The organism is Bradyrhizobium murdochi (assembly GCF_000472965.1).
GTDB lineage: Bacteria > Pseudomonadota > Alphaproteobacteria > Rhizobiales > Xanthobacteraceae > Bradyrhizobium > Bradyrhizobium murdochi.
In genome coordinates, this window is record NZ_AXAU01000030.1 from 1 (window position 1) to 56,138 (window position 56,138).

44 protein-coding genes and 9 pseudogenes are annotated in these 56,138 nt (G+C 60.0%); 22 read left to right on the forward strand and 31 right to left on the reverse strand.

Going from position 1 to position 56,138, the window contains the following annotated elements; translation table 11 throughout:
• Window positions 1–478, forward strand: a 478-nt coding sequence (locus YUO_RS0133730; protein WP_028351182.1) for a hypothetical protein, incomplete at its 5' end; no start/stop codon positions are given.
• 333 nt (window positions 479–811) lie between these two features.
• On the opposite strand, the gene YUO_RS0133735 is transcribed toward YUO_RS0133730, so the two are convergent.
• Window positions 812–1,429, reverse strand: coding sequence for a TetR/AcrR family transcriptional regulator (locus tag YUO_RS0133735; protein WP_028351183.1), 618 nt, complete (start codon window positions 1,427–1,429; stop codon window positions 812–814).
• 166 nt (window positions 1,430–1,595) lie between these two features.
• Here YUO_RS0133735 and YUO_RS0133740 point away from each other — a divergent pair, with 166 nt between their 5' ends.
• Window positions 1,596–2,375 carry an SDR family oxidoreductase gene (locus YUO_RS0133740; RefSeq protein WP_063830340.1) on the forward strand — a complete coding sequence of 260 codons (780 nt, stop codon included), beginning with the start codon at window positions 1,596–1,598 and terminating at the stop codon, window positions 2,373–2,375.
• Between the two features lie 1,791 nt (window positions 2,376–4,166).
• Here the strand turns inward: YUO_RS0133740 and YUO_RS47480 are convergent.
• Window positions 4,167–4,361 carry a hypothetical protein gene (locus tag YUO_RS47480; protein WP_028351187.1) on the reverse strand — a complete coding sequence of 65 codons (195 nt, stop codon included), beginning with the start codon at window positions 4,359–4,361 and terminating at the stop codon, window positions 4,167–4,169.
• A gap of 191 nt (window positions 4,362–4,552) precedes the next feature.
• On the opposite strand from YUO_RS47480, the gene YUO_RS0133760 reads away from it, so the two are divergent.
• The gene (locus tag YUO_RS0133760; protein WP_028351188.1) at window positions 4,553–4,807 is read left to right on the forward strand and encodes a hypothetical protein; all 255 of its coding nucleotides are present in this window, start codon (window positions 4,553–4,555) and stop codon (window positions 4,805–4,807) included.
• Between the two features lie 792 nt (window positions 4,808–5,599).
• Window positions 5,600–5,839, forward strand: a pseudogene (locus YUO_RS48195) (LysR family transcriptional regulator); the annotation flags it as partial.
• Here YUO_RS48195 and YUO_RS0133770 read toward each other — a convergent pair.
• The 15 genes and pseudogenes from YUO_RS0133770 to YUO_RS49135 form a co-directional block, all read right to left on the reverse strand.
• Entirely contained in the window at window positions 5,815–6,054 is a 240-nt protein-coding gene (locus YUO_RS0133770) for a DUF2274 domain-containing protein (RefSeq protein WP_028351190.1), read from the reverse strand. The pseudogene YUO_RS48195 and the gene YUO_RS0133770 overlap by 25 nt on opposite strands.
• Before the next feature lie 8 nt (window positions 6,055–6,062).
• Window positions 6,063–7,259, reverse strand: a complete 1,197-nt coding sequence (locus tag YUO_RS0133775) for a TraB/TrbI/VirB10 family type IV secretion system protein (RefSeq protein ID WP_028351191.1) — start codon at window positions 7,257–7,259, stop codon at window positions 6,063–6,065.
• A pseudogene (gene trbG / locus YUO_RS42590) lies at window positions 7,256–8,180 on the reverse strand (P-type conjugative transfer protein TrbG). The gene YUO_RS0133775 and the pseudogene trbG overlap by 4 nt, the downstream one beginning before the upstream one ends.
• A 53-nt stretch (window positions 8,181–8,233) precedes the next feature.
• Complete coding sequence (trbF, locus tag YUO_RS0133785) at window positions 8,234–8,917, reverse strand: conjugal transfer protein TrbF (protein WP_028351192.1); 684 nt, start codon at window positions 8,915–8,917, stop codon at window positions 8,234–8,236.
• Window positions 8,917–10,170 (reverse strand): P-type conjugative transfer protein TrbL, encoded by a 1,254-nt coding sequence (trbL, locus tag YUO_RS0133790; RefSeq protein WP_028351193.1) that lies wholly within the window; start codon window positions 10,168–10,170, stop codon window positions 8,917–8,919. Before trbL ends, trbF begins: the two co-directional genes overlap by 1 nt.
• 4 nt (window positions 10,171–10,174) lie before the next feature.
• A complete protein-coding gene (gene trbK-alt, locus YUO_RS49130; RefSeq protein ID WP_083754829.1) occupies window positions 10,175–10,552 on the reverse strand; it encodes a putative entry exclusion protein TrbK-alt in 378 nt (125 codons plus the stop codon).
• Window positions 10,552–11,286, reverse strand: coding sequence for a P-type conjugative transfer protein TrbJ (trbJ, locus tag YUO_RS0133795; RefSeq protein ID WP_028351194.1), 735 nt, complete (start codon window positions 11,284–11,286; stop codon window positions 10,552–10,554). Before trbJ ends, trbK-alt begins: the two co-directional genes overlap by 1 nt.
• The gene (trbE, locus tag YUO_RS0133800) at window positions 11,283–13,724 is read right to left on the reverse strand and encodes a conjugal transfer protein TrbE (protein ID WP_028351195.1); all 2,442 of its coding nucleotides are present in this window, start codon (window positions 13,722–13,724) and stop codon (window positions 11,283–11,285) included. The genes trbJ and trbE overlap by 4 nt, the downstream gene beginning before the upstream one ends.
• A 7-nt stretch (window positions 13,725–13,731) precedes the next feature.
• Window positions 13,732–13,995: a VirB3 family type IV secretion system protein gene (locus YUO_RS0133805; RefSeq protein WP_028351196.1), complete on the reverse strand. Its 264-nt coding sequence runs from the start codon at window positions 13,993–13,995 to the stop codon at window positions 13,732–13,734.
• Window positions 13,995–14,318, reverse strand: a complete 324-nt coding sequence (locus tag YUO_RS0133810; protein WP_028351197.1) for a TrbC/VirB2 family type IV secretion system protein — start codon at window positions 14,316–14,318, stop codon at window positions 13,995–13,997. Before YUO_RS0133810 ends, YUO_RS0133805 begins: the two co-directional genes overlap by 1 nt.
• Window positions 14,315–15,234, reverse strand: a pseudogene (trbB, locus tag YUO_RS42595) (P-type conjugative transfer ATPase TrbB). The gene YUO_RS0133810 and the pseudogene trbB overlap by 4 nt, the downstream one beginning before the upstream one ends.
• 179 nt (window positions 15,235–15,413) lie before the next feature.
• Entirely contained in the window at window positions 15,414–15,848 is a 435-nt protein-coding gene (locus YUO_RS0133820) for a hypothetical protein (protein ID WP_028351198.1), read from the reverse strand.
• A 9-nt stretch (window positions 15,849–15,857) separates the two neighbouring features.
• Window positions 15,858–17,859: pseudogene (locus tag YUO_RS42600) on the reverse strand (conjugal transfer protein TraG).
• Between the two features lie 331 nt (window positions 17,860–18,190).
• Window positions 18,191–18,655 (reverse strand): GNAT family N-acetyltransferase, encoded by a 465-nt coding sequence (locus YUO_RS0133830; RefSeq protein WP_198028146.1) that lies wholly within the window; start codon window positions 18,653–18,655, stop codon window positions 18,191–18,193.
• 162 nt (window positions 18,656–18,817) lie between these two features.
• Window positions 18,818–19,333: a P-loop nucleotide/nucleoside kinase family protein gene (locus tag YUO_RS49135; RefSeq protein WP_198028147.1), complete on the reverse strand. Its 516-nt coding sequence runs from the start codon at window positions 19,331–19,333 to the stop codon at window positions 18,818–18,820.
• 302 nt (window positions 19,334–19,635) lie between these two features.
• Here YUO_RS49135 and YUO_RS0133845 point away from each other — a divergent pair, with 302 nt between their 5' ends.
• From YUO_RS0133845 to YUO_RS42605, 3 genes and pseudogenes are all read left to right on the forward strand, one after another.
• Window positions 19,636–20,325, forward strand: a complete 690-nt coding sequence (locus YUO_RS0133845; protein WP_028351202.1) for a helix-turn-helix transcriptional regulator — start codon at window positions 19,636–19,638, stop codon at window positions 20,323–20,325.
• 85 nt (window positions 20,326–20,410) lie between these two features.
• Entirely contained in the window at window positions 20,411–20,830 is a 420-nt protein-coding gene (locus YUO_RS0133850; protein ID WP_198028148.1) for a nuclear transport factor 2 family protein, read from the forward strand.
• A 211-nt stretch (window positions 20,831–21,041) separates the two neighbouring features.
• Window positions 21,042–21,610 (forward strand): annotated as a pseudogene (locus YUO_RS42605) (tyrosine-type recombinase/integrase).
• A 119-nt stretch (window positions 21,611–21,729) separates the two neighbouring features.
• On the opposite strand, the gene YUO_RS45475 reads toward YUO_RS42605, so the two are convergent.
• The 3 genes from YUO_RS45475 to YUO_RS0133875 form a co-directional block, all read right to left on the reverse strand.
• Complete coding sequence (locus tag YUO_RS45475) at window positions 21,730–24,297, reverse strand: MASE1 domain-containing protein (RefSeq protein WP_235782922.1); 2,568 nt, start codon at window positions 24,295–24,297, stop codon at window positions 21,730–21,732.
• A gap of 339 nt (window positions 24,298–24,636) precedes the next feature.
• The gene (locus YUO_RS0133870; RefSeq protein ID WP_028351205.1) at window positions 24,637–26,076 is read right to left on the reverse strand and encodes an IS1182 family transposase; all 1,440 of its coding nucleotides are present in this window, start codon (window positions 26,074–26,076) and stop codon (window positions 24,637–24,639) included.
• 271 nt (window positions 26,077–26,347) lie between these two features.
• Window positions 26,348–27,784, reverse strand: a complete 1,437-nt coding sequence (locus YUO_RS0133875) for an IS1182 family transposase (protein WP_028351206.1) — start codon at window positions 27,782–27,784, stop codon at window positions 26,348–26,350.
• A gap of 495 nt (window positions 27,785–28,279) precedes the next feature.
• On the opposite strand from YUO_RS0133875, the gene YUO_RS0133885 reads away from it, so the two are divergent.
• From YUO_RS0133885 to YUO_RS42615, 3 genes are all read left to right on the forward strand, one after another.
• Complete coding sequence (locus YUO_RS0133885) at window positions 28,280–28,687, forward strand: hypothetical protein (protein WP_028351208.1); 408 nt, start codon at window positions 28,280–28,282, stop codon at window positions 28,685–28,687.
• Window positions 28,688–29,469: 782 nt separating this feature from the next.
• Window positions 29,470–31,008, forward strand: coding sequence for an amidase (locus YUO_RS0133895; protein ID WP_051379789.1), 1,539 nt, complete (start codon window positions 29,470–29,472; stop codon window positions 31,006–31,008).
• 267 nt (window positions 31,009–31,275) lie between these two features.
• Window positions 31,276–32,076, forward strand: coding sequence for an alpha/beta hydrolase (locus tag YUO_RS42615; protein ID WP_198028149.1), 801 nt, complete (start codon window positions 31,276–31,278; stop codon window positions 32,074–32,076).
• 265 nt (window positions 32,077–32,341) lie between these two features.
• Here YUO_RS42615 and YUO_RS0133905 read toward each other — a convergent pair whose 3' ends face one another.
• Window positions 32,342–33,025 carry an alpha/beta fold hydrolase gene (locus tag YUO_RS0133905; protein WP_028351211.1) on the reverse strand — a complete coding sequence of 228 codons (684 nt, stop codon included), beginning with the start codon at window positions 33,023–33,025 and terminating at the stop codon, window positions 32,342–32,344.
• Window positions 33,026–33,780: 755 nt separating this feature from the next.
• Between YUO_RS0133905 and YUO_RS0133910 the strand changes: the two genes are divergently transcribed.
• Window positions 33,781–33,963, forward strand: coding sequence for a hypothetical protein (locus tag YUO_RS0133910; protein ID WP_028351212.1), 183 nt, complete (start codon window positions 33,781–33,783; stop codon window positions 33,961–33,963).
• A gap of 687 nt (window positions 33,964–34,650) precedes the next feature.
• Here the strand turns inward: YUO_RS0133910 and YUO_RS42620 are convergent.
• Window positions 34,651–34,857, reverse strand: a pseudogene (locus YUO_RS42620) (hypothetical protein).
• Here YUO_RS42620 and YUO_RS42625 point away from each other — a divergent pair.
• Window positions 34,829–35,131, forward strand: coding sequence for an inorganic diphosphatase (locus YUO_RS42625; protein WP_083754831.1), 303 nt, complete (start codon window positions 34,829–34,831; stop codon window positions 35,129–35,131). The pseudogene YUO_RS42620 and the gene YUO_RS42625 overlap by 29 nt on opposite strands.
• A gap of 620 nt (window positions 35,132–35,751) precedes the next feature.
• On the opposite strand, the gene YUO_RS0133930 is transcribed toward YUO_RS42625, so the two are convergent.
• Window positions 35,752–36,966: a ZIP family metal transporter gene (locus YUO_RS0133930; protein WP_430649583.1), complete on the reverse strand. Its 1,215-nt coding sequence runs from the start codon at window positions 36,964–36,966 to the stop codon at window positions 35,752–35,754.
• Window positions 36,963–38,081 carry a multicopper oxidase domain-containing protein gene (locus YUO_RS0133935; RefSeq protein ID WP_028351214.1) on the reverse strand — a complete coding sequence of 373 codons (1,119 nt, stop codon included), beginning with the start codon at window positions 38,079–38,081 and terminating at the stop codon, window positions 36,963–36,965. Before YUO_RS0133935 ends, YUO_RS0133930 begins: the two co-directional genes overlap by 4 nt.
• A gap of 134 nt (window positions 38,082–38,215) precedes the next feature.
• Between YUO_RS0133935 and YUO_RS49145 the strand changes: the two genes are divergently transcribed.
• The 4 genes and pseudogenes from YUO_RS49145 to YUO_RS0133945 all read left to right on the forward strand — a co-directional run bounded on the left by YUO_RS49145 (window position 38,216) and on the right by YUO_RS0133945 (window position 39,586).
• Complete coding sequence (locus tag YUO_RS49145) at window positions 38,216–38,479, forward strand: Fur family transcriptional regulator (RefSeq protein WP_083754832.1); 264 nt, start codon at window positions 38,216–38,218, stop codon at window positions 38,477–38,479.
• A gap of 6 nt (window positions 38,480–38,485) precedes the next feature.
• Window positions 38,486–38,680: pseudogene (locus YUO_RS45495) on the forward strand (efflux RND transporter permease subunit); the annotation flags it as partial.
• 142 nt (window positions 38,681–38,822) lie between these two features.
• The gene (locus YUO_RS0133940; protein WP_347335960.1) at window positions 38,823–39,104 is read left to right on the forward strand and encodes a hypothetical protein; all 282 of its coding nucleotides are present in this window, start codon (window positions 38,823–38,825) and stop codon (window positions 39,102–39,104) included.
• Between the two features lie 14 nt (window positions 39,105–39,118).
• On the forward strand, window positions 39,119–39,586 hold the full coding sequence (locus tag YUO_RS0133945; RefSeq protein ID WP_051379786.1) for a hypothetical protein: 468 nt from the start codon (window positions 39,119–39,121) through the stop codon (window positions 39,584–39,586).
• On the opposite strand, the gene YUO_RS47385 is transcribed toward YUO_RS0133945, so the two are convergent.
• Entirely contained in the window at window positions 39,579–40,112 is a 534-nt protein-coding gene (locus tag YUO_RS47385; protein WP_051379787.1) for an IclR family transcriptional regulator domain-containing protein, read from the reverse strand. The genes YUO_RS0133945 and YUO_RS47385 overlap by 8 nt on opposite strands.
• A gap of 203 nt (window positions 40,113–40,315) precedes the next feature.
• Between YUO_RS47385 and YUO_RS0133960 the strand changes: the two genes are divergently transcribed.
• Window positions 40,316–41,383 carry an SDR family oxidoreductase gene (locus tag YUO_RS0133960; protein ID WP_028351217.1) on the forward strand — a complete coding sequence of 356 codons (1,068 nt, stop codon included), beginning with the start codon at window positions 40,316–40,318 and terminating at the stop codon, window positions 41,381–41,383.
• Between the two features lie 357 nt (window positions 41,384–41,740).
• Here YUO_RS0133960 and YUO_RS0133965 read toward each other — a convergent pair whose 3' ends face one another.
• Window positions 41,741–42,148, reverse strand: a complete 408-nt coding sequence (locus tag YUO_RS0133965; RefSeq protein ID WP_028351218.1) for a DUF2237 family protein — start codon at window positions 42,146–42,148, stop codon at window positions 41,741–41,743.
• 864 nt (window positions 42,149–43,012) lie between these two features.
• Between YUO_RS0133965 and YUO_RS49150 the strand changes: the two genes are divergently transcribed.
• The 4 genes and pseudogenes from YUO_RS49150 to YUO_RS0133985 all read left to right on the forward strand — a co-directional run bounded on the left by YUO_RS49150 (window position 43,013) and on the right by YUO_RS0133985 (window position 44,644).
• Complete coding sequence (locus YUO_RS49150) at window positions 43,013–43,261, forward strand: hypothetical protein (RefSeq protein ID WP_083754833.1); 249 nt, start codon at window positions 43,013–43,015, stop codon at window positions 43,259–43,261.
• Window positions 43,152–43,543, forward strand: a pseudogene (locus tag YUO_RS48210) (hypothetical protein). Before YUO_RS49150 ends, YUO_RS48210 begins: the two are co-directional and overlap by 110 nt.
• 2 nt (window positions 43,544–43,545) lie before the next feature.
• The gene (locus YUO_RS0133980; protein ID WP_028351219.1) at window positions 43,546–44,274 is read left to right on the forward strand and encodes an SOS response-associated peptidase; all 729 of its coding nucleotides are present in this window, start codon (window positions 43,546–43,548) and stop codon (window positions 44,272–44,274) included.
• A gap of 127 nt (window positions 44,275–44,401) precedes the next feature.
• Complete coding sequence (locus YUO_RS0133985) at window positions 44,402–44,644, forward strand: hypothetical protein (RefSeq protein WP_028351220.1); 243 nt, start codon at window positions 44,402–44,404, stop codon at window positions 44,642–44,644.
• A gap of 199 nt (window positions 44,645–44,843) precedes the next feature.
• Here the strand turns inward: YUO_RS0133985 and YUO_RS0133990 are convergent, their stop codons facing one another.
• The 4 genes from YUO_RS0133990 to YUO_RS0134010 all read right to left on the reverse strand — a co-directional run bounded on the left by YUO_RS0133990 (window position 44,844) and on the right by YUO_RS0134010 (window position 53,177).
• Entirely contained in the window at window positions 44,844–46,946 is a 2,103-nt protein-coding gene (locus YUO_RS0133990; RefSeq protein ID WP_028351221.1) for a CHAT domain-containing protein, read from the reverse strand.
• Complete coding sequence (locus YUO_RS42640) at window positions 46,943–48,310, reverse strand: lipase/acyltransferase domain-containing protein (protein WP_051379788.1); 1,368 nt, start codon at window positions 48,308–48,310, stop codon at window positions 46,943–46,945. The genes YUO_RS0133990 and YUO_RS42640 overlap by 4 nt, the downstream gene beginning before the upstream one ends.
• 232 nt (window positions 48,311–48,542) lie before the next feature.
• Window positions 48,543–50,204, reverse strand: a complete 1,662-nt coding sequence (locus YUO_RS0134005; RefSeq protein WP_028351223.1) for a CHAT domain-containing protein — start codon at window positions 50,202–50,204, stop codon at window positions 48,543–48,545.
• Between the two features lie 36 nt (window positions 50,205–50,240).
• On the reverse strand, window positions 50,241–53,177 hold the full coding sequence (locus YUO_RS0134010; protein WP_198028151.1) for a PAS domain-containing protein: 2,937 nt from the start codon (window positions 53,175–53,177) through the stop codon (window positions 50,241–50,243).
• Window positions 53,178–53,554: 377 nt separating this feature from the next.
• On the opposite strand from YUO_RS0134010, the pseudogene ku reads away from it, so the two are divergent.
• Window positions 53,555–54,269, forward strand: a pseudogene (gene ku, locus YUO_RS42645) (non-homologous end joining protein Ku); the annotation flags it as partial.
• A gap of 721 nt (window positions 54,270–54,990) precedes the next feature.
• Here the strand turns inward: ku and YUO_RS0134030 are convergent.
• Window positions 54,991–56,055: an IS110 family RNA-guided transposase gene (locus YUO_RS0134030; RefSeq protein WP_028347586.1), complete on the reverse strand. Its 1,065-nt coding sequence runs from the start codon at window positions 56,053–56,055 to the stop codon at window positions 54,991–54,993.
• Between the last annotated feature and the right edge of the window lie 83 nt (window positions 56,056–56,138).

Sequence of the window (56,138 nt, forward strand, 5' to 3'; positions counted from 1 at the left end):
CGCCGAAATCGCCGGCTATGGCACGACCGCTGATGCCTACCATATCACGTCAGGACCCGAGGACGGCGACGGCGCGCGCCGCGCCATGGAAGGCGCCTTGCGGCAGGCCGGCCTTAAGCCCGGTGACATCCAGCATCTCAACGCCCATTCCACTTCGACGCCGGTTGGCGACCTTTCCGAACTGGAAGCAATCAAAGCCGTGTTCGGCCGCGACGGAAAGATCGCCGTGAGCGCCACCAAATCGGCAACCGGTCATCTGCTCGGCGCAGCCGGGGGAGCGGAAGCAATCTTCACGATCCTCGCGTTACGCGACCAGGTCGCGCCGCCCACTCTTAACCTCGAAAATGGCGACCCGGCCGCTGAAGGCGTCGACCTCGTGGCCCGTCACGCTCGGCGCGTCACGATGGAGCATGCGATCTCGAACGGCTTCGGCTTCGGCGGCGTCAACGCCAGCGTCATCTTTCGACGCTGGCAATGACCAAGCCTGCACAGATTGGCAATCTCATCGCCGACTTACCCTGCGCTTGGGACGGAACCGGAATCCTCCTAAAAGGAATTCTTCGATCCGAAGCCCGGTTCATTGCATGCCGGCGGCACATCACCCGGATCATTCATTGGACTCTCCGCATCAGCAGTCATGGTACCCAATTGGTACGATCTAGGCCGAAGAGCGAAGCGTCGAGACTGCAGCGTTTCACTGGTTTGTTACGTGGCTGGGATTTGGCGAGGGACTGCGCCACATCCAAGCTTACAGGTAGCACCTGCGGAGCTTGCGCGAGCCGATGCGCGACCGTCCGTTCAGATAATCGATTCAGGTACCGTAGATCGCCAGAAACTCCCGCGCGGCCTGCTCGGAGAAGAGCTTCATTTCGTCTTCGGCCGGAGGCTTGAGCACTCCCAAAAGAAGCCCCACCTGAAGATCGGACCACAAAAGCCCCATATAGGTCCGGACCATCTGCTTCGTCTCCGAGGGTTTCAGGAGACCGCGACTGACGGCGTGGTCGATCACTTTCGCAAGCGCTTCGCGGCTCGCACGGCGCCCATTCCTGTCAATAATGCGCGCGACCTCCAGGAGATCACCGTTTCTCGCGATCGCGAATCTGAACGCAGTGAGAACGTCGGCGCGTGTGACCTCCTTGAGAAGCCTAAATCCCAATTCCCGGAGTACGCCGAAGAGTTCTCGCGCTGTGCTGGGTTCGGGCAGTTCCGAGACGCTGCCGCTGATCGCGCTTGCGCGTTTGGCGATACAGGCGAGGAAGATCTCGTCCTTGTTCGAAAACAGTGTGTAGAGCTCGCGTTTCGACACACGGGCCCTAGTCGCGATTTCAAGGGTGCTCGCGCCTAAAACGCCGTTCTCCTTGAGCGACTGGAAAGCAGCCGACAGGATTCGATCGCGAATAGAAGTCTGCGAGCCGCGAGTATTGTCCATGTCTCACATGTGATAAGGTACTGAAAGGTACCGCCCAGTCGGGCTCATTGCAACTACCTATAGTTCTGATTTAGAATTAATGATTGCTTCGCTTCTGACCTGAGGCAGCATACCACGGCCGTTACCACTACTTTGCCAGCTCCCAACCCGCATGCGAGTAAGCGACATGTCTCAGTCCAAGCGCGACGCCCAACCTTCCGTCCAGGACGTTGCACTCATTATCGGTGGCGGTCCGGGCATCAGCTCAAGTTGCGCGAGGCTGTTCGCGAAGAACGGTATGCGTGTTGCTGTGGCAGCCAGGAATCCCGAAAAAGCGGTTCTTGAGACACTTGAGGAAATGCATGGGGTGCGTCGATACGCCTGCGATGCGAGCGAACCGGCGGCCGTGGAGCGGTTGTTCAAGAATATCGTGCAGGACATTGGGACGCCGAGACTTGTCGTGCACAACATCGATGGCCGGGTCCCCGGCATTTTCCGCAAGAGCGTTATCGAAGCGGACCCAGTCATGGCGCTAGAAACACTTCGAAACGCGGCGTTCAGCGCATTTCTGGTGGGTCAACAGGCAGCTCGACTCATGCTCGGAAACAAACTGGACGCCAACGGGGCGAAGGGAACGATCATCTTCACGAACGCCAGCGCAGCGCTCAAAGGCTTCCCATCGAGCGGTGCCTTTGCGATGGCATGTCATGCCAAGTCTGGACTCGCGCAAAGTATGGCAAGAGAACTGATGCCGCAGGGTATCCACGTAGCAAATGTGCCGATCGACGCCGCGATCGGCTGGACTCAGGAGGACGGGACTCGCGCGCACCGGCTGGCGGGAACGACCGTCGACGACAATATGGCCGACCCCGACCATATCGCCGAAACCTATCTGCAACTGCATCGCCAGCATCGGTCGACGTGGGCGTTCGAAGTCGTGCTCCGGCCGTGGGTCGAGAAATGGTGACCGGCATCGCCGGCGCGCCACGCGCGCCTGATGCAGGCGACGCTCCTGACCGACTGGACCAGCTCTCAACCAGAACAGAAAGGAGCAAGAGTCAGAGTTCTATTTCCAAACGCGCCCAAGAAATTTGGTGTTAACTAAAAATTTAGACAAGTCAGGTTGGCTTTGTCTGGACTGAGCCGACCGAGCAATTCTGGAAAGCAGCCTCACGGATCAAGCTCCTTGCATGATCCCATGCAGACTGGACTGGCACCATGACGTCAGATTTTTCGATTGGGGATCGTGTTCAAATAAGCGCACTCGGTGCGTCACGCTGTCCGCGACTTGCTGACAAGACGGGCACTGTCGTCGGGCGGAGCAGCATCTACGTAAATTGCGCCCGCGTCCTGCTCGACGGAAACAAGTCACCGATCTCCGTTCATTGCGATTATCTCGAAGCGATTTTGTCGGTCAGTGCGGAGTGAGTGCTTTGTAACAATCTATGGCACCGCCATATGAATGCGGGAGACCGCAATGCCATTATTGGAATTGCTCGCCTGGCTGATGATTGCAGGAGGCCTGCTGGTGTTGGCGGGATGCATTGGGATTGCATTCAGCCTAAAAAACGAGGTCGAGACCCCCATTCTGCTTCCTGGGGACCTGACCTCATGGAAGTCACACGAGTCCGCTACGTCATCGGAGCCCATTGCCAACACGAAAAAAACAGACCCCCATTTGTAAAAAGGTCCCGCCGTTTTCTGCGCAGGGCTTAGCGCCGGTCTACCCGCCTCCAGTTGGCGGCCCTTTCGCTCTGGCGTGAAAGGCGGTCCTACACTCCGAAGAGCTGCAACAGCAGTCCCGCAAGCACGGTAATGGTCCATGCTATCGAGGCGTCAACTAGAACCATCTCGCGTGTCATAAAGGATCGGCGACGCTGCATGACACCAACCTCCGACTTGCGGGGTTAAACGCCCGGGGGCCGTAGCTGACCGCCGGGTGAACGCAAATACTGATTCGTCGAAGCGCCGGTATTGAAGCGGGAAAAACCGGAAACGTCTGTTCGGAAGTTAACAAAACGTGAAGATTATTCAGGGGAGCGTGAACCGGCGGCCGTCATATCGCCGTGGCACAGCAATTGCGGATTGATCAGCAACTGGAATTTCAGAGTCCAGTTTGAAACAAGGGCGCCGCCGGGACATGTATTTCGAGCCCGGCGGTGTATCCTTTTTGAGACTATTCAAGCTGATCGTTAGGTACGAAAAAGCCGCCTCTGGGTTGAGACAGCGACGGCTCTTACTCATTACTCTCGCGGGTGATGACCTCCGCGATTGCCTTGAGCTTAGGGATCCGGAGTTAAGGAAGGGTGCGCTTGAGCTGAGCGCCCCTTGCCCTCAAGCAGCCATTCGACATTCGGCCCGTGTTTCTCGGTGAAGCGCGCGATTTCGTGGTGCTTCAGTCAGGGCTGGCTTGAACTCCTCCTCGGACAGATCACGAGACGCGGCTATCCTTGATTCGCTGACGCATCGCCTTCCTGAACTCGCGCCTGCGTTTCATCGCCTCGCTATTGGTGCGAGGCTGCTTTACTTCGGGAGGCGGCGCAGGCGTGCGGTTCAATGATCGGGCTGTTATTCGGCGTGGGGTCCTGGCGCCGATCGGCACGATAAGTCTCTGATTTACATGACATCGAAGGGTCATGCTTCGGCGCCGATTGACAGCCGCCCGATCTTCCTTGTCCTCGCCCGTGCGACAATCCCCAACGCATCGTCCGGCAACGGTCACTGCAACGCCTTAGCTTCGTCTCATGGCGCGCACATTCTAATTTTTCCTGAAGTCGCCCACCTTCCGCATGTAGTAGCCTTGCCTCTGAACGGCTCGCCTAATCTCCTCGCTGACACTGGCGACCCTTCTCTTCCGCTTGCGCCACCTGCCTGTTGCGTCGCCAGGAGGGATCGGAAATCCCCTGCGGACGACCAGCAAATCGCGCCTGCCGTTTAGATAGACGTCGAACATCGCGGTTTCTCCCCAGCCAACACCAGCATATCGCCGCAGAGCAGAAAGGAGCGTTGCGCGAATACAACAGCGATGCAGGTTTTTCCCACTGCCTGCCACATGCCGGGCTACCCACCCGAGGGTGGTGCTTCACAGAGGAATGTCGCAGGTTAGCGCCAGCCGAGTTGGCAGCCACGGGTGAGCAACTGCAAATGTCCCTGCAATTCCACCTTGCCGTCGAGGACATGGAAATATGGAGCGCAAGCAGCGACGGCTATTCGTTCGTGATCAGCTTCGAGAGCCCAACCGGTCCCGGCCTTCACGGAAGCCCTGGCTATGTTGCGTCATGGCGTCCGCTTTACCAGAGCCGTGGCGCGATCAGGATCATCGGCTCGCCCTTCAAGAATTTCGCCGAGGCCGAGGACGCCTGCAATACCATGCTGAACTACTTGACGAGCGAGAACTGATGCGCGGCCTGGAAACTCGAAGCAGCGCTGAAATTCCGTCGTGCAAGAAAGGCCGTCACGCGCCCCTGTTTATTTGATCTGACTGACCGAAAGCCGCGCGATCGCGCCGTACCCTTGGTGCATTGGATGAGATTGCTTTCGACCCATTCCGAGAGTTGCATGCGCGGCGGTGGGACAGCGATTGCAGTGCGGGTGATACGAATTTCGGCGAGCGTGGTCATTGTCGTGCGTAACATTGCAACGACGCGGCGGCGTAACCTTCCATGCGCCGTGTCCACACCATTGCGTTGCGCCGCGCCCATTGCGACAGCATCGAAAATAATCGACTTGCAGGGCTTCGGTTGATCTCGATCAAGGCCAGACGCGTGAACATCGGTTCAATAAGGATTTTCATCACGAATTCGTATACTTGCGATCGTCCGGCAGTCTCCGCTGCCGGGCTTTTCGATGACTGCTCCCCGCTCGCCCAAAACTTCAGCGAGCGATATGGCGGGGTGCGGCGTTCCCGGCGATCGAGCTTAGGACAGAAACCTGATCAATCAGCGGGAGCACTTCGGGAGTTTTGGAAGTTTGTCAGGGTCGAACTTTGGCATCGGTCCGCTCGGCTCCGGCGCAGGCAGCTGTTGTTCGCTGAAAATAAGCGTTCCCTCAAGGAGCACTCCTGGAAACTGCTCGGTCGTGCCGACGTAAGTAGCAATTTGTAAATCGGCGCCGAAGCATGCCCCCTCCAATGTTAGGTGGATCAGAGGGTTATCGTGCCGATCGGCGTCGAGACCCCACGCCGATTAACACCATGACGTCAGCAGAGGCATCATCAAAACCCTCATCAGCATAGGCTTCGGTGTCAGTCTGGTGGCCGAGTCGGATATTGGCGTCACTTTCGCCGGCCTGACCTATCGAGAGGTACGCGATGGTACGGGGCCGAGCTAGGTCAATTATTCCGCGCATTGGCGCAAGGACAACGACAATCCGGCGCTGGCAAATTTCCTCAAACTCCTGGGCGAACGCTATCCCTTGCCTTGCGCCGGCTGACCCTTGCGGCGTGTTTTCGCAAAGGCTCGATCGGTCGCCATGAACCGCGCCAGCATTGGCGCCACCAGCTTTGCCGGATCCGAGATCGACTGCCCGGTTTCTCGGGCAAGCACGTCGGCGTACGCTGCGAGATCGCGATGGACACTTGCCGGCAGTTCTACGGTAAGCTTCACGGGCTTGTCATCGGCAATGGTGCCGAGCTTCAGCTTGGCCATGGTTTCTTTCAGCCTCTGTATGGTTCGAGCACGAGGTCGCGGTTGACGATGACCCGCACCGGGAAACCAGGCCGGATCGTCAGGGTCGGCTGGATGCTGAGATTGCGCCGAACAATCTGTTGACCGGCCTGGTTGAGGGAACTCCCTGCCCCACGGCGAAGCGCCTGGATGATGGCGCTGTTACCATTGCCGGTATCCGAGCCGGATCCAAGTTCGGCTCCGACACCAAGCAAGGTCGACAGCAGCGCCGCCCTAAAGAGCTCGCCCCAGTGATGATTGACCTCGTCCTGAAGCCCAGCATAGCCTGCGGTATCGGCACCCGGCTGGCGCTCAAGGACGATCGATCGGCCGTTCGGCATGATCAGGCGTGTCCAGACCAGGAGGACGCGCGACTGTCCGAAGGCAACCTGGCTGTCGTAGATTCCGATTAGGCGCGCACTCTGGGGCACCAGCAGCAAGCGACCGGTCGGCGTATCAAAGACGTTCTCGGTTACCTGCGCGGTGATCTGCCCTGGTAGATCAGAACGAATCCCCGTGATGAGGGCCGCAGGAATCACGGACCCAGCCTGCACCACGTAGGGTGACGCCGGCTTTGTCACGCGGTCGGGGCTCGTGGTGCGGCGATCGACCGAGGCATTGACGAAGGCAAGCTTGCGATCCTGTCCATTCTGCGCAAATGCCTCATCGGATGATGGCACAGCATTTGCGGTCGTCTCGGCAGGCGTCCCTGCCGCCGATGGCCGAACATTCGTTGATGCAAACACGTTGCTGGTGCGCGCGGCCTCGCTTTCCTGGCTCATACGCTGTTGCTCGGAATCCACCGCAAGCGGTCCAGACTGGGCTTGGGCCGCAACGATGGGACAGCCGAGATCGCCCGGCAACGGTGGTCCGAGGCGCGGCACGTCGCGCGGAATGCCCGCATAGTCACGCGGCAGCCCGGCAAGGCCATCGGCCACATTGTGATGATCGGTACTGTAGAGTTCCTCGGATATAGGACCGCGGGTACGATTGTTCTGCAAGGCCCACAGAACGGCTCCGGAAACGAGGACGAGCGCCAAACCCGTGCCGCCAGCCAGGACCTTGCGCGAAAGACGCGTAACGCGTGGAAGTTCTGGGCGGAGCCGCAAGGAACGAGCAATCTCCTCAGAGGCCTTAGGCGCGGCGGCATCAGGACTGCCACTATCGTTCGTTCCGGCGCCGGTCATGAAGACCTCCCGTCACTTCTGATAATCCGGACTGTTTGCTGGGTGTCGCCCACCGAGCCGCAGCTCGGCCGCGGCAAAGAGCCGATCTACGATCAGCACATTGCGATAGGTTCGGTAATTGACGATTTCAGGCTTGCCGTCCGGGCCGATGACGAACAATGGCGGCATCTCTCCCTGAACGATGCCAGGTGAGAACTCGATATAGGCCTTGCGGCCATCATCATAGGCGCTGACGGGCCGCCAGGGCGGATTGTCGCCCTCGATGGTGTAGCGGTAGCGCCGCTGGGAAGGCTCGGGAAGAATCAGTGTCGGAGGCATAGCCCGGGCACGGCCTGCCCGATCCTCGGGATAAAACCAGGCCACCGAGGGCATATAGGATTTTTCACGCGAACGCAGCTCGATGAGATAGGTGCGCCGGTCAGTATTGACCACGAGGTTGGTCTCGATCGAGGGCCGCGTCGGCTTGACCATGATGTGGACGCGCCTGGAATCGCCGCTTCCGCTTTCGGTGTCGCCGACCACCCAGCGCACGGTATCTCCTGCCGAAACCGGCCCCGACCCCGTGAGCTGCTCACCCGGCTCGAGTGCGATATCGGTGATCTGTCCCGGGCTTGCGTAGATCTGATACAGAGCACCTGGACTAAACGGAAAGACCTGCACGGCGTTGAAGTAGCCGGCCTTCCGCGGCTCGACTCGTGCGGCATCATTGGCGGTCTCGATCCGGGCGATGGGCTCTTTTGCTTCTGTCCCCTTCGCGCCTCCCTTCGCCGGCGTCCAGGATGGCGGGACGTGCAGTGATTGCGGACGATCCTCCGCCAGCGATGGCGGACTGGCAAGTGGCGGGACATCATCGTCGTAGCTGATCTGCGGCGGCTTGAAGGTGGTACAGCCGCTGAATGCCAATATGCAAACAAGCAGGATCGGGCTCGTGAACTTGCAAGCACTCGGCTTGGTGAATCCGAAAATCTGTGTGCTCACTGTCCAAGCTCCTTCGACCAGTTGATGGCGTTGACGTAGACCCCAAGCGGATTCTTGCGCAGACGGTCGACATCGCGCGGAGTTTCGATCACGATGGTGAGGATAGCGGTCCAGCGCTCGGTGGCGGCAAGCTGGCCATTGTCGTAGCGGCGCTCGATCCAGGCGACCCGAAAGCTTTCCGGGGAGGCGCGGATGACGCTGGATATTTCGACCGCAATCTGCACTTTGCCGAGCCTGGCAAATGGATCGTTGACGTGGGCATAATCGTTGAGCGCTGCGGCGCCGCGGTCGGTCGTAAAGTCATAGGCCCGCAGCCAGTCCTGGCGCAGCACGATGGCATCGGCCGAAAGGCCGCGTACGCCTTCAATGAAGCGCGCAAGGTGGAAAGCAATCTGCGGATCGGTCGGCTGGTAGAAGGGATTGGCTGGGCTGACGGCCTGCGCCTGACCGAGGCGATCGACCTCAACGACCCAGGGCGTAATCGTCCCCAGTGTGGATTGCCAAACGAGGCTGGTTGCGAGTCCGGCGGACAGGATCATGGAACCGAAGGCCATCAGCCGCCAGTTTTTGGCCTGCACGCGCGCCGAACCGATGCGTTCATCCCAGACTTGCGACGCCTTCTGATAAGGCGTTACGGGTCGGGGCGTGCGGCCATAGTGAACGGATGGTCGTTTGAACATCACGGCTTTCCTTCGGAGAGATCAACGGAGCCACCTCCTCCACCATGGTCGGCAGAGCGGACAACATGGGTGGCGGCGGATGCCCCACGGCTCATGGCCTGCATGCGCTTCATGCGCGTGGCCCAACCGGGCTGCGCATCGGAAGATGTCGGACTAGCTGCAGCATTGGTTGCGCCGGCATCGCCGGATGCAGCACCGTCCCCGGGTGCCGGGCCGCTTCCAAGACTAGCGGCCACGCGACGAAGAGGGCTCGCCGCCGCGGAAGCGCCGGCCTCGGAGACACCGGACAGGCCACGCGCACGAAGCGCGCCGCCGGCGCTACCCGCGAACGCCGCTGTCACACGCGAGGCGCCGGCAATTGCACCGGCAATACCGGCAGCAAGACCCGCTCCGGCCACCACGACACCGCCGGCAGCCACTCCCGACCCAACAGCGGCGCCAGCGCCAAGCTGCGGACCGCCGGAGATGATGCCGTTGGCGATGCCGGGCCCAAAGATCCCCAGACCCAGCAGCGCCAATGCCGCCAGCACCAAAGCCATGGCATCTTCAATGCCGATCTGTGCGCCGTTCGCGCCTGCGGTGAACTGCGAGAACAGCGTCGAGCCGATCCCGACGATGACGGCGAGCACCATGACCTTGACGCCTGACGAAATGACATTGCCGAGCACGCGCTCGGCGGCGAATGCCGTCTTGCCGAATAGCCCGAACGGGATCAGGACGAAGCCTGCAAGCGTCGTCAGCTTGAATTCGATCAGAGTGATAAAGAGCTGGATTGCAAGAATGAAGAAGGCAAGCAATACGATCACCCAGGCGAACAGCAACACCACGATCTGGATGAAATTTTCAAAGAAGCTGACATAACCCATCAATCCCGAGATGGAGTCGAGGAGCGGCCGTCCCGCATCGATGCCGACCTGCGCAATCCGCCCCGGGCGCAGGAAATCAGCCAAGGACAATCCCGCGCCGGAGGCTTTCAGACCAATACCGGCAAAGCTCTCGAAAACGATGCGAGCCAGATTGTTCCAGTTGCCGATCAGGTAAGCGAACACGCCGATGAACAGCGTTTTCTTGACGAGGCGGGCGATGATGTCCTCATCGGTACCCCAGGCCCAGAACAGGGCGGCCAACGCAACATCGATCGCGACCAGCGTGGTAGCGAGGAAGGCTACTTCGCTTCCAAGGAGCCCAAAGCCGCTGTCGATATAGCGGGTAAACGTTTCCAGAAATCGGTCAATGACGCCGGTGCCGCCCATCGGGTCACTCGCTGTTCGGTGTTGCAGTGGAGGGTGAGCCCTCAGGCAGGTGGCTCCGAACCCCAGGCTGCGCTGACGACGGCATTTCGCTATTCAGCGGACCATCGACGGTGCGCACTTCCCTCTGTCCCAGGAAGCGGCGGCGGTTCTCGGTCCAGATTCGACGGCATTCCCCGAGTTCAGCCGGTTGTTCGGTGGTTACTGCCCTGCAGCGTTCGAGTTTGCCAGCGAGCGGATCGGCTGCCCGCGATGCCGGCGGTCTCGTTGGGGGATTGTCGCCATCGCCGCGAAGCTGGATGGTACAGGCTGCGACGACCAGAACCGGGACAAACCCTGCCGCGATAACAAGCAGCAACTGCTTGAGTGTGCCAGGTCCGCTCATCAGTGAAACATCTGCACGGTTGACGGTTGATAGCCGCGGCCGGGGGTGAGAAAGCGCCGAAGCTGCTCCCTCCCTTGATTCTGGGCCGCGGTACGCTGGGCAGTTTCGAGATTTTGCGCCCGTCCCTGCGCCGCAACGGCAGCGGTCAAATCGGCGAGCTGCTGCGCTTGCAGGCCAAGGAGTTGATTGCCGGCCTGACTTGCCTGCAGCGCCCCAGTCGCACCCTGGCTTGAGCTGACGAGGGCCGACAACTGGGCGCGGCTGGTATCCAGATTGCCGACGACGGTCGCCTGAACACGCAGTGCATCCTGCAATCCCGCCACAGAGTTCTGCCAGCGTGTTTGCGCATTCGCGATCAGGTCTTGATCCGACTGGTTCGTGGAGGCCGGTGCATAGGTGGTCGAGAAGGCCCGGTCGATCTGCTGGACGTCGTAACCGATGCGCTGCGCCTCGGCGAGCAGCTGTTGGGTTTTCTGGATCGACTGCTCGATCTTCTGCAGCGATGAATACGGCAGGCTGGCGAGGTTTTTGGCCTGGTTGATCAACATCTGCGCCTGGTTCTGCAGCGAGATGATCTGGTTGTTGATCTGCTGCAGCTCACGGGCGGCCGTGAGCATGTTCTGCGCATAGTTGTTCGGGTCGAAAACGATTAGTTGGGCCGAGGTCGGCGAAACCACGCAGGTGATGGCAATGGCGAGCGCACTCACCGCCGAGAGGCGACGGCGATGCCTCATGACAAGCCTTCCTGCACTCTGAGACCGGGAATGAGATCGGCAGCCCAACCCAGCCCACGCGCGGCGAGCCATCCCATGATAAAGCCGTCGCGGCCATGTTCGGCGAGCACGCGCTCGATCATGGCATGATCGGACTTTGAGGAAGCCGCGGTGAAGGCGAGCGCAAATTCTTCAAGACCCAGCTCGAACAGGCGATTGCCGCGCCTAGACTGGCAGTAATAGTCGCGCTTGGGCGTGGCACGCGCGAGGATCTCGATCTGCCGGTCGTTGAGACCAAAGCGCCGATAGATAGAAGTGATCTGGGGCTCGATCGCGCGCTCGTTCGGCAAGAACAGCCGTGTCGGGCAGCTTTCGATGATGGCAGGCGCAATCGGCGAGCCATCAATATCCGACAGCGACTGGGTGGCGAAGATGACGGAAGCATTCTTCTTGCGCAGGGTCTTGAGCCACTCGCGGAGCTGGCCGGCAAAGCCTTCGTCATCGAGCGCAAGCCAGCCCTCGTCGATAATGAGAAGCGTCGGCCTACCGTCGAGTTGGCCCTCAATCCGGTGAAATAGATAGGATAAGACCGCCGACGCGGCGCCCGACCCAATGAGACCCTCGGTTTCGAACGCCTGGACCGAAGCCGAGCCCAACCGCTCGGTCTCGGCATCGAGCAAGCGACCGTGGGGGCCGTCCAGACAATACGGCTGGAGCGCCCGCTTCAGGCTCTGAGACTGCAACAGCACAGACAGGCCGGTCAGCGTACGTTCACCTGATGGTGCCGACGCCAGCGAAGACAGCGCCGACCACAGATGCTCCTTGGCATCTGGCGTCATGTCGATCTTTTCGCGGGCGAGAATGGCTGCGATCCATTCCGCGGCCCAGCCGCGCTCGGCTTCGTCGTCGATCATGGCCAGCGGCTGCAGGGCGCCCGGTTCGGAGATGCTGTCGGACAGCGCGCCGCCGAGATCATGCCAATCGCCATTCATGGCAAGCACTGCTGCCCGGATCGAGCCGCCGAAGTCGAAGGCAAAGACCTGCGAGGACGGATAGCGGCGGAACTGCAGCGCCATCAGCGCGAGCAGCACTGATTTGCCCGCACCGGTCGGGCCGACCACCAGCGTGTGGCCGACGTCCCCAACATGGAGGGAGAAGCGGAACGGCGTGGACCCTTCTGTCCGCGCGAAGAACAGCGGCGGCGCACCGAGATGCGCATCCCTCGCCGGCCCCGCCCAGACAGCCGACAGCGGGATCATATGTGCGATGTTCAAGGTCGAAACTGGGGGTTGACGGACGTTGGCATAGACGTGGCCGGGCAACGAGCCCAGCCAGGCGTCGACGGCGTTGACGGTTTCCACCACGGAGGTGAAGTCGCGCCCCTGAATCACTTTCTCCACGAGGCGCAATCGTTCATCGGCGATGAGCGGATTCTCGTCCCAGACCGTGATCGTGGCGGTGACAAAGGCCTCTCCGACCACATCGGAGCCGAGTTCCTGCAACGCGGCGTCGGCATCGATAGCCTTATTGTTGGCATCAGCGTCGATAAGGGACGAAGCTTCGTTGGTCATCACCTCCTTCAGAATGGCGGCAACCGACTTCCGTTTGGCGAACCACTGCCGCCTGATCCTGGTCAGGAGCTTCGTCGCATCACCCTTGTCGAGCATGATCGCCCGGGTCGACCAGCGATAGGGGAAAGCGAGCCGATTGAGATCGTCCAGAATTCCCGGCGTGGTCGCGGTTGGGAATCCAACAATCGTGAGCACGCGCAGGTGCTGGTCGCCCAGCATTGGTTCAAGCCCGCCTGTCAGCGGCTGGTCGGCCAACAGCGCATCGAGATACATCGGAATTTCGGGGACGCGGACGCGGTGGATCTTGGTTGAGACGCAGGCATGCAGATAGGTCAAGGTCTCGCCGTCATCGAGCCACCGGCACTCCGGCATGAACCCTTCGACCAGTTGCAGCACGCGGTCGGTCCGGTCGACAAAGCCACGTAACGCCTCGTGGGCATCAGCAGCCTCGCCACGCTCCCGCCCCTCGTACAGAAACCGCTCGGCGCGCGCCGCATCCTCGGCCGGCGGCAGATACAGGAAGGTGAGGAAATAGGCTGACTCGTAGTGAGCCCCCTCTTCCTCGAATTGGGCCCGGCGCTCGGCATCGACCAGAGCCGATGCCACATCCGGACAACTGCTTGGCGGATAAGCATTCGATGAGTACCTCTGTGCCTCCACAAACACCGCCCAGCCGGATCCGAGGCGTCGGAGCGCATTGTTGAGGCGACCGGCGACTGCAACGAGTTCAGCCGGAACTGCGGAATCCAGATCCGGCCCGCGAAAGCGCGCGGTGCGCTGAAACGATCCGTCCTTGTTGAGAACGATACCTTCATCGACGAGTGCGGCCCATGGCAGGAAGTCCGCCAGACGCGTGGTGGAACGACGATATTCTGCGAGGTTCATCATGGGCTGCTCACACATTCAAATGGGTGGGGATGCGTAGATGCCGCCTTGCGACCTCGACGAACAACGGATCGCGCTTCGCGGCCCAGACGGCGGCGGCATGGCCGATCGCCCAGAGCAGAAGACCGGCGACCCACAGTCGCAGGCCAAGTCCGAGCGCTGCGGCCACGGTGCCGTTGAGAATCGCGACCGCCCGCGGCGCGCCGCCGAGCAGGATCGGCTCGGTCAGCGCGCGATGCACGGGGACGGCAAAACCTTCAACAGGCCCGTCCATCAGATCACGACTCCACCGCCGAATGAGAAAAACGCCAGGAAAAAGCTCGATGCCGCAAAGGCGATCGACAGACCAAACACGATCTGGATCAGGCGGCGGAAGCCGCCGGAGGTGTCGCCGAAGGCGAGTGTAAGGCCCGTGACGATGATGATGATCACGGCCAGAATCTTGGCGACCGGGCCCTCGACCGACTGCAGGATTTGGTTGAGCGGCTGCTCCCACGGCATGTTGGAGCCGGCGGCGCGGGCGGTCGAAGAAGCCGTCAAAATGGTGATAGCCGCGGCAGCGGCTGCTGCCGCGCGTCGCAATGTAGCGCCCTTCATGATTGGTCTCCTGCCAGTCGGATGAGGTAGTCGCCGTCGGCCTTTAGGCCCTCGACACGCGCAAGCTCTGCCAGCCGTCGGTCGGCGCCGCGGCCGGAGAGAACGGCGATCACGTCGATGGTTTCCGCGATCAGCGCGCGCGGCACGGTCACGACGGCTTCCTGGATGAGCTGTTCAAGGCGGCGAAGCGCGCCGAGTGCCGTGCCGGCGTGAATGGTTCCGACACCACCGGGATGGCCGGTGCCCCAGGCCTTGAGAAGATCGAGCGCCTCGGCGCCGCGCACCTCACCGATCGGAATCCGGTCCGGACGCAGCCGGAGCGAGGACCGCACGAGGTCGGACAGTGAGGCGATCCCATCCTGGTGCGCAACGCCACCAGATTCGGTGACTTGCATTGAAGCTCGCGCGTGTCCTCGATCAGCACGACGCGGTCGGCAGTCTTGGCAACTTCCGCCAGGAGCGCATTGATCAGCGTGGTCTTGCCGGTCGAGGTACCGCCCGCCACGAGAATGTTCTGACGTTCTCGAACAGCGTTCCGGAGCGCTTCCGTCTGGGTCGCTGTCATGATGCCGGCGGCGACATAATCGTCGAGCGTGAACACCGCCACCGCCGGCTTGCGGATCGCAAAGGCTGGGGCGGTCACCACGGGCGGCAGCAGCCCCTCAAAACGCTCTCCCGTCTCGGGCAACTCGGCCGAGACGCGGGGACTTGCCGGATGAACCTCGGCGCCGACGTGATGGGCAACGAGCCGCACGATACGCTCGCCGTCGGCTGCGGCGAGACGCTCGCCGGTATCTGTCAGGCCCCCCGACAACCGGTCGACCCAGAGCCGGCCATCGGGATTGAGCATGACCTCGACGATCCCAGCGTCTTCGAGCCAGGCCGCTATCGCCGGTCCGAGCGCCGTGCGCAACATGCGTGCACCACGCGAGACCGCCTCGGACTGAAAGGAATGAACTGCCACGCTTGCCCCCAAGGCCCGCCGAGATATGAGCTCGGCGGTGGGGATCAGTAGAAAAGGCAGCTCACGCCTTCACGCAACAAGCTCAGATCGGCTGGCGTGCTCTGGCGTAGCAAAAGAAGCAGGCGGCTAATTCAATCACGAGGCGCTGTTGCTGACGGCTGCGTCGGCTCGACGTCGAGCGAGATCTCCTGCGCCAGGGTCCGGCCTCTGGCCAACCGGCGCCCGAGGGCTTCGACAAAACCCTCGTACCGTTCCCGGCCCTTGGTCTGCGCTGCGGGCTGCGCCGTATCGGGCAGCGGCGGCGTTGCCGTCAACCAGAACCGTACGAACAAGGCCAGCGCCTCATTCGAGATCGTGATGTGACGCTCCAGCCGCTCGACGTGCCGGGTCAGCCTGTCAAGACGACGGCCGAGAGCTGCCTCCATCCGCTCGGAATTGTCCGGCGACAGGAATGAGGCCAGCGCGGTTTCGACGACGAGCGCCTGTGGGACCCGCTTGCGGCTGGCGTGATCGGCGAGCCGGCTCGCTAGATCCGGAGGCAAACGAAACGTATGCTTGGTCCGCATTATTCCATCCTAGAGCTTGAGGCCATCGTCAGGGTCCATCGCAGCCTGGCGCGCAAGGCCGGGGACGTTCGTGCGCAGTACGCGGGCTCGGACAGCAGCATCGCCGTCGCCCTCGTCTTCCGCAAAGTCGAACTCAGGCGGAGGCTTCAAGACTTCCGTTGCGATAGCTTCATGCTCAGGGAGTTCCGGCTCACGACGGATGCCGGAATTTGCGGGATCCTGGACGGATTGTCGGAGGCCCGACACGATTTCCGGCTTGGGCGCATTCCCACTTGCTGGGGCTGGCAACTGGCTCCAATCGTCCGGCCGGGCGCCAATCTCGCGGCCGTAGGTTTCCGGTGGCGGCAGCACGCGCTCAACAAGACGCGGATCTTCAAAGTACCTCGCCTTTTTGGCGCGGATGGGTGGCACGCCGGAAACCAGCACCAACTCGTCGTCTTGTGGGAGTTGCATCACCTCACCCGGCGTAAGCAACGGCCGCGCAGTTTCCTGGCGTGAAACCATGAGGTGGCCAAGCCACGGACTAAGGCGGTTGCCGGCATAATTCTTCATTGCACGCAACTCGGTGGCTGTGCCAAGCGCGTCCGACACGCGTTTGGCGGTGCGTTCGTCATTGGTGGCAAAGGAAACCCGCACATGACAATTGTCGAGAATGGCGTTGTTCGGCCCGTAAGCCTTCTCGATCTGATTGAGGGATTGGGCAATGAGAAAGCTCTTGAGACCGTAACCGGCCATAAAGGCAAGCGCCGACTCGAAGAAATCAAGCCGCCCGAGCGCTGGAAATTCATCAAGCATGAACAGCAGCCGGTGACGGCGGCCCTTGGCCTGGAGATCCTCAGTGAGACGGCGGCCGATCTGGTTGAGAACCAGCCGCACCAAGGGCTTGGTTCGGCTGATATCAGAGGGAGGCACAACGAGATAGAGCGTCGTCGGCTGATCATCCTCGACGAGATCGCGGATGCGCCAATCGCAGCGGCATGTCACCCGGGCGACAACCGGGTCGCGATAGAGGCCGAGGAAGGACATCGCGGTCGAGAGCACGCCCGACCGCTCGTTCTCGCTCTTGTTCAGCAACTCTCTCGCCGCGGACGCGATCACCGGATGCGTCCCGGCTTCGCCGAGATGCTGCGTCGTCATCATCGCGCGAAGTGTGGTTTCGATCGGCCGCTTCGGATCGGAAAGGAAATTCGCAACCCCAGCGAGCGTCTTGTCCTGCTCCGCATAAAGGACGTGAAGGATAGCGCCGACCAGCAAGGCGTGGCTGGTCTTCTCCCAGTGGTTCCGCCGTTCAAGCGACCCCCTCGGGGTCGACCAGCACGTCGGCGACGTTTTGGACGTCGCGAACCTCCCATTCCCCGCGCCTCACTTCCAAAAGAGGATTATAGGCCGCGCTCCCTGAATTGGTGGGATCGAACAACAATACCCGGCCGTGCCGACCACGAAAACCGGATGTCAGCGTCCAATTCTCACCCTTGATGTCATGGACGATGCAACTTCCCGGCCAAGTTAGGAGCGTGGGAACTACCAGTCCGACGCCCTTTCCGGACCTGGTTGGCGCGAAGCACAGCACATGCTCCGGTCCGTCGTGTCGCAGATACTGTCTTTCGATACGCCCGAGGATCACGCCGTCCGCCCCGGCGAGGCCGGCAGCCCGAACCTCGAGCTGGTTCGCCCAGCGCGCCGAACCGTACGTCGCGGCGGTCTCCGCTTCGCGGGCACGCCACACCGACATGGCAAATGCGACCACGATGGAGATGATCCCGCCTGACGCTGCGATGCATGCCCCTTCGACGAACACGTCGGGCGCGTAGGGATCGTAGGCGTACCACCACCAGAAAAAGGCTGGCGGAAGATAAATGGGAATACCCTGCGCCAGCTCAAACCAGGGTTGACCCAGTTGAGGCTGGTAGCCGAGCCGCCACGCCGTCCACTGCGTCGCGGCCCACATCGTGACGAGCACGACCGTGAAGACGACGAGGATTTGTCCCCAAAGTATTTTGGTCGCTGACATGGCAACGGCAGATCAAATGACCCACAAAGTGGAAGACAACCCACCGCAGCCAGTCAGCGCATTCTAGCGCGCAAGTAGGTCGGTCACGGGTGATCAAAAACGGCCAAGCGCGCCGACTCGCTGATTCCCGTTTGTGACTGCTGCCGTATAACCAAGCGTGACGGCCTGGAACTCGTACGCAAAAAGGCATCCACTGCACGCTGCGGCTAGGCCGCGAACTAATAAACGCGTGGCGCGCCGCGCCGAGATTTATGTCCGCTTTGCTTCTAAAACGACGCGCTTGCTGCGCAGCAGCGAAATGACGCGATGGCACAGAAGGCGACATACACACTCAAGTCGATCGTAGCTCCTTCACAAGCTTTGGCAGCATCCTTCCTGGTATTGAGCCGGACGGAGCGGGCCCACAATCCTCAGCGCCCATTCGCCTGTAGAATGGCGCGGCATCCGGGTCGGCTTCGATCACTAGACGATCGGCACCCTTGCTTGTTGCTTGGTTGATCGCCCAAAGGAATAGGCTTCTCCCGACACCGCTACGCAGCGTGGTCGGTTCAACAAACAGCTTCAGCAAGTCTGCTTCGCTTCCGATTACCTTGATTTGAGCAACGCCAACGATCTTGCCATTCTCTTCTGCAACCGCAATCGAGCTTGTTCGCAAGTCACCTGGTTCAATGGTGAGTTCTCTGCGACACGCTTCCATGAAGGCGTTGTCGTAGCCCCACACGGCTTTCGACCGGAAGCACAATGCCGAGAGTGCTGGCAGCTCTTCGACTGTTGGTGCTTTGAGAATACACGGCAAGCAGCTGGCTCCGATGGTGTCAGCTTACATAGCACTTCGAGAAACGGATGTCTCTTATGGGTCAAAAGCTCCGTTCGGAAGGTCCGCCAGCCGCTTCCGGTCCACCCCAACGAGGCGACATTTCAGAACCCCGCCCAGACTTCGCATTCGGGCCACAAGCGGCTATGGCTTACGAAGGAGGTTGAACGCCTCTTCTACGCTTGCCTCCAAGCTGCGATGTGCTGTATCTACTATGAGGTGATCGCGCTTCCACGTAGCATAGGCACGACTAGCAACGACATCCCAGTCGGGCAGAGACAGTCCGGCGATGTCGGTCGATCTAGTCTCAACTCTGCGCCGGTGCTCCTCGGCATCGCTGCACACTACCTCGAGCCAAAAGACTTCGGCGTCGACCTGTCGCGCAGCGGCTTCCCAACCTTCCCGAGCCTCTTCGCAATCGTTCACACAGTCTGCGATTACGTCTAAGCCGAGGGCTAGATTGTCGGCAGCGACTGCCTGGGCAGCTCGATAGGTCCAGTCAAGGAGATCGCTTGGCGCCGTGCCAGATGCCCAGATCGCCTGATCCATCGAGTCGATCCGCAGCCAGATGGCGCCGGTACGCCGAGCCAGATCCCGAGCAATGCTTGACTTGCCGGCCCCCGGGCAAACCAGCCAGCGCGATGAGTCTCGCCATTGCACACCCCCACAATTTGAACTCGGAAGTTAATGCAATTGGACCGCCATGTCTGCAACGGGTCACGAGCAGCGGTCGATAATCGCTGATGCGAAGTCCGGACTGCCCTCAATACCAGACCAGCCGCAGGCGACGAAGTTGGTCGCGTTGGGGCCAATAGCGGGTGTCCCTAAGGCGGATTTCGGCGGCCGACTTGACGGGTTGCAGACTATCCGTTTGGCTCACAATCTGTGATCTCGCGATAGGTGGCTCGCTTTGCTGCGCTATTGGGGTCCGGCAACAGCAAGCCGCCCGAAGGAGTGTTGGAATGCCCCGATCCGATCGGCTCCTCAAGCTGATTCAGTTCCTTCGAACCCGTCGACGTCCGGTCGGGGGAGCGCAACTCGCTGATGAGTTGGGCGTCTCGCTGCGAACGATTTATCGCGACATACAAACGCTGATTGCCAGAGGTGCGCCAATCGAGGGCCAAGCGGGCATGGGCTATGTGCTCCGACCGGGCTTCACGGTGCCACCACTGATGTTTTCCAGCGACGAGATTGAGGCGATGGTGCTCGGCTCGCAGATGGTGGCGCGAAGCGCGGACATCACGCTTACCAAGGCCGCGCGCAATGCACTGGCGAAGATCACGGCGGTGTTGCCGTCGGGCAGAAGCGACGAAGCCGACGCCTCTGGACTTCTCGCGGGCCCCATTTCGGCCGCAGTGGAAAGCGTGGACTTGGCACCCATTCGGAGCGCTATCCGAGTGGAGCGCAAGATATGGATCAGTTATAGCGACGAAGCCGGCGTACTGACCAAACGCAAGATATGGCCTATCTTGCTTACTTTCTGTGCGACGGTGCGATTGCTTGCCGCGTGGTGCGAACTTCGCGAAGGCTATCGACAATTCCGAACTGACCGAATCGTTGCGTTCGCCGAGACCGGAGAGGCTTACCCGAGATGCCGCCATGCCCTGGTCAATGAATGGCGCGAAATCGCGGGACTTTCCGAGCCTCAATGACTCGCTGCTGACAGAATCTGTCATCCCGGTTCCGCTAGTATTTGGCTTCCAGGCGGCCGGACTGGCCGCGACACCGGGAGCCCACATGTCGACAGAACTGGAAACCAGCGAACTTACCTTTCGTGATGCCGAAGCGGTGCTCGATCGCGCTCAGAAATTGATGAGCGCGGGGGATATTTCGGAAGTCATGAACACCTTTGCCGCAGATGTTGTGGTTAGGTTTGCCGATTTTCCCGAAACGCACGGCAAGCCGCTTCTTGAGAAGTTCCTGTTGGCGCGTTTTGAGCGACAAAAGAATTACCGGCTGCAAAAGCAACTGCGTGCAGTATCGGGCAATGTGATCGTCTGTTACTGGGAGGGCGGGTGGGACGACGGACAAGACGGCCGCCAGATGCAGGGGCGTGGAATCGAACTCCTAACTATGCGCGGCGGCGAAATTGCCAAATGGGAAGCGACCTTTAATGTCTGGCAGAAAGGCAGCGCGCCGTCGCTGCCGATCGTCTAGCTGAACAGCACTGACGTCCGATACGGGTCAGGAGCGACGGCCAGGTGATCCAGTTGGAGCAAACTACATCTCCAATCGTCCGAAAGCCGACGCGGTTTTAGCAACCTACGACACTGTGGCCCGCCTCACTAACTGAGGAGGTCACCATGACCGAAGCTTCAAGCATCGCCGCAGCACCTCTGGGCGTGTCCCTTGGAACAAGGGCAAGATCATCGGCCCGAAGCCGCCACTCCGCCCCAAGCATGTCTGGTCTATCCGGACAAAGCTCCAGGTCGAAGGTCGCGTCCGCGATCTTGCTCTGTTCAACCTCGCTATCGACAGCAAGCTTCGCGGTTGCGACGTCGTGGCACTCAAGGTCGATGACATTGCACCGAGTGGCTATGCGGTTGACCGGGCTACCGTTCGGCAGAGGAAGACGGGCCGCCCGGTCAAGTTCGAACTGACCGAGGCAACGCGGCAAGCCGTCGACGACTATGTGAAGGCTACCGGCAAGAAGCGGGGCGACTACTGTTCACCGGTCGCGGCGGCCTAAACCGCAGCCTCACGACTCGGCAATACGCGCGTCTTCTCGCCGAGTGGATTGCCAATGTCGGTTTGGACCCGCACTTGTCCGGAACGCATTCGCTCCGGCGAACCAAGGCGACGCTGATCTACCGTCGCACGGGCAACTTGCGCGCCGTCCAAACTCCTGCTGGGCACACCAAGATCGAGAGCACCGTGCGATACCTCGGGATCGAGGTCGACGACGCGCTCGCAATAGCAGAACAGGTTGACGTCTGAATTACCGGGGCGGAGCGGACAAACTCCGCCCCCTCGAATTGAGTAGCTCGGGGCCAAAAACGGAAGCCGTCGGCGCGATTTGCCTCGACGTCGCCGCTGGTCAACTTCCGCGCAAAGCCTCAGCCGTGCCTGACGCCAGAGGCCGGCCGGATTAATCTCGGAGGCGTAACGTCCTGGATAAAATCTCTTAGTGCCTCGGTATCGAACGGCTTGCGTAGTATCCTTAAATTTGAGCCAGCTGCTTTTGCCGCATCGCTGTAGCCCGTCGTAAGGGCCACCGGCAAATTGGGATACCGCGACCGGATTTCTCTCGCGAGCCCGACGCCGTCGATGGTCCCGGGCATGACAATATCGCTGAAGACGAGATCGATCTTCGTTCCGGCTTCGAGCAGTCTTAGCGCCGCTTCGGCCGAATCTCGATAGATAGTCTCATAACCCAGGTGCTCGAACAGCGAGGACGTCACTTCCGCAACCTCCGCGCTGTCGTCGACAACGAGAACCGTCTGCCGCTGTGAATATTGTGCTTTTGCAGCGGAGTTGTCTTTGCTGGTGATCTGCTCGTCCGCACAGTAGGGCAGATAGAGTGTAATCGTTGTTCCTTGTCCCACCTTGCTGTCGGCCGTCACCGTTCCGCCGGCCTGGTGTGCAAAACCATAGACCTGCGACAAACCGAGCCCGGTTCCTTTGCCGACCTCCTTGGTTGTGAAGAATGGATCGAACATTCTGGACAGAAGATTTGGCGGAATACCAGTGCCCGTATCGCTAAACGCGATCGCAAAGAAGACTCCCCCAGGGCGATTATCGCCGATTTCATGATCTGCTGTCACCTCGTTGACGGATAGCGTGAACGTACCGCCGTTCAACATTGCGTCGCGGGCATTAACGGCGATATTGACAATCGCTAGTTCTAGTTCGGCGAGGTCAACCTTAACCGGCCAAACGTCGTCACCAGTATGTTCGTTGTAGACGATATTCCCGCGCAGCGAACTTTCAATCATGGTCCGCATGTTTTTTATAGATGCATTCAAATCAACGACGGTCGGGCTAAGATGCTGATGACGAGAGAATGTCAGCAATTGGCGCGTGAGACTTTCTCCACGTTTGGCGGCGGTCTGTATGGCTTCGATCGCTTTTGGCAATTTCGGATCAAGTAGGCGTGCAAAGATCTGAGCGCTACCTCCAATGATCATCAGTAGATTGTTGAAGTCGTGCGCAATCCCGCCAGTCAGTTTACCGATTGCCTCCATTTTCTGCGACATCGCGAGCTGTTCGCGCGCCTGGACCAGTTTCTCCTCCGCGTCGCGTCGCTCGGTTGCGTCCCGGAGTATACTGATAAAGCCGATCAGATTTCCTGCGTTATCACAACTCGAAAAGACCGAGCCGGTGATGAAGAACGGCGTGCCATTTTTTCTGATACGCCAACCCTCAACGTCGTGCTTGCCTCTTTGGATTGCCAACTCTAATGCACGGTTTGGAGAGCCAGCACGGCGCTCATCCGGTCGGTAAAATATCCCAAAATGCTTGCCGATAATTTCTTCCGGGCCGTAACCCATGATTTTTTGTGCGGAGCTATTCCAACTTGTAACATGCCCTTCTTTATCGAGCGCAAAAATTGCATAGTCGACAACACCTTCGATCAACGTCTGGAAGTGACGCCTAATGCTGTCGAGCGCCACATTTTTCCGATCAATCTGACTGTTCAATCGCTCCTGCACTGAAAGCAAATTGGCTTCGGTGCTTAGGCGTGTCGCAATTGCTGCAGCTAAAGCAAGAGGCGCTACTGATACACTGATCGAAAGCACGAGCAACGATAACAGGGCTCCGTTCAAGTCCGTTTTCGGAAATGGATCGTTGCCCACCGAGAAACCCCACACGGCCATTCCGAAGAAAAGGAGCGCGGATGTAGCGACATTGCATCGATTGCCGCGCAAACCAGCCCACATCAACGGTAGCAAAACCAGAAAGCCAAGAAGGCTCCGATACGGCAGCAGCACGTTGAGGTCATCGCTTATGAGGTCGCTGCCGATCAGCGGACTGTAAGCGACGATTCCGATGATGCTCACGAGAATGGAGACCGCGACCGATTCCAACAGATGCCATTTGGAAGACTTACGCCAAGGCATTGTGGCCCAACGCACGATGACCGGAGCAATCACCAAGGTCCCAGCTGCGTCTGCAAGCCACCAGGTTAACCACGTGACGAATGAATCGGAAAGAATTGGCTTATTGGCGAGAATGAATCCTGCAACGACGACGGTTGAACTAATCATCGTCGTCGGTGCAAAGGAAATGATTGCAAACTTTGCGACAGTAAAGGGGGTGCCAAACGTCTGGCGACCGTTAGACCAGCGATTGATCAGCCATGTTCCGGCAACCGCAGCGAGGAGAGTACCGAGCCCGACGGAGCCAAACTCCAGGACTGATTGGCTGGCCAGGAGGTGAGAAATGGACCCCACTAAAATCGCGGGCCAAATGCGATAGCCGCGCAGCAGGACCAGCGCGAGCGCGAACCCGGTTGGTGGCCACAACGGTGTCGCGGCCGGACCAATCGTAGGCAGTAAACGTGCCGACTCGGTAAAGCCAATGTAAATCGCGGCGACTATTAAAAGCTCGACCAAGTAAGTTGCGGCACTCCGAGCGCTGCCAAAATCGAAAATCTTGGCTAGACCAAACCTTGCCCTTTCCATCACGAGCCTTTGCGGTGGGACCTAAAAAATGCGGTGGGGACCGTCCAATGTTACCCGAAAGAGGGCAGTCGCATTTCCATTACGTCAACGAACCCGTCAAACACGCAACGCAGATTTGACCAAAGCATGGCGGCACGATGGTGTGTGGAGGGCCGCCGGGCAAGTTTCGGAACTCGTGGCCTCGGACAACACCATTGACCTATTAGCGGCCGCGCGTGGGTGAGAGAGATCATCAGCAACGATCAGCTTTCGCTGTCGATCTAATGACAGCTTTGGGTCTTGGTCGTGTAAAAACGCCGATCCCTGGGCGCTCGAGCGGAAGCCATGACCGGCTTGGTGTCAGGCCGCGATCGCAGCCATCAGCGGCTTGATCCCGACGATGTTCATGACCCGTGTCAGATTGTAGGCCAGAACGGAGAGCGCCATTTCGGCCGCCACTTTCGGAAGCGTTTTGGTCAGGAAGTGTGTCGCTCCCATGCGGGCTTTCATGGTGCCGAACGGATGCTCGACTGTTTCGCGACGCTGACGCATGGCGTGCGGGTTTGCATCAAGGCGATGCTGCACAGCAGCGAGCAGATGCTCATGCTCCCATCGCGTAATCCGCCGTTCTGACCCAGGCGTGCATTGGGTCTTGAGCGAACCGCTTTGACAGGCCGTGGTCCAGTAGCGCCGCAGCACCTTGCCGTCTTCTTCATTCGTATAGCGATATGACAGCCGCTCCCCGGCCGGGCAGCGATAAGCGTCCTCCTCTGGCAAATAGGCAAAGTCCTGCTTACCGAAGCGTCCGTCTGCCTTAGCGCCGGACGTTAGCGGTTTGGGCAGAGTTACCGCGATGCCTGCTTCGTGGCACGCGAGGATCTCTGGGCTGTTGAAGTAGCCGCGATCGGCCACAGCTTCGAGCGTCTCAGTCTTTAGAACAGCCTTTGCCTGCTTGGCCATATTGGCAAGTTGTGCCCGATCCGAGCCGCTGTTCGTTACCTCGTGCGTCACAATCAGATGGTGCTCGGTGTCTACGGCGACCTGTACGTTGTAGCCGACAACGCCAGAGCCGCGGCCGCTCGTCGCCATCGAACGGCTGTCGGGGTCGGTCAGCGAGATTTGCTGGTCAGGCGAAGCAAGCATTTGCTTCTCGTAGACAGCAAGCTTGCCCATTTCCTCCTTCAGCTTTGTCAGCTTCTCGGTAAGTCTCGTCACCTTCGTGAGCAGCGCCTCCGTCGGCTCCTGGCGGTCGGCCGTGTCAAGTTGGCTCAGATAGCGCGCGACGCTCTCCTCGAGTTGCGCGCGCCGTCGCTCCACCTTCGCCCGCGTGAAGTTCCTGTCCCGGTTGTTCACGGCCTTGAACTTGCTGCCATCGATGGCGACGCTCGCCGTCGCCAGCAGACCCATCTCTCGGCAGAGTTCGACGAAGCGCGCACATACCTTGCGCAGCGCCAGGCCGTTGTCCTTGCGGAAGTCCGCAATCGTCTTGTGATCGGGAGCGAGCCGGCCCAACAGCCACATCACCTCGACATTGCGCCCGGCCTCTCGTTCCAGCCGCCGGCTCGACTGCACCCGGTTCAGATAGCCGCAAATGTAAAGCTTAAGGAGCACCGAGGGATGGTACGACGGCCGACCGGTGGCCGCCGGATCCACACCCTCAAAGCCCATCTCAGCCAAACCGAGCGCATCGACAAATACGTCGATCACGCGAACTGGGTTGCTCTCGTCAATGAAGTCATCGAGGCATTCGGGCAGCAGCGTCCGCTGCCCACGATCCGCCTCTTCAACGAAGCGCCTCATCGATTCCCCCAAAGAATCACAGGAGAATCATAACAGCAGCCCAGTGTTTTCACACAGACAGGGTCACAAGCGGCGGTCGAGGCAAGCGCGGCCGGTCGACCGGTTTACTCCTACTAGCCGACGTGACAACGACTTGATTGCTATTCGGCTAAGGGCCCAGGCTGTGTGAGAACCTCTTTTGGGAGTCCGGCATCGGCTTCGCGGCGGCAGCCCAATGAGCAGTCAGAAGCTTCTGAACCCGAAGGCCGCCGATCTGACGTACAAATATCCCTTAGGTTTGCATCGCTTCCAGCAGTGTTACGCACCCCAGAATCGCTATGACCCGTTTCATGTTGTAGGCGAGCACATTCAGCGCCATCTCGGTCGCAACCTTGTGTCGTGTTCGCATCAGGAAGTGTGTCGCACCCATCCAGGCCTTTATGGTCCCGAACGGATGCTCGGCCGTTTGACGGCGTAAGGTCATCTTGTTGGGGTCTTGGTCGAGCCGCCGCTGAACCTTCTCCAGCACGGCCTCGTGCTCCCAACGCGCGATGCGCCGCTCGGGGCCAGTCGTGCACTGAGCTTTGAGCGCGCAGCTTTGGCAAGCGGTCGTCCAGTAACGGCGCAGCATCTTACCGTCCTCTTGGCTGGTGAAACGGTACGTCAACCGCTCGCCGGCAGGGCAGCGATAGACGTCCTCGGCCGCAACATAGACGAAGTCCTGCTTGCCAAAACGACCCGCGGCTTTCGCGCCTGAGGTAAGTGGTTTCGGCAATGTGGCTGTGATGCCAGCCTGCTCACAAGCGCGAAGTTCTTCGCCGTCGTAGTAGCCGCGATCCGCAACGACCTCGAGCGTCTCGACAGCCATCTCGGCACGAGCCTGCCCGGCCATGTTGGTGAGTTGGTGGCGATCGCTGCCCACGTTGGTCACATCGTGAGCCACAATGAGGTGATGCTGCGTCTCAACGGCAATCTGCACGTTGTAGCCAACGATGCCGGTGTCCTTACCACTTGTCGCCATCGAGCGTGCGTCAGGATCGGACAGTGAGATCTGTTTGTCCTCGCTCTTCATCATCTCCGCGTTGATCGCGTTGAGTCGGACGATCTCTTCCTTGAGCTTCTCGATCTTGCCCTTCAACCGTTCAACCTTCGCCTCCGGTACCGCGTCGCCATGCCGATCGGCGGTTTCAAGCTGAGAGAGATAGCGGGCGATGCTCTCATCGATCCGCTCGAGACGCCTCTTCATCTTGGCCTCAGTGAAGTTCTTGTCCCGTGCATTGACAGCCTTGAACTTTGATCCGTCGATGGCGACGCTTGCGGCACTGAACAGCTCAAGCTTGCGGCACAGCGCGACGAACTCGCGACAGACCTCACGAATGGCCTTGCCATTGTCCTTGCGGAAGTCTGCGATCGTCTTGAAGTCCGGCGCCAGCCGCCCGGTCAGCCAGATCATCTCGATATTGCCCTGGCATTCCCGCTCCAGGCGTCGGCTCGATGGAACCCGATTAAGGTAGCCGTAGATGTAGAGCTTGAGCATAGTGCCCGGATGATAGCTGGGTCGACCCGTGTCGGATGGCTGGACCCCGATGAACCCGAGCTTGTCGAGATCGAGACCATCGACGAACACGTCGACCGCTCGCACCGGGTTATCCTCGGTCACATAGTCATCGAGCGATGCCGGAAACAATGTGCTCTGGCCGCGATCCAACCCTTCAACAAATCGCTTCATCAGATGCCCCGCAAAATCGCCGGGAATCTTATCGCGCGAATCACTTTAGACAGAGCGTTTTCACACAGCCTGGGCCAACTCCGGACGTTCGGCGAGGCGCAGTCGTCGCCTCTGGACGGAGGGTCGCGGGGGGCACTTGCCGCCGACCGCGCCGCGGGGCCGGTCAGTCACGCTGACTTGCTATAGTAGTTGGCCGGAGTGAAGGTGCCGAGACCGGGTTCGGTCTTTCAGTCTTCTTCTCACGAAGTTGATACTTTGCGCCATTCTTGGTGCTATTTCTCGGCCGCGTAAGGTCGCGTATAATGTAGTTGCCCTTGAAACGGGATATGCCGAAATCGCCGTGCGGGGCGGTCGAGCAGCAGCACTGATGCCATCGGCAGGCGCGCTCTCTCAAGACACCGACGCTTTTTTCGGTTTCGCACCACCTTTCACATACCACGAAATGCGGGCGTCGCTTCTGCGACGGCTCGCTGCGTGACCTCAGGAGAAAAAGCGATGAACAAGGTCGATCGAAGGTCAGCACTGGGAATCGGGTTGGCAGCGGCTTCGGCAGCCATGATAAAGCCAGCCGCCGCGCAAACCACGGGCTACAAGGATACGACGCGGTGGCCAGGCGTCGTGGTGCGTGAATATGAAGGCGAGACACCATCTCTCATTCCCGGTTTTAAGACCGTCTCGATGCGCGACTTCATCATGCAGCCGGGATCGAAGACCATGGGTCCCCCGATGATGAACGCCATGATCTGCCATATCACCGAAGGGGAACTTCGGGTCGAGCAGGACGAAAAGACCTTTACGGCCAAGAAGAATTTTGTCTGGACCTGCAACAAGGATACAAAGGAGCAATCGCACAATGACGGGAATGTAGTCGCAATCATGAGGGTCACGGACCTGAAGGCTTAAGGCTCGTTTCTTCGTAAGAGACCGATTGCACGTGGCGTACTCGACGAGGCGCATCCGCGGAATATCGTACCGGCAATGGCTGCCGCGGAGCACACAGGCTGCTCCTGAAGGATGCGAGAAGGCGCTGCCGCCGAGAGTCTTCCTTGGGTCACGAGCGTTGCCTCTGGAATAGATAGCTGCCCATCAACTTCCGCTATGCCCCGTTCACGACCGAGGTCGTATGGCGTGCAATACGTCGCTCAGAGCCAGGAAGGGACCTCGCGCGCGTGGCTTGACCATGCGTGCGTCACGACGGTCGACGTGCTCTGTGACGTAACTGACGAGCGCAGTGACAGACGCAAGCACTTGAAGATCGCCGGTGGCTGCACGACAATCTGCGCGCTGGACGGCGCGTCGCTCCGCAGTCGCGCGAGGATGCTGAGGCATAGCGGCCTTGATCACCGCGACCGATCAGTTCGGCCGCGCCTCACGTCCGACCTCATGCGGCTGCTGCGCCTCAGCCCTGTCCGGATGGCTCATTATGATATTGCAGCTTGGCGCGCCGGCCGCAGCATCGGGGTCTCCGCTTGGTGACCGTCGCGACCACCGACCACCAAACGGTTCCCGACACTTGAGGGCGGGCGGTGGATCGAGAAGTCAATCGATTGATCGAGGGAGGATATGCTATGCGAGCATCGTCAAACTATTCGCGTCGTCGCTTCCTTCATGCCGGCACGGCCGGGGTAGCGGCAACCGTCGTCGCCGCGCGGTCAACGCCCGTTCGTGCGGCCACCGCGGCGAGCATGCAAGCGCCGCCCCCGACGGCGACGGCGCCGCGGATTCTGCGCAAGCCGCCGCTGCCTGAACTGGAACGCGTCGCCAAATCCTACAACTTGAATCTCAGCCGCGACGATCTGACGTCGTTCCGCAACCTTATGGACGGTGTGCTCGCGTCGTACCGTCGGCTGGACCAGTTTGCGGAGCCGACGCTGCCAGTGAAGTACACGCGCGACGCCGGGTTCCGTCCACCTGCCTCGGACAATCGGCTCAACGCTTGGTACTGGAGGTGCTCGATCAAAGGCGCAACGTCGGGACCTCTGGCGGGCAAGAAAATCGCCATCAAAGACAATGTGTGCGTCGCCGGCATCCCGATGATGAACGGTTCCAACGTGCTGGAGGGCTACGTCCCCGATGTGGACGCGACCATTGTGACCCGCATCCTCGATGCCGGGGGGGAGATCGTCGGCAAGGCCGTGTGCGAGCATCTTTGCTTCTCGGGCGGTAGCCATACCTCCGACACTGGGCCCGTGCTTAACCCGCACGACCCGAAGCGATCTGCCGGAGGCTCCTCCAGTGGCAGCGCGGCGCTCGTCGTCGCCGGCGAGTGCGACATGGCGATCGGGGGCGACCAGGGCGGGTCGATCCGAATTCCCAGCTCTTTCTGCGGAGCAGTTGGCCACAAGCCCACCCACGGGCTTGTACCATACACAGGCGTCTTCCCGATTGAATTGACACTCGATCATACCGGGCCCATTGCCCGCACCGCCGGCGATGCCGCCCAGCTTCTCGAGGTGCTCGCCGGGGCCGATGGCCTCGACCCGCGCCAACCGGCGGGACTACGTAAGGAAGAGTATACCAAGCAACTCACCGGACACGCCCGCGGTCTACGGATCGGGATAGTCAAGGAGGGGTTTGGCTGGCCCAATTCCGAGCCCGATGTCGACNCCATGGTACGCGAGGCGGCNCANCGCNTGACNCGAGCGGGGGNANCCGTNANCGAGNTATCGATCCCTCTCCACCGCGACGGCATCCATATCTGGAACGCCATTGCCGTTGAGGGCGCCACGATGCTGATGGTCGCCGGCAACAGCATGGGAACCAACTGGAAAGGGCACTACACGACTTCGCTGCTGGACTTCTACGGCCGGAGCCGGCGGGTGCGCGCCAACGACCTTTCGGAGACCGTCAAGCTCGTCGTCCTGCTCGGCCAGTACATGCAGGACAATTACCAGGGCCGCTACTACGCCAAGGCCCAAAACCTCGCGCGCGTGCTCCGCGCCGCCTATGATGAGGCGCTCAGCGGCGTCGATCTCCTGCTCATGCCGACGTTACCGTTGAAGGCCACGCTGCTCCCAGCTCCGGACGCGAGCCGCGAGGACTACGTTGCGCGGGCCCTCGAAATGATTTCCAACACCTGCCCGTTCGACGTCACTGGCCATCCGGCCGCCACGGTTCCGGCAGGCATGTCGGCAGGGCTCCCTGTCGGCATGATGCTGATCGGGCGCCATTGGGAGGATGGCACCGTGTTGCGTGCGGCTGACCCGTTTCAGATCGTCGGGTAGACGGCGTAGCGACTTGCCGGCTGACGGCAACACAGGCGTCCAAGGTTCGGAAACAGGGGCCCGCGAGCTATCTGAGGCGAGCCTCCCGTTTCGGGCTACCCGCAATAATCCGTACGCAGGGACTGTCACAAATCGCCTCCGGTTACGCGTCCACTCTGTTGGCTTGAGCAAATGAGTTTGCGCGCCGAGCTTGTCCGCTTCTGTCTGCCTTGGTTCATGCGGCCACGGCATCCATCGGACATTCAAATCGAGGAGGTCCGTCAGCAGGTGGCCCGCTTCGCGCAGCTCGTGCCGCGCCCACCGCGCGGGACCGAGCTGGTTGTCGTTGACGCCGGCGGTGTCAAAGCCGAGCGGATCGCGACGCCCCGCTCGCTTCCAAACCGATACGTCGTCCACCTTCACGGTGGCGCCTATCTGCTCGGCTTTCCGGCGCTGTTTCGCGATTTTAACTGGCGCATCGCCGACGTGACCGGCGCGCGGGTGTTATGCATCGACTACCGGCTTGCGCCCGAGCATCCGTTTCCAGCGGCGGTCGAGGATGTGACCGCCGCCTATCGATGGCTCATCTCGCAGTGCGCCGAACCGCGTCACGTGGCGTTTGTCGGGGAGTCTTCCGGCGGCGGGCTTGCGCTGGCGAGCATGATGCGTTTGCGCAATGAGGGATCATCCTTGCCGGCCGCTGCCGTCGTGGTCTCGCCGTGGACCGATCTCGCCCTGACGGGCCAATCGCTCACCGATTACGGTTCTTCCGATCCGATGGTGCCGGTTGAGCTGATGCCGAAGGCGGTTGAGCTTTATCTCGGCAATACCGATCCGCGCTCGCCCTATGCCTCTCCACTTTATGGCGATCCGGTGGGCCTGCCGTCGACTCTGGTTCTTGCCGCCAGCGATGAGGCACTGCGCGATGATGCGGCGCGAATGGCCGAGCGCTTGCGAGCAGCCGGCTGCGATGTAGAACTCGAGTTGTGGCCGCGCATGTTCCATGTCTGGCATATGTTTGCCCGCATTCTACCGGAAGGGCGCGCAGCGATAGCGCGCATCGGTACGTTCTTGCGCACTAGGCTATGACGTTTGATCGGTGGGCAGCCGACGTCGAGTTCGGGTCATTCTCGACTGAGCCAGCCAGTCCCGCCTGCCATCTGATGTCCGCCTTGGCCTGAAAGCGAGCGCTGGGCAGCGACGAAATGAGGCGATGGACCAAATTCAGACTTGACCGAAAGCTGGCTCGCAAGCTGACCTAGGCTCTGGCATTGCTAATTGGGCGCGGTTTGAGGCCGATAGCGGAGATGCGCCCATCAGACAAAATCGGCCTGTGCTCAAGAGAACGGCAGGACTAGCGTGTCAGGCCCTTCTCATACGCAAGAAGGCGCTCGGTCAGCCCTTCTGCATTCGACAACGCGATGAGATGGCCACCGGGAATTTCCTCCACCTCCTTTCCGAGCCTTTCACGCGCGACACGCTGTTGAAATTCGATCGGGAAAAAGCGGTCGTCTCCTCCCGCAAGAACACGAATGGGGATGTCAGGCCAGCGCGCGAAGCGGCAGGGTTCGCTGAAGACGATCTCGGCTTCCTCGCGGGGCTGCGGGCCGGCACGCAGCACATCCTGCGGCACGTCGTGCAGAAAGTACGTTGCCACGTCGAATTCAGTCGCATAGCCGCTGTGCACTGCAGCTTGTTCCCGCGCTTCGATCGCGCCGGTTGCGCCCCACCATTGACCAGCGGTCTCGCCGGGCTTGGGGATCATCGCGTTGACGAACACGATCATCCGCACGGGCGCACGCGCGCAAACAAGGGGCGCCGTGAAGCCGGCAAGAGACTGAGCGACGAGAATCACGGCGCTTTGTTCCGCGATCGCGCGGACGATGATATCTGCGTACGCCGCGAGACCGGCCTGCCTGTCGTCGCCAGGCAGATCGACCGCGATGGGTTCGTGCCCCGCCGCGCGAATAAGCGGGACCACTCGGTGCCAATACCAAGCCATGCCGCCTGCCCCGGGAACAAGGACGAATGGTGTCATATGAGTTCTCCTCGGTCGTGCGGATTAGTTGCTCAACGAGCTTGGGCTTGCTTGATCAGGATTGACCTTGCAATGATGCTGGCTGGTTGCGAAACGAAAATCGGGGCCGATTGGCAGCTTTGGGTCACGAGCATCGCCCGCTGCGTAGATCGCTGCCCGTCGATTTCCGCTATGCCCCGTTTGCAACCGAAGTCTTGCGGCGGTGCGAGATGTCGTGATGGGCCAACAACCGACATGCGGGCGTCGATTGGCGCTGCTCACGTTGCTTGATCTGTCGCAATGCGCTGCCCGCTAAAATCACCACTGATGACCTGAATATGCCGAGCGGTCCTGATACATTGCCACCCCGTTACTTCGATCGTTGATCCCCATGCATGCCATGTGGGGTTGATGCGCTCGACTTTGCCCTTGGCCGTTGACATTGCCGCTATGGGACTAGTCTCTAGTTGACGCTGGCTGGTGCGAGAACCTATCGATCAAGCCCAAAGTTAAAAATGGGCGAGGCCGGGAAACAATCAAGCCAATACTGCTGACCTAGATCGACCGATTAGCCAATCCAGATCAATACGGTGCGCGGCAAACTAGGCGATCGAAGCGAGGCGGCCGTCGGGTGGAGCGGGCACAAACGCCGCAAGCCATTTGACGCGCCTCGACTTTACGTTTTCGGTACACAGGCTTGACCTTGATGCCCGCGCGTCGCAGGTTTCGGGGCGCCGCGAGCGGCTCGCGCGCCCAACAGGCAGGATCGATCTTTCATGGCATTCGTGCAGTTCACGCAACCGGACGATCAGCCCATCGTCATCAACACGGATCGGATCGTGACCGCCACACCACTGCCCGACCGACAAGGCACGCGCATCACCTTCAACAATGGTGGCCATCAGGACGTGATGCAACTCATCGCTGACGTGCTGCGGCAGTTGAACATGAATGCGTAGGCTCAGGACATCGCCTCCTGGGTGCACACCATTCCGTCGATCAAGCGAGATCGTGCACTTTCTTGAGTGCTGCCCAATGTCGCAGATGGGTCAAAGGCGCCGTTTAAGTGGCAGGCTTGCCGTTTCCGGTCTACCCCCGGCAAGCAGACCGTTTGGCAGCCGTCCGACCTTCGCATTGGGTCAAAAGGCGACGTCACCGAAACAGCCGGTTCCCCACGCCAGACCTGATTAGGCCGCGCAAACCCGTTCCTCGCCCTTGAACTATTCGAAAGCAGCTGACAGATCGGCCTGATCTGGCGTGGGGAAGTATTCGATTTTGCATGAAAGCCGGGCGCGGAGCCCGGTTCTCTTGCGTTTGGGATCGGGGTGGCTGTTGTTCTTGAGGAGTGGATTTACTGAACGAGCCATGGTGCGAGCAAAGATCGCAAGTTGGCTGAGAAAGCAGAGCGCGGCCGAGGCCTCTGAGGCGACGAGAGAGGCAATCAACTGGACGCACGATCCTCTGGCGGGCGGAGCCTATTCGTACACGACACCGGAAACGCACGGCGCAGTCGGTGCTTTCAAGAAATGATGGCGGGTTGGCTTTCTTTTCCGGCGAAGCATTCTACCGCGGGCGAGACATGGGCACGGTCGAGGCGGCGCTGGCGAGCGGCCTGGAGACGTCGCGGACAATCCTTCGCAAAGAGCTTATCCCTCGAGCGGGCACCCCGGGCAGGTGTCGCCGATCGACTCGAGCACCTCGGCGATTGCGACGGCCGCCGCCTACGGCGAAAGACCGGTCGGCGGATCCCGGCGGGCGAAGGCGCGTTCGCGTGCGTGCGGATCGACGCGATCTTGCATCCAGCCGTGCTCCTCGCACTCGCGAATGACGCCGGCTTCCTGCAGCAGCGCCATCGCCCAGCCTCGTAGGGTTCGGATCACGGCGGCGTGGGGCGGCGGCGACGAGAAAATCGTCGCGGCTCCGTCGTCAGTGCTTACTCAGCGATGTCAGCATGTGAAGACCTTTACCGATCTGCCGGAAATCACGTGCAAGCAAATCGAGCACTTCTTCCTTCACTACAAGGATCTAGAACCGGGCAAGTGGGTGAAGCTTACGGGATGGGGGCACGCCAATGAAGCGCGCAGGTTGATTGATGCTGCGATTTCGCGCATCTGCTTGAAGGAATAACCGGATGAGAGTCGTACTCATAGGACCGCCAGGAGCGGGCAATGGAACCCAAGCGCTCAGATTATCTCAAAAAATTTGCCATACCTCAGCTTTCGACCGGCGACATGCTGAGATCCGCGGTATCCCCTCGAACCTCAATCGGGCTGAAAGTGGCCCAGATCATGGAGCCCGATCGCGAGAGGCTTCATCCTGGATGGACTTCCGCGCACGGTCTTCCAGGCAGCTGCGCTCGACGACGTTCTTCTGATCGAGGAGCGGGAGCTCAGTTGTGTGCTTGAACTCAAGGTTGACGAAAGGACCTTGCTGGATCGAATTCTAGCGCGGGCCGTGCAGGCAAAGGGCCAACGGAGAGCCGGTGAGACCAGATGACAATGAGGAAGCTCTCAGCGTGCGTTTGACCGCTTTCGGCAACCAAACGAAGCCCCTAACCGAATACTATCGCGCCAAGGGCCTGTTGAGGACCATCGATGCTTCCCAGGCGATCGATCGTGTCACGGCAGCGCTGATTGACGCGATCGAATCACCCGTAATGACTCCGCTTAAGGGCCGGAGCCTGCGCCGTAGTGGTAGTCTCATCGACCTGACGGATTGTCGGCTCCTCGACCTGCATTCTCCACGCGTTATATTTTCACTAGCATGGCCGTGGCATACATCACGACGAAACCCACGATGAGACCGCCTAGCGTGCCCGACGAGAGCCACGTTGCACCCCCTTCACTGGCAATGCGGAATAGATAGGCACCCACCTCGACGATGACCTGCAGGATGGCTCCGACGCCGATGGCGAGCGCGAGCGCCGACCAGTGAGGCGAATAGCTCAAGCTCCCAAGCCATATGCCTAGGATCGCGGGCGCTCCTGCGAGAATTGCCAGCCCCGCGAAGGTTGGCAGCGATGGGCGAGACACGACGAGGGGAGCCACAATCCCGATTCCTTCAGTGACGTTGTGCAGGGTGAAACCGAGAACGAGAAAGACACCTAGCCCGGCAACGCCCGCCGCGAACGCCGCGCCGATCGCGAGACCTTCACCGAGATTGTGTAGCCCAATCCCCAAGGCAATATAGGTGGCAAGTGTGAGCCCGGTCGGCGTTCCGTGGCGGCGCCCGACGACAAAGAGCGTGAGAAACGCGATTGCAGCGACCACGAGTACCATTGCAGTACCCTGGAAGGCGGGCGCCGCTTGAGCGGCAAATGCCAGCGCGTCTTTCAGCGTGCCCACGAACAGAAATGCAAGGAGCCCAACGGTCAGAGCCAGGACGAAGTCAAGGCCCTGCCGTCCCAAGCTGCGCATCGCCGGGTAAAACAGCATGCCGATGATCACTGGCACGACGCCCACGAAAGCTCCCAGGAGGGCTTGGGGAACGAGCTGGCCAACCTGCGCCTGCGGGGTTGCAATGGCGACCTCGATCTCCTTCTTGAAGGTCAGGCCTGTCTTGGTGAGCACCCCGACGTCGTGCTTCTCTCCTAGCACCCACGAATACGGGATATGGAGCCACGCGGTCGACATGCGATCCAGCGGCCCGGGCGGCTCCTGCCTGAACGACCAGAAGGCTTCGTCGACCGTAACCTGGGCAATCATCATCGGCTCGGAACCCCCGGCGCGAACCTTGAGATGGATTCCCTGGCCGTCGAGGATCACCCGCTCGAAGGTGAGCTTCTCGACCGGCGGTGCTCCAGTGTCGAAGACCTTGAGCCAGTCGCTTGCAACGAGCCAGGCCGCTGCCACGACGAGCGCGAGCAGGGGCAATACAAACCACAGCAGCTTGGTATAGGAGCGGGGCTGTGCGTTGCTCGCAGCCCCGGGCATTTGCGCTTGTGGGCGGATGATCTCGATCATGATGCCACCGCGACGACGTCGAACATTCCCATCCATCCAAGCTCAGCAAATTCGGACTGGTGCGCGTGGAACATGTAGGCGCCGGTTTCGTGTTTCCGGTACGTAAACTCAAGGATTCCACGCTGGGCCTGGCACTGCATGACAGTGTCGACCGTCGTCAATGTTGGGATGAGCGTCGTCCCGTGGTCATAGTAATCAAAGAAGTTGCCGTGCAAATGAAACGAGTTGATCAGATCAAACTCAAGCACATTCACCAGATAGATACGCACCGGCCGGTCGTGGTCGATGCGGATCGGATGCTTCATGAAATGATGCGCAATCGTGTTGACGGCGTAAGTCTCATTCTTCCTATCGAAATTCGTATCGAAGCCATTCATCACCATCACCAGCTCTTGCCATTCTTTGTTTTCGGCGGTGCCGAGCAGGCGCGACTGCGCGACGGCCACACTCTCAGGATGGCGTGCTGGATCAGGATCAACGATGAAGGCGCCGTACATGCCCTTGCTGATGTGACGCCTAAGCGGCAGCGCGTGGCAATGATAGAGATGGCAGCCGAACGGCAGTGCGTCGAACTCGTAGACGAACTCCTGGCCCGGCTCGATCAGACCGGCACCGGGCACCCCGTCGATGCGGGCAGCATGGATGCCATGGAAGTGCATCGAATGAGGATGGGAGGCACGGTTCCGGAACACAACGCGCAGATGATCGCCCTCGGTGGCACGCAGCGTCGGACCGGGCACGCGCCCGTTATACGTCCAAGCCGGAAACAACACTCCTGACGCGATCTCGATTTCCTTGTCCTGTCCTTCGATCTCGAAGGTCCGCAATGTGCGTCCGTCCGGCAGCTGCGACACCGTTCCAGTCTCCCAGTCGGTGAGCATCGCGGTCGGATCGAAGCCGTTCTTGGCGCTACCGACATCGCCAACCGTGATCATCGGGTTAGCGGAAGCGTGAGTGGCGGTAGTCGCTACGTTCGCGCCATGAGATGCATCGGGGGGTTGGGCGACCGCCGGCCTCCCGTTTGGCAGAGCGCCGACGATCGCGCCGCCGGCAGCGACGATGCCGCCTGAGAGTACTCTTCGCCGGCTTAGCCGCTGCCAAATCGGTGTTCGCATGGACGCCTCCCGCCTCGCGGGTATCGTAGCAACAAAAGTCTAGTTGCAATTGCAAACGAGTTGCATCTTTCTCCATTTTGTGAGACATTGCAAGAGGGTAGGTAAGATCGGCCCGCCATGGCGGGCTTGAAGCCATGACAACTCCGATTGAGACACAGTTCCGTGCGAAGGGTCTTCGGTTGACCAAGCAGCGGCGTCTGATTGTCGAGGCAATCTCCGAAGCCAATGGTTGCCCAGACTTTGCCGAACTGTACCGACGCGCTGCGGGGCGCAACCGCCGCGTGTCGCGGGCGACGGTTTACAGGGCTTTGCGGCTGCTCACGAGCGAAGGCATCATCGAGTGCTACACGTTTCGAGGTGGTCGGCCTCGCTTCGGTTCCTTGGGGGGAGCATCATGAACCCCTGCCCTGACCCGTCTCAGGCCGGTTCTGATGACGGCACTGGTCGCGTCGCTCGGCTTCGTCCCGATGGCGGTCGCGACTGGCGCCGGCGCCGAGGTGCAGCGGCCGCTCGCCACCGTCGTCATGGGCGGAATCATCTCATCGACCATCCTCACGTTGCTGGTACTGCCGGCGCTCTACGTTCTGTTCAGGCGGGAGGATCTGGCGAACGGTGAAGCGACATCACCCGCCCAAGAGGGGGAGCACCCTCATGAGATCCCCGCTGCTGTTGATTGCTACCGTCTTGTTCGCAGTTGCGGTCTCCGCCGAAGAGTACAAAAGGGGTCCCAACGGCGGCCTAATGCTTGACGTTGCCGGTGTTGACGCCGAACTGATGACTGCGGGTAATACGGTCACGATCAACGTCTTTGTTCCAAACACCGCGAAGCCCGTTCCGACAGACCGTTTCACGGCAGCGGCGCTCCTCGTCAGCGGCAGTAATCGCGAGACAATTTCACTTACGCCGTGGGGTGAGAATTCACTGAAGGGCGACGCGAAGAACCCGATAGCGCCGGATGCTACGATCACCCTCACCATCAAAACCGCCGAGGAGAAATCGGGTCAGGTAAAGTTCAAGAAGTAAGGACCGACGGCAGGATGTTGAATGGACGTGCAATCTGGTGCCTCGACCACGGCCGCCCAATTGCGGCGCAGGCCTGCACGCGCGTGCCCGGTCGATACGTCAGTCGTCTGTTCTTCATCATGACGCTGTCCTTCACCGCCGTCGTGGCGGCGGACGCATCGCGCGATCTTCGCGCGCAGGCGCCCAAGGCGACAATTGTCGGCCCGGGTGCTGCGACATGCCAGCGGTTCAACGATGACATAAAATCCAATCCCTTGCTCAGGAGAGACTATCTGAGTGGAATCCTGTCGAGCAGGCCGCCCGGTGTTGACGAGGGGCTCAATCTCGCTCCGATGACCTTCGACGTCAGGAGGCAACTGCAGTTCTTGGAGGACTACTGTACACGGAATGCCTCAAAGGATTTCTCGGATGCAGTTGAAGCCCTCTACACGCGGCTGCGCGAGGAGGAAAAACATGAACTCGACCTCTCCCGCCTTACCTGAGGCCAAGTCGCTTCGACAGCGCCCCGCAGAGCGTCAGGACTTCAGGACGCAGCCCCTTAAGCTTCTGACGTGTCATTCGACTGCGCGGTCCGACAACGCATAGTGAGCCGACGACGCGCCCCGAATAGGCGAACACCGGTGCTGCGATGCATCGAATACCCTCGATATGCTCTTCGTCGTCATAGGCGTAGCCGGACATCCGCACGCGCTCAAGTTCCGCGGCGAACGCCGCTTGCGTCGTGATGGTCCGTGGCGCCAAGGCATTGTAACGCAACCGCGGCAGCAGGCCCTTGAGTTCAGCCTCTGGCAGAAATGCCACGATGGCCTTCGCGACTGCAGTGCGTGGATCGGGCGCGCGGCGCCTACGCTCTGAACGACGCGCACCGGGCCTTCGGCCTCGCGCTTGGCGACGATGGATACGGTTCCATCCCTGTAGGCCAGCCATGCTGGCACCTTCACCGCTGGTCGGCGTGAGGTCGGCAACGAACGGCTGCGCGATTTCGCCGAACTGCTCGGGCGTCCACATTCTGTCGGTCAGTTCGACGCGAAATGACGCGAAGGGCCAGACTCGGACATCAGCCGCTTACTCGATCACCTCGTCGGCGAGCGCGAGGAGGTTGTCCGGGATATTCACGCCGAGCGCCCCGGTGCCAGCCAGGCAGCGTCCCAATACAGGCGACAAGAGCCTAGGACACGACTACCATCGTAGTCGAAAGGAATCGGGCACACATGGGTGAGCACAAAGAGGCCGTAGTCGTCGGAGCGCTCGGAGTGATCGGACGCTACATCGTCGAGCGGCTGCTCAGGCAGGACGACTGGTCCGTCATCGGTCTGTCGCGCCGTGCGGCCGGCGCCGTGCCCCGCTACCGCCACATAAGTGTCGATCTACTAGACCGTGAGGACGCGGCGGCGAAGCTCGCCGGCCTGACGGAAGCCACGCACGTCTTCTACGCGGCGTTTCAGCCTGCGGCGGGCGCCGCCGCGGGCTATGCATCGAACATCGCTCCAAACCGCGACATGCTGGTTAACGCCGTGACCGCGATCGACAGCGCGTCGTCCGCGCTGCGCCGCGTGGTGCTGGTCACCGGCACAAAATATTATGGCTCACACTTCGGGCCATTCAAAACACCAGCACGAGAGAGTGACCCGCGCCACATGGGTCCCAACTATTATTTCGAGCAGATCGACTGGCTCGCCGCCTTCCAGCGCGGCAAGCGCTGGGACTGGGTAGAGCTGCGGCCGCAGACCTTATGCGGCTTTGCGCCGGGAACGCCGATGAGTCTTGCGCCGGCGATCGCAGTCTATGCCGCGATCAGCAAGGAGCTTGGGTTGCCGCTGCGTTTCCCGGGAAAGCCTGGCGCCTATACATCGATCTACCAGGTCACTGAATCCGCGCACTTCGCCAACGCGGCGCTCTGGGCGGCGAGCACGCCTCGGTGCGGGCTCGAAGCTTTCAACATCACCAACGGTGACTATTTCCGCTGGAAGAATCTGTGGCCGAAGCTCGCGGCCGCTTTCGATATGCCAGCCGGCGACGTGCAGACTATAAGCCTTACCGCACACATGATAGACAACGCACCACTCTGGCGCGTCATGAGAGAGAGATATGGGCTGAAGCCCTACGCCTACGATGAGCTCGTAGCCTGGCCCTTTGCCGATTACGTCTTCAGTTGCGACTGGGACGTGATGTCGGACGTGACTAAATCGCGCCGCTTCGGCTTCCACGATGTGGTCGATAGCGAAGAGATGTTCGTGCGGCTCATGCGCGAGTTCCGCGCGGAGCGGATCGTTCCCTGAGACGCATCGGCGCCGCGAGAACGATCGTCTGCATGACATCCGGTCAGGGTCTTGGCCGTGTAAAAAGGCGGCGGCGAGCAAATCGCGGAGAATACTATTCCTTCAGAAGCGCCTCGGGACCTGTGAGGAGCATACTGAGCTGCAGCGCGAGGCATTTTGAAAAGCAGATTCTCCGCCGTTTCTGAGATCCAACGTTTCTACACAGCCAGGGTCAACTTCGGACTTCGGAGCGGTCCTTGGCGATGTCTGTTTTGTCCCAGCGAACGGAAATCGCAGAGCCAGCGTGGCACGTCCGAAAAGTGCCCAGGAGCCGACATCGGCTCGCCTATCCGATCACCTCGTCGGCAAGTGCAGAGGTCAGGCTAGGTCCACTGCGAGGCGCTTGAGATCGGCGAGTGAGCAGTGACCCAGAGCGCCTTCGTGAGTGGCCCGCAAGACCACGCGGGGCGCCTGGCCCGCCTCGAGTGCTTCTTGCCAACGCGGAGCACAGAGGCACCAACGGTCGCCGGGTTTCAGGCCGCGAAAGCCGAATTCCGGCATCGGTGTCGAAAGATCGTTGCCGCGGGATTTGGAAAACTCGAGAAACGCGGCGGTCATGACGGCGCAGACCGTGTGGCTACCGACGTCCTCTCGCCCAGTGTCGCAACAGCCGTCTCGAAAGAACCCCGTCATTGGGCTTATCGAGCAGACTTCGAGCCGCTCACCCAGCACGTTACGGGGTGCGCCCAGCCGACCGTCTCCATTACCGTTGTCGTCCCTCAGCATTGCCGTCTCCGCGTGCGGTGTTGTCGATCGACTGCTGATCTTTGGTGAGTCGCACCTGCGGCTTCTGACCCGTGCCATTAGCAGAAGTCGCACTCTCAGCTTGTCGTCACGTTGTGGGCACCTTGGCTGTGATGGTCATTCGGACAGCCCGGCTTTCCGCAACCCTTCCTCATATAGAAGAGGTCTTCGGCACGCCGATAAGGGCCTAGCACTTCTTTGAGGTTAGACACGTAGCGTGGAATTCACTCGCCGTATACCTCACCAGGGTCGACAACTGTCGCCAGCCCGGCACCGCCGACGATCGTACCCCGGCTTTGAGCAACGCGCGTCGAGTTGCATGACCATGCTGCACATGGCCGTCATGGGTGCAGCCAACGTGGATCCCTCCGGGCACACGCGGCCTTCCGCGGCTATCAGTGAATTTCCATCTCGGGATATAGGACCAGCTCATTGCGATCCTCCGCTGCTTTCGCCAAAGCACCCGCACTGCGCCAGCGCGAGCAAAAGATCGGCGACGACACGGTCGCTACCCGCTCCACCACGAAGATTTCGGCATGTCCCAGTTCAAGGGCAGCTGGCAAGATTGTACAATCTTTGCCGCCCGTTTGGAGGCGTCTCGTTGTCCTCAATGGACCTGCCCTGTCTTCAGGCGTGATGTCTTCATCGCGTTATGGGCGACGGAGTTCCACTTGAGGAACCGCCGGCGGGAGCGGCCATGGCAGGTGGGCAGTTGTTGCAATAGGTGCCCCGGTGTGCGTGGTGCACCGCCGATTTTGCTCATGCGCAATGCCGATGTGATCCGCGGTAAGTGGCCGGAAGATCCGGGGACAAACTTTGCGATCGTGTTGCTTGTGAAAGTTGCCAATGCGAGCAGAAGACCTTGAAGCCTTGCGCGAAGACATGCTCGCGGTCATCACCGCCGGCGCGTTTGCGCTGCGTGACACAATCGGCAAGAATGCCTTTGACGAACGGGTCATGACGGCTATGGGCAAGGTGCCGCGGCATGAGTTTGTGCCAATCGAACTTCAGCCCTACGCGTACGAAAATATTCCACTTCCAATCGGCTTCGCAAAAACAATCTCGCAGCTATTTATCCGATCGGCTCCTGGCTGAAAGCTGGAACGAGCGGATGTGGGCGGACGGAGAACCGATCAATCCCTCTCCGATCGTCGACCAAGCGATAAACGGCGGCTATCCTTGGCTTCAGATCGAGTGCTCGCGCTGCAAGGCGCCGAGCCAGGCCGATCTCGCTGCCCTGCCCCATCCACCGACAACCTTCGTTCATGATCTCGCCGGCAGGCTCGCTGTCAGAAATGCGCTAAGGCGGGCCGGCGCCCCTCGGCGACGCTGCTGCAACTAACTCAGCGGCCGCGCAACGCGCCTCCGGAGGACTGAACGTGTGCAATCTCTATTCGATGACCAAGAACGTTGACGCGATCCGTCGCCTGTTCAGCGCACTCAACAGTCGCGTTGGCAACCTGCCTTCAATGCCCGGCATCTTTCCGGACTACCCAGCGCCGATTGTTCGCAACGCGTCCGACGGTCGAGAGATCGTCATGGCTCGATGGGGCATGCCGTCCTCCCAGCAGGCGCTCTTGGACGCCACCAAGAAGCGAGCCCAGAAGCTCGAGGCCAAGGGTATGCCGGTCGATTTCAAGGAATTGCTTCGGATGGAGCCGGACAGTGGCGCCACCAACATCCGAAACGTGAGCAGCGCGCATTGGAAGCCGTGGCTCGGGACCGAACACCGTTGCCTGGTACCTTTCACGTCGTTCAGCGAGTACGACACGATCGATGGCAAGAAGGTGCCGGTATGGTTCGCTCCGGACGAAAGCCGCCCACTGTTGGCGTTCGCCGGCCTCTGGACGAACTGGACCAGCGTCCGGAAAGCCAAGGAAGGCGACGTCACGATCGATGTCTACGCCTTCTTGACCTGCAAGCCGAACGCAGAGGTGGAACGCGTCCATCCGAAGGCGATGCCCGTGATCTTGACGACAACGGAAGAGTACGATGTCTGGCTGCGCGCACCCTGGAGCGAGGCCAAGGCGCTCCAGCGGCCGTTGCCGGATGGGGCACTGAAGATCGTTGCGACCGGCGAAAAGGAAGATCCCGCACTGGCCGCCTGACATTTTGCACAGGCGGACGGAACACGTGGAAAAGCAACAGGCCATGCAATTCGGAATCCCTGACCTGTGTTAGCAGCCCGGGACGGACGGCGAGGCGTGAGGATTCGCCCGGTAGGAGCGATTTCGAATGCTGATGACCAAGGAAAAGCAACCCGCGATCCGGACGCTACGCGGCTGGGCGATTTCGGTGCTCAGCGAGGCCGGCGCCATTCGCGAATGCGAGGAGCATGGGTGGATGCAGGACCGTGCCGATCCGCATGCCCGCGACCGCGCATTCCAGATCGCTCGGACGGATCCGCCGGCCGGCGTTTCATTGCAAGTGGCTGCCGTCGCGATCGCCGAGGTACTGGACTCAATCGGCGACACCTGAGTGCCCCTCGGCGGATTGAGGCTGACTTGCCCGCGACTTGGCGAGCCACTAAAATACTGCAGATATGAAATAACTTCGTAATACCGGCCCCAGTCCCGCAATCCTAGCGGCAATTGTTTCGGGTTGCTAGGGCTGGTTGCAGGACGTCCGGAGATAACATCGGGTCTCCCGGCGATTCTAACCCGTTCGATTTTGCCGTCTAAGCGTTGGATCTCCGTGCGCGGGGATGGCCGTAAACCTTGAATGCAAGCCATGATGCGTCGCCAAGCGATTTAGCAGACGCGCGGGCAGCGCCTGCTGCTTCGGCAAGTGTCTTTCCGGCAAGAAGGGCGTCATAAAATGCTCTGGCGAAAGCCGCAGCTGGCTTGTCGCGGACAGCCCAAGTTGTGCCGACGAAGGCTCCCGCGCCCGCCCGCAGAAATACGATCGGCCATCCGCCTAACTGAGTCAAAACAGCTCCCATTCGCCCGGTTTCACAGGCATTTAGAAAGACCAACGGCCTTCTGCCTCGAAGCTTGGCTTCTGCCTCAACCGTGACGGTGTCGATCTCGATTTGATGAGGTTGTGTTTCTCCGGGTCTCGTTGTGTCGCCGATGATCAGGCTCGCGCCCTCTATCGATTGATGCGATGCGTCGGCATGACAGGAGATGTGCAATACATCGAAATCGCCATCCGCAAGAGCATCGTAGAAAGCGTCTCGGCTGGGAGGAATAGCATCCGCCGTGATCGAACGCGCGCTGAGCGAGTTTTCGGACCTACCTTTGAAATACTCCAGTTCCGCGCCCACCGGCTCCACTGATCCCATCGGATAGGTCGCATTGAAATATCGCCACTTCTTCATAGCCAACTGCCGGACCGGTGCTTCGTCCGAGAGCGTCCGCACAAGATCATAGTCCGCCAGGAATCGGTCGTCGGTCTCACCCGTGTCAGGATTGTGCAGGCGCACCAGTTCCCAAGGAATCAGCGGCTCCCAGGAAACGATCTGAACCATCTTTATGCGATCTCGTAGCGGCCAAATGACCTTTGCGACCTCCGGCTCGAACAGTTCACGGGAGAGCTTGGAGCCGAGTGCGCGTGCCTCCCGTTGCAACTGCTTGAAATCATCGACGCTCCTGAGTTCCTGAGTCACGCGCTCATAGATTCTTTCGACGAAGGCCAATGGTGTCGATGCTGGGCCGTCTCCACGATCGAGCAGCGGTCTCGAACTGAATTTCCGATAGGGAAGATCTAACGCTTCTGAATGGAGCGTAAAGTTGTAGGTTACGTTCCCTCCCTCGACGCGTTGTTCGACAAGGAGGGCCAGTTTGTCGTCGTCTGCAACGTCGCGAGCGGCAGCTACCGCGGTGCCTCGACTCCGGGTCGGCTTGGGGTCCACCGCAACAACCTCAATAACCAGGCCGATTGCGCCGAGATCTGAGCCTGCCTGACGAAAGATGATGGCCAGCCGAGACAGGCCGGGTCGCATTCCCCGAATCCAAAATGAGCCGATCCGCAGAGGCTGCTCCTGCGTTGGCGGATTCACCGTCATCTCCCGGTCGTTAATGACCTCGATCACCTGACCTTCTACCGTGAGAGAAACGACGATCGACTTGTCGGATGCTGCCTTCGTGTCCAAGAAGGACCCTCGGGGCCGCGCCGCGGACGACAATTCAATTCGAAAGGTCACCTCCTGTTCGTGGCCGACTTGAAGCTCATTGTCCGTATTTGCCGAGAGAGTTATGTCTACGGAGTCAGTTTGGTCTGCGGTCTTCTGAGGCGCTTCTTCTGATGCGGATTGATATCCCATCGGAAGTCTGCGCCCTGATCGCCCGCGCATCGGGCCGAGATCGAAGATCTCCGGCAGGTCGAGCGGGGACGAACGGCGTTCGTCCAACGGTGCCGCAACCAGATCGACCTGTTCTCCAATTCCGATTATCCGGCCTGCAGCGTCGAGGTCTACGAGACGCGAGGCGGCCGGCCCTTCCATGCCCTGTTGCAACTCAAGCCGCCGGCCACCACGGGAGCTTGCGCTCGACTTGGTTTCGTGCAGGTCCAACGCATCCTCAATTGGCCAGTCCAACCTAGTCGGAAAGTCCATCGCGTGCTGGCGCAGCTCTTCAACCCGGTATGCGTAGCGATAAACATGAGCGCCGCGGAAACGCACCAATACGATCCAGGCCGGATTGGTATGTGCGGCACGCTCCAGAACCGACCGAAGAGTACGGTTGCCCGCTACAACCAGCATTGAGCCTTTCCGGTCCCAGCGGAGGTCGGCTACGAGAAGTCCTGACGGCATTTGCGCCGAGGCGCTTTGTTCGGTCATGCTGTCCCTGCGTCGAGCACCGCGAAGGAATCTTGGGCTGTCTCGACCTCCATTCCAGAGACCGCGACGTGGTAGGCTCCTGGAACTGGCGGGATGAACTCGGCATGGTGCCAATTGTCTCGCGCGGCTACCATGGCAAGTTCTGCCGACGGCTTGGCGTCGCCTGAGCGCCAAAAAGCCACCTTCAGCACGGCGTCCCGCGTGGGCCTTGCACGTAGCACGACGGGTTCGCCCGAAAGATAGAGATCCTCAATTTCGATTGCGACACGCGTCTTTGGCTTTCTAAAAGAGCCAAGATCAATATCAAGGCCAGACACTATTCCGACCATATTGGTGATCACCGCGTCAGCATTCTGCAGTGAGCCGTGCTTGGTTGCGGCGTACATCGCGGACGGATTATCGCTCAACTCGATGGGAATTGCCGACACCTGCGGGACGGTGCCGTCCCCCGTCAGCGCATCCCCCCTATATGTCTCTAGCATTTCGATTCGACCGCCAGCGCGCTGCGCCGATTGATTTGTCTGCTGAGCGATGCCGACAATCGGGAAAATGCGATAGCCGGACGTCTGATATTGAGGGAGCTGCTGGTTTGATTTCACCGCTTCCTCGATCTCGCGATGGAACCGAAGTGCTGCTTGAGCCTTCGCGAGATCGACATTGGGTATGCCGGTCGCTTCCGCGACTCGTACCAGCCTTCCATCTCCCGAGTCGTAGCATTCATAGATCGGCAGAAGTTGGTAGATCGAGGTGAACTGACGCGAGACTTCGGATAGGTCCAAGGGGCCCATCTTGATCCCGTTCGCCAACCCATTTAGCGCGTTCAAGGAACCTCGGTAAGGTGTTCCGAAGGTCACCAACGCCTTGGTATCCTTCCAGCCTTCCATGCGTTCGAGAAAATATCGCCCGACGAGCCCGCCCATCGAATGGCACACCAAAATTAGCTTTGCGTCCGCATTGCCGCTGGAGTTGCGCCAGTTGGCCAGCCACCGCTTGGCCTCTCTTGCCAGCTTGCGCGCGGCTACCTTGTTGTGGCGCCGCCAGTCATAAGGAAATTGGAAGAAGTTCTTTCCTTCCGTAACCGCAAATCCTGTTGCAATGGCATCAGTGATCTTGCCATATCCGTCGATCTTCCACACTCCGGGGAGTAGGTGGAGATCAGGCATCAAGGCATCCGCGACGATACCGTCCTCTAGGTCGTCAACTTCCGGGTCGTCGTGCGGGAGCGCCAATGCGCGTTCCATTGTGCCGCCCAGCGTTAAAAGTGCCTTGCCGATCGAGCTAGCAGAGTATCCCCAGATGGTCGTCCCATGCTTTGTAAGCACGCTGCCAGTGATTCCTGGCAGCAGAACGATCACGTCTCTCATTGGATATCGAGGCATATGAGCTCCCCGTGCTCGGCAATTTCAGCAGGCTTGAGCCAAATCACGACTGGCTCGGAAACATTCACCGCAAATTGGAGTTACACTCCGCTCGACTTTCGATCGCCGACAGCATTTGGCCGGTCGACCTTACCGACAGCACCCGCCGGATTGACAAATCAGATGTCGCCCCGGCTTGGCGAAGGTAGATCAAAGCAATGACGATGGGCGGCCTCCTTCATATACGAGCTGCCACGTCGACCGGCTCGCGAATAAATTGCGCTGCCCAGTTATCGGAGTTGGAGGCAAGTATTGGAGACGCCCAGATTGGCGATGCCTCGATATGCATCGGTTCATACACGCCCCGACAGGCTGCCCTGAACGCGTTGCAAATGCTGCTCGACTGCTTGCCAAATAAGTCGCTGTAAAAATACTTGGCGAAGTCAGCAGCTCGTTCGTCGTCTACGTCCCACCGAAACCCTATGACATGAGGGATGTTCCGCTGACCAAGATTGGCGACCGCGTTCGCAGAACTGCCTTGGCAAGACGAGAGGTAAACCAGCCGGGTGCCAGAGGCCGCGGCGCCCTCGGCAAAGGTGTGAACCGACATTCCTTCGGCTTCCCCTGGTGTTCCACCCGGCAGTACCAGAAGCGTCAGTCCATCCCGCGTGGTCAACGAGTGTCCTGCAAAATGCACCACATCGTAACGGTTGAGCCTGAGCTTCTCCATAAGCACCGCCTCTGCCCCTCGCGGGTCAGCAGATGCCGACAGGTCCAACTCGTCCAATGTGAAGATGGTGCTGTCCTCGCCCTTGAGGGTTCTTAAATCATTGAGTTCTCGATCTATGTTATCCAGTCGGCGAAACTCGAAGGCGCTGATCCGGATCTTGCGCGTTTCCGGATCCCGCTCCCATACTCCAACTACGTCGCGGCCCGTCGTACGCGTTCGATTTTCACCAACCTGAGAACGAATAAATAGGACTCTGGCGGCTCGCAGCTCTGGCTCTTGTCTGGTCGCACCGCGAAGATTCGCGACCTTCATTCGTCGCGCAATCGGAGCATTCACCAATACGAAGGGATTCTGGGTGAAATCGTCCTCCGTGCCCATCGGCGGAAGGCCAGACAGGCGGACGGTAGCCTCGAAAGGTGCACAATAGAGCGAGGCGTCATCGACACGAAACCGGAATGCAAGGTTGCCCAACCCGCCGGCCCAACATTCCAAGTGAGAAAACAGGCCTGGACCAAGTGTTGCTATGATAAGCTCACGAAACAACAGAGCACCATCACCGTGGATTTGTCGTGCCCAGCCCGGTCTAAAAGGTGGGTTAGCGTAGGCAATTGCGAGCGTTTGCGCGGCCGAATACGTTCGAGTCGATGCCTCTGCCCATTCGATCATGTTCTCCCCGTGGCGGTTGCCCAGGAAACATTTCACAGACGTACGCTTGACGTCAAACTCGATAACATTCCATGTCGTCTTCGGGTCCGCGCGCCGGCACAGGAGCATGTCGACAAAGCTCTGCAGTACTCCAGGCTGGAGCCGGAGCTGCGGCAACGCGATGGCGCGATTTTCTGGTGTGCAGTATTCGTCGAGCTCGGAGACCCCCAGTGGGCGCGACGTGATGACCAGGGCTGGCGTTGCAACCCCGGATCTTCTTAGCTCCTGCAAGAGCCAGAGCGCTGATCGTTCTTGTCTGTCAAGTGCGGCGTTCAAGCTACGGGGTATCTGCGCGTCGAGCAGCAGAACCGAATCAGACGGTGGTGACTCCGTTATCAGTTGGCTTCTAAAAGCCGAGTCCGCATCAATTGCAACGAGGTCGACATGTGTTGTCGGACCAAGTGCCTCCCTTATTTCAAACTGCAACGCGGAATCGGAAGAGATGAGGAGAAATCTGGTAGTCATGACGCAAACTCCTGCTTACAGCGCTGCCTCCTTCGCTCACAGCTCAGTTCCTTGTAGGTCGATCGCGAACATCAGCGTCGATTGATCCATGGACCTGTATAGTTTGCCGTTGTGACGATGAACTGCGAGTTCGACCGTTCTCAACGCCAGAGATGCGACTTCTCGTGCCTGCAGTGCTGCCGCATCCATCTGGCCACCCAGTGAGGGAGAAGTCACCGAATCCGGGTCATCGACGTTTGCTACTGACAGGCTGATGTGCAGTTTGCAACCTTCCAAATCCTCAAGTCGCACCCCTATCTTTGATTTGTTCGGGCGTCTAAACAGCGCATAACTCAGCAAAGATCGGAAAGCGAACCTCAGCTGCTCAGGCCAGCCCGACACATAGAAGGGCTCAGCCTTGCCTTCCAACGGAAACGCCGAAAGTTCGCACGATTCGATGTCCTCTCGAGGAAGATCAAGGACGGCGTCCCTTAGCAGGTCTACCGCATCGAATATCTGTCTAGGTCGATCGGGCTCCTGCCGTATCGCCAAAGTGCTGGCGAGCCGTTCGTAGGTTATGTCCGCCTTGTCTAGTTGACGTCGGGCTGCGTCAATATTGTCGATGACGCCCGGGACTTTGGCGATTGACATTGCCCTCCCGAGAACGCTCTTGGCCATCATGAGCGGCAATCGAACGTGTTGAGCGACCTCGTTCACGGTTTCCTCGACGTAGCTCAAGGTACTGTGCTGCGCTTCTTGACGGAGGTCGGTAAAAAGCCAGAGGCAGTGGCCGTAGTCATCGTTCAAAGGCCGTTGGCTCGCCAATGTAGGGACATAGACCGCGGTGTCGATGCACAGTGTCAGGCGCACCTGTGCGACCGGAGTGGACGAGTTCAGCAGACGGCGGTCAGGATCATCTGCTCCAAAGCGAGCAAGATTGTCGCCGAGCAGTGCGCCGCCTGGTCTGCCGAAGAGCGCATCGGCCCAGCGGTTCGTAAGGCGCAGCTTTCCGGCGCGGTCAACAATCACGACAGCCTGCTCGACCGCATCCAGGAGAGACAATTGTACGGCCTTTAGCCAACGCCGTCGCAGGAGCTCCTCGCATTGCGCCAGAAGGTCATTGAGCGCGACCATGTCTGGTCCCTGAAACGCGTTTTTCATGCCAGACTCGATCGAGAGCATCCATTCGATCTCGTCGCGACTCGGCGTCGGAGACTGTTGGACCACGCGGATCGGGAATGCCAGCGCGGAGCGGCGGCCTGGAATGACCGGCTTGTAGTCAAATTGGCATTCAGCCTCGATGTCTGGCTCTGCTAGCGCCGTGTTGTCTCTCAACGCTGCACCGAGGAGACCCTCGGTTAGCGGTTGAGTATACCCATAGTCAACGTCGGGAGTACCGGTGCGATTACATTGGTAGACGATGCGGAAGAGACCATCCCTTCGGTCGATTGAGAAAACCGCGACGTAATCCCACCCGAAACAATCGGCAATACCTTCACCTAGGCATTTGGCCAATTCCTCGTATCTGTCGGCCGTTGCAAGTCGCTTTTGGAGCGTTCGGACCCGGTCTTCGCGCCGACGCAAGAGGTTCGCTTCAGCGACCAGAAGGGCTTTCTCGACACCCAGATCGCGCATGAGCGCGATTTCCGAGCCATCGTACCGACCTGCTTGCTCGGAAAGTAATGTCAGCGAGGCGCGGATTCGCTGTCCTCCACCGGCGATCGGCAGCGTTACCCAACCCTTCATTCCACTCATGACGATATTCTTAAGGACAGAATCTTCCTCTATGCCCGGCGTCAGATCAATTGCGGTGGCACGAAGATCATCGCCCCACGTGCGGCCGCTTAGCAGAAAATCGTGGACTTTCTCGCCGAGTGGAAACCATGCTGTTGTCCATCCCCATTCGGGCTTGGGGTGCACCACCAGGGTTTTGTGATGCCGCATGTCTTCCGTGTACACTCCGAAGGTGGCGAGATCGTAAGGCACTATCTTTCGAACTGCCTCCATGACACCGAGAACAAGCTCTTCGGGCTCGTAGTTGGGCACACTCAGGACATGTTGCAATTCCGCCCGAACCAGTTCCTCCGCTATTGGGACAATAGTGATAATTGCACCGGAGCAGCCCTCTGACGCATCGAACGAAGGAGCAACCGTTATCCGAACCGGAATAGTTGTTCTCCCCAACGATATGAGCTCTGCCTTCTCCTTGCGACCGTCAGGTGATTTGAACCAATCAGAAAAATTTTTCGGAGCTTCTCCGGCGTCGCAGTCGGCGAACATCAAAGCCGCTTGCCGACCTTGCAGTTCGGTTCGGCCTGCTCCAATGAGCTGCTCGGCGCGATGGTTCGCAAAGACGATCTTGCCCTCCGGATCGAGCCGTAAGACGCCGTCGGGAAGGGTATCAAATCGCGCCTCCTCTTCCTCCACGCCGAGAAGGAGTGCATATGCCCCGGGTCGACCGAGCTCGTCAGTTAGGGGGCCCAATTCCCCTCGAAGATGAATAGAGGGGAGATTGCCACGATGCAGATCCAAACGCAGACTTTGTCGCTCTTGAGCCGAAAGAGCCGCTCGTACATCTGCAGATCGTGGTCCAAACAGAGAGGCAAAATCTCGTCCAACTGCATCGGGAAGGAGCGCCCTAAGAGCGTCGTTCGCGTACGAGATGATACCTAAGCCATCAATCTCCGCCACGGCGAAGCTGGTACGAACCAGTGCGGTATCAAGCGTATCATAGCGTGTAGATAAGGCTCTTGAGATTAGATCGTCATATTTCTTTAGGATTGAAGCGCCGTCGGCCGAAAGTTCTCCCGCTAGAGCTCTGTCGCGCGTTGCTAGAAGGGGTGCGAATACCTGGGAGAGACCGCCCGGGCCACGCTCACGCAGCAATCCAACCAGGCGCCTGATTTGAATATCCGCGCTTTCCTGCGCCGGAAAGTCGATGGTCGAAGCGACCAGGGCGTCCGTAGGAATGACATGGCTTTGAATGTCGACCACGTTACCCTCGCCAATTTAAAAATGCGAATTTTCAAAGAACGAATCAACTTCAAGCCAGCCAGTGGTTGCAGTCAAGTGAACTACTTCACACTAGATCAGAGTTGCTCAGACAAGCGTCAGAAAGGTCAGTTGCTCTGCCATATCCCAATGCGCTTCACGGCCAACACGAGATCAGTGACTTTCGCGATGTTGACAATCGAGCGGGACCAGGATTCCGAGCCAACCGGTGGCCTTTGGGCCCGGGACCAGGCCGAAGGCTTTGGTGTCTGCGGTCCAGCTCTTTGGATATGAGACGGACGCCGTGAGGGGCAGATCAATATTTCCGCATCTGGTCCGAGACTGCCATGCCGCAAGTAGCCGCCGCATGCCCGCTATTTGACACCGACACCTTCATCGAGGTGACGAAGGAGGAGCTCGAGAACGTTGCCCTGGAATCGACGCGAACTATCGAAATCGACGAGTTCGTCGACCGCAGTGAGATCGACCCGCGGTATCTGATCCGCCCCTACTATCTGTGTCCGGACGGCAAGGTCGAGCACGACGCCTTCGCGGTCATCCGCGAAACCATCCGCGATATGAACAAGGTCGCAATCGGACGCGTCGTTCTGACGAACCGCGAGCACATCATTGCGCTTGAGTCTCTGGACAAGGGGCTGATGGGAACGCTGCTGCGCTATCCCTACAAAGTCCGCGCCGCGGAGGAGTACTTCGACGATATCCAGGATGTCAAAGTGACCAAGGACATGCTTGATCTCGCCAAGCACATCGTCAATCAGAAGGCGGGCCATTTCGAGCCGGACAAATTCGAAGACCAGTATGAAACTGCCCTGATTGATCTCATCAATCAGAAGCGCGCTGGCAAACCCATTGCCGCGAAAGAACGTCCCGGGCCGAGAACGTCGTGGATCTGATGGATGCGCTGCGCAAGAGCATCGGCGGTGGTGCGGCAGCAACTGGACCAGCGAAGAAGCCGGCCAAGAAGCCGCGGGCGGCGGCCGGCCAAAAGGAGATGCTGATGCCGGTCGCGGGCAGCCGGCGAAGGAAGCCGCGGCCAAGAAGCCGGCGGCCAAACCGCAGCGGAAGTCAGCTTAAGACAACGGCGCATCCTTCCCTGGGACAGAGGAAAGGTGGGGCGCCATTTTCGTCGGGGTTCGGCGCGTTGGGCGCGTCCGCTGGTAACGGACCGGGCTCTCGTGAAACGTGCCGCTTCGCGTCCCGGCCATCCGGCTTCGATCCCTCGCGCGATCACGAGTCGCTTGCCGGAGGCACTCGCTCTCAGGTCCCGCCGTCATTTCATTCCGGCGTCGCTATCACTGCCCCGAGCTCGGGTCGACGGGCAGCCATCTATCGCAGAGAGCGACGCTCGTGACCCAATGTATGGTCCGGCCGCGCGTTGCAAGAGGTTTCGTCAACCTGGCAGATGCGGTCTTGCATCAATGTATCCGGCCTCTGCTTGGAGCGTGTGGTGCTCCGGGCCATCATGGATATCAGCGCGCATGCGAGCTGATTAGCGGACAGGCCTCGACCGGGCCATTTGGGTCACCAGTGTTCGCATGCGCCGGGAAGACCGATCCTCCATCGTCGTCTCATCCTCTCGCAGACCTCGGCGGGTAAGGGATGTTGGTTACCTCATCGATAGCTCCTCACTTCGCGCTGTTCCTTTGTTCGTGCCTGGCGGTCGTTCCTTCGTCCCGGCCTGCGCGCGCAGACGCGCCACGCGCAAGGGCTGTCAAGGCCGGCCGTCGTGCTGTCCTGGCGTCTTGCGCTGGCGCTGCCAGGCCGCGCCTTGACGGCCCCGAGCACGGCGCGAGGATCAGGCAGGTCGGGACGCCGTCTCCTCCGTCTTGACGCATTCGAAGGCGCGTCCCTTGTTGAGAACCGCCCACGCGATCCGGGCGAGCTTGTTGGCGAGCGCAATCGCCAGCACGTTGTGGTGCAATCGTTTCTTGGCGGCTTCGATCCAAGATTTGAGGCCATAGCGCTCCCAACACTTGACCTTGACCAACACAACCCACGCGGCTTGCACGAACAGCGCGCGCAGGTAGCGATTGCCGCGCCTTGATATCTTGCCGAGGATCGTGCGATCGCCGGTCGATATCTGCTTCGGCACCAGTCCAAGCCAGACGCCGAAGTCGCGGCCTTTCGAGAACACGTCTCCAGTGCCGATCGCGGCCACCATTGCGCTCGAGATAAGCGGGCCAATGCCGGGCACCGTCATCAGTGGCTCGCAGGCCTCATCTTGACGGGCCAGCGTTTCGATTTCGCTAGATAGCCCCTCGATACGCGCATCCAGTCGGCACCAGTCTCCCGCCAGATCCTCGATGATGCGCAACATGCGAGACAAGAGCACATCGGTGCGTGTTGCCAGGATACCCGGCAACTCGGACCGCAGCGAATGCAGGCCTTGCCGCACGGCGATACCCCGCTCCAGCAGGAACGCACGGATCTGATTGATGACGCCGGTACGCTGACCGACCAATCGATCGCGGACGCGGTGCAGCGCCTGAAGGTCGAGCTGATCGGCGGTCTTGGTCGCGACGAACTTCATGGTCGGGCGTTGGACAGCCTCGGCGATGGCTTCCGCATCCCGGAAGTCATTCTTCTGTCCCTTCGAATACGGGCGCACGTATTTCGCCGGCATCAGGCGGGCATCGTGGCCAAGCATTTGGAGTTTGCGACTGAGATGATGCGCGCCGACGCAGGCCTCCATACCGATCAAGCACGCCGGCAGGTTGGCGAGCCGCGTTTCCACCTGGCCGCGTGACCACTTCTGCCGCAGCACGATGGCACCGCGGTGATCATGACCCACGATGTGGAACGAGTTTTTGCCGATATCGATGCCGATCACGGCGATCGTCGCGTTGAGTTTCTGAGACATGGCGTGCTCCTTGTCTTGAGCGCCCCTTGCCAGCTTCTCGTGCTGGCAGGGCCGGAGCACGGCCGGACCATCCCATTAGCAGA

Bases quoted from the DNA above. Each gene is read 5' to 3' on its own strand.
- YUO_RS0133930 (WP_430649583.1), bottom strand. From the start codon at position 36,966: ATGATCGAGATCATCCGCCCACAAGCGCAAATGCCCGGGGCTGCGAGC.
- YUO_RS0133735 (WP_028351183.1), bottom strand. From the start codon at position 1,429: ATGGACAATACTCGCGGCTCGCAGACTTCTATTCGCGATCGAATCCTG.
- YUO_RS49145 (WP_083754832.1), top strand. From the start codon at position 38,216: ATGACAACTCCGATTGAGACACAGTTCCGTGCGAAGGGTCTTCGGTTG.
- YUO_RS0133805 (WP_028351196.1), bottom strand. From the start codon at position 13,995: ATGGACGGGCCTGTTGAAGGTTTTGCCGTCCCCGTGCATCGCGCGCTG.
- YUO_RS0133935 (WP_028351214.1), bottom strand. From the start codon at position 38,081: ATGCGAACACCGATTTGGCAGCGGCTAAGCCGGCGAAGAGTACTCTCA.
- trbJ (WP_028351194.1), bottom strand. From the start codon at position 11,286: ATGAGGCATCGCCGTCGCCTCTCGGCGGTGAGTGCGCTCGCCATTGCC.
- YUO_RS42625 (WP_083754831.1), top strand. From the start codon at position 34,829: ATGACGCCGGCTTCCTGCAGCAGCGCCATCGCCCAGCCTCGTAGGGTT.
- YUO_RS0133810 (WP_028351197.1), bottom strand. From the start codon at position 14,318: ATGAAGGGCGCTACATTGCGACGCGCGGCAGCAGCCGCTGCCGCGGCT.
- YUO_RS0133770 (WP_028351190.1), bottom strand. From the start codon at position 6,054: ATGGCCAAGCTGAAGCTCGGCACCATTGCCGATGACAAGCCCGTGAAG.
- YUO_RS0133965 (WP_028351218.1), bottom strand. From the start codon at position 42,148: ATGCTGAGGGACGACAACGGTAATGGAGACGGTCGGCTGGGCGCACCC.
- trbF (WP_028351192.1), bottom strand. From the start codon at position 8,917: ATGTTCAAACGACCATCCGTTCACTATGGCCGCACGCCCCGACCCGTA.
- YUO_RS0133945 (WP_051379786.1), top strand. From the start codon at position 39,119: ATGTTGAATGGACGTGCAATCTGGTGCCTCGACCACGGCCGCCCAATT.
- YUO_RS0133940 (WP_347335960.1), top strand. From the start codon at position 38,823: ATGCTTGACGTTGCCGGTGTTGACGCCGAACTGATGACTGCGGGTAAT.
- YUO_RS49150 (WP_083754833.1), top strand. From the start codon at position 43,013: ATGCGAGCAGAAGACCTTGAAGCCTTGCGCGAAGACATGCTCGCGGTC.
- YUO_RS0133905 (WP_028351211.1), bottom strand. From the start codon at position 33,025: ATGACACCATTCGTCCTTGTTCCCGGGGCAGGCGGCATGGCTTGGTAT.
- trbE (WP_028351195.1), bottom strand. From the start codon at position 13,724: ATGATGAACCTCGCAGAATATCGTCGTTCCACCACGCGTCTGGCGGAC.
- YUO_RS0133850 (WP_198028148.1), top strand. From the start codon at position 20,411: ATGTCGACAGAACTGGAAACCAGCGAACTTACCTTTCGTGATGCCGAA.
- YUO_RS47480 (WP_028351187.1), bottom strand. From the start codon at position 4,361: ATGTTCGACGTCTATCTAAACGGCAGGCGCGATTTGCTGGTCGTCCGC.
- YUO_RS0133820 (WP_028351198.1), bottom strand. From the start codon at position 15,848: ATGCGGACCAAGCATACGTTTCGTTTGCCTCCGGATCTAGCGAGCCGG.
- trbL (WP_028351193.1), bottom strand. From the start codon at position 10,170: ATGGGCGGCACCGGCGTCATTGACCGATTTCTGGAAACGTTTACCCGC.
- YUO_RS0133910 (WP_028351212.1), top strand. From the start codon at position 33,781: ATGGCATTCGTGCAGTTCACGCAACCGGACGATCAGCCCATCGTCATC.
- YUO_RS0133985 (WP_028351220.1), top strand. From the start codon at position 44,402: ATGCTGATGACCAAGGAAAAGCAACCCGCGATCCGGACGCTACGCGGC.
- YUO_RS0133845 (WP_028351202.1), top strand. From the start codon at position 19,636: ATGCCCCGATCCGATCGGCTCCTCAAGCTGATTCAGTTCCTTCGAACC.
- YUO_RS0133740 (WP_063830340.1), top strand. From the start codon at position 1,596: ATGTCTCAGTCCAAGCGCGACGCCCAACCTTCCGTCCAGGACGTTGCA.
- YUO_RS0133885 (WP_028351208.1), top strand. From the start codon at position 28,280: ATGAACAAGGTCGATCGAAGGTCAGCACTGGGAATCGGGTTGGCAGCG.
- YUO_RS0133875 (WP_028351206.1), bottom strand. From the start codon at position 27,784: ATGAAGCGATTTGTTGAAGGGTTGGATCGCGGCCAGAGCACATTGTTT.
- YUO_RS47385 (WP_051379787.1), bottom strand. From the start codon at position 40,112: ATGTGGACGCCCGAGCAGTTCGGCGAAATCGCGCAGCCGTTCGTTGCC.
- YUO_RS42640 (WP_051379788.1), bottom strand. From the start codon at position 48,310: ATGAGAGACGTGATCGTTCTGCTGCCAGGAATCACTGGCAGCGTGCTT.
- YUO_RS45475 (WP_235782922.1), bottom strand. From the start codon at position 24,297: ATGGAAAGGGCAAGGTTTGGTCTAGCCAAGATTTTCGATTTTGGCAGC.
- YUO_RS0134005 (WP_028351223.1), bottom strand. From the start codon at position 50,204: ATGACTACCAGATTTCTCCTCATCTCTTCCGATTCCGCGTTGCAGTTT.
- YUO_RS0134030 (WP_028347586.1), bottom strand. From the start codon at position 56,055: ATGTCTCAGAAACTCAACGCGACGATCGCCGTGATCGGCATCGATATC.
- YUO_RS0133775 (WP_028351191.1), bottom strand. From the start codon at position 7,259: ATGACCGGCGCCGGAACGAACGATAGTGGCAGTCCTGATGCCGCCGCG.
- YUO_RS0133960 (WP_028351217.1), top strand. From the start codon at position 40,316: ATGGGTGAGCACAAAGAGGCCGTAGTCGTCGGAGCGCTCGGAGTGATC.
- YUO_RS0133990 (WP_028351221.1), bottom strand. From the start codon at position 46,946: ATGACCGAACAAAGCGCCTCGGCGCAAATGCCGTCAGGACTTCTCGTA.
- YUO_RS0133760 (WP_028351188.1), top strand. From the start codon at position 4,553: ATGTCCCTGCAATTCCACCTTGCCGTCGAGGACATGGAAATATGGAGC.
- trbK-alt (WP_083754829.1), bottom strand. From the start codon at position 10,552: ATGAGCGGACCTGGCACACTCAAGCAGTTGCTGCTTGTTATCGCGGCA.
- YUO_RS0133870 (WP_028351205.1), bottom strand. From the start codon at position 26,076: ATGAGGCGCTTCGTTGAAGAGGCGGATCGTGGGCAGCGGACGCTGCTG.